The following is a 57,671-nucleotide window of genomic DNA, read 5'->3' as shown; positions in this document are numbered from 1 at the left end:
TGGAGATCCGCTTCGTGGACCCCGTGGACCCGCGCGTCTTCTCCGTCCTGCCCGGTGTTCGCGACGTCGACGTCCGGGCCAACACGCTCAGCTGCACGCTCGACGGCGCGGCCGACGCGCTCGTCAAGGCGGCTGCCCAGTACACCGTGGTCAGCCTGGTGTGCGAGGAGCCCGACCTCGAAGAAATCTTCCTGCACGCCTACGCGCAGGACCCCAAGGAGGAGATGCACGGTGTCCGCTGAACTCGCCGTCTTCGGAAAGGCACTGCGCGACCAGCGTCGCGGCCTGGCCTTCTGGGCGGCCGGACTGGCTCTGGTCACCCTGATGTACACCTCGAGCTTCGACCCCGACAAGGTCTCCGAGGACCCCAGCGGCTTCCAGAAGGCCCTCTCCTTCGACGACCTGGCGACCGGGCCGGGCTTCCTGCGGGCCACCATCCTCGGCATGATCGTGCCGCTGCTGCTCATGGTGTACGTCACCATCGCCGGCTCGAAGTCGGTCGCGGGGGAAGAGGAGACGGGACTGCTCGACCTCTACCTCGCCCAGCCGATCGAGCGCGGGCAGCTGCTGGTGCAGCGGTTCGCCGCGACCTGCGTCGCGGTCACCGGCTTCGCGCTGGTCCTCCTGCTCGAGCTCGTGGTGCTCAACTCCGCGCTGGACATGCAGGTCGAGTTCGGCAACCTGCTCGTCACGGTCGTCGGCCTGGTCTTCCTGGTGATCACCTTCGCGGCCGTGGCCTTCGCCACCGGCGCGATCACGGGCCGCCGTCCGCTCACACTCGGGGTGACGGCGGGCTACGGGGCCTTCGCCTTCATCGTGAACGCGCTGGCCGGCCAGTCGGAGGCGGCGGAGCCGCTGAAGTACCTGTCCGCCTTCCACTACTACCTGGGCGGCAACCCGCTGCGCGAGGGGTTCGACCCGGGAATGCTGGTTCTCCTGGTGGCCCCCGCGGTGCTCTTCGGTGTCGGCCTGGCCCGGTTCAGGAGCCGTGACCTGAACGTCTGAACCGCTCGTCCGCATCGCTCGACGACCATACGACCCTCCGCCGCGCCCCTCGGGCGCGGCGGTGTCGCAAGGGGGGGACCTTGACGTACGGTGCAGCGAAGAACGCGCCGCCGGCCGGAGTCGCGCGACGGGCCCACCTGCCGGCCATGGACGGTCTGCGCGGACTGGCCGCCACGATGGTGGTCACCATCCACTTCGCCGGATGGACGGGGGTTGCCTTCGACCCGGACGGCAAGGGTCTGTTCGCCACCCTGATCAACCGTTTCGGGGTGTCCGTGTACATCTTCTTCGTCATCTCGGGCTGTCTGCTCTTCCGGCCGTTCGCCGCCGCGGCGCTGGAAGGGCGCGAGGCGCCCGGCATGAAGGCCTACTACTGGCACCGGTTCCTGCGCATCTATCCGGCGTTCTGGCTGCTCCTGCTTCTCTCGGTGATCTTCATCCACCGGGACCTGGTGGAGGAGCCGGCACGCCTGCTGCGCGTGCTCACCCTCCAGCACACGTTCGTGGGCGGCGACTTCCCGCACACGCCCGAGTGGCCGTGGAGCACGTTCTCCCAGACCTGGAGCCTGTCCACGGAGATCAGTTTCTACCTGCTGCTGCCACTGCTGGCCGGGCTGTTCCGCCGGCTGCTCGGGGGAGGACGGGGCATCGGCCCGGCCCTGGCCGGCTTCCTCCTGCTGGAAACGGTGAACGTGGTGTGGTGGATCGGCATCTGGGCGAGTGCGGACACCGCGGCCCATCCGACCCAGTGGTGGTGGCTGCCCGGATACATCGGCTTCTTCGCCGCGGGAATGGCTCTGGCCACGGTGTCCGCGTACGTCGAACGGCGGCCCGGCGCACCACCGGCCGTCGTGCGGTTCGTCGTCCGCCGTCCCTGGCTGTGCTGGGCCATGGCGCTCGCGGCGTACGTGGTGATCTCCACACCGCTGGCCGGCGGGCACATGGAGCCCCCGTCCCCGCGCACCGCCCTGATGGAGCACCTCGGCTACCTGGTGGTCTCCGTGGGCCTCGCGCTTCCTTTGGTGTTCGCTCCCGGGAGCGGCCCGGAGCGGCTGCTGTCGACCCGGGTCATGGCCTGGCTGGGCCGGACCTCGTACGGCATCTTCCTGTGGCACATGTTCGTGATGGCGGCCGCGCTGCGCCTCGGCGGATGGGGCTGGGGCGAACCGGGATGAAGGGCTTCCTGCTGCTGCTCCCGGTCACGGTCGCGGGGACGCTGCTCCTCGGGTCGCTGAGCTACGTGCTCGTCGAACGGCCGCTGCGACGTCGCTTCCACGGCCGGGTCCGCTCCCCGGACCCGGCAGGGCAGGCGACGCCCGCGCGGACGGGTGACGGACGCGATGCGCGGAAGGCCGGCACGTGATCACCGCATCCCGCCGTCGCGGTGCGCGACGGACGGCCGTCCACGTCACTCCGCGCGCGGCAGGACGGCGACCGCCCGCAGACCGCCCGTGGGCGCCCGGCCCAGTTCCAGGCGGCCGCCCGAGGCGCAGAGCAGGGCCCCGGCGATGGTCAGGCCCAGTCCGGTGCCCTGCCGGCCGCGTCCCGCACTGCCGCGCCAGAACGGTTCGCAGGCATGGGCGACCTCCTCCTCCGTCATGCCCGGTCCCTGGTCGCAGACTTCGACCCGCACCTCGGCGGACGACTCGTGGACGGTGACGGTGACACAGCCGCTGTCCGGTGTGACGTGCAGGGCGTTGTCCAGGAACACGTCGAGGCACTGCTCCAGGGAGCCCCGGACCTGGCTGCCGGTGGCCGCGATGCCGTCCAGGCCCAGCCGCACCCCGCGGTCGGATGCCAGGACGTCCCAGGCGTCGACGCGCGCCGCGGCGACGCCGAGGGCGTCCACCGTCTCCGTGGGAGCGTCGCTCTCCTGCTCGACGGTCCCCCATGCCAGGACCTGCTCCAGCACCTGCGAGAGGCGGCCCACCTCCCGCAGTACCCCGTGGACTTCGCGTCGGGCGTCCGTGCCCGGTGCCGCTGCGAGCCGGTCCAGCAGGAGTTCCAGGCGCAGACGAACGGACGAGAGAGGACCGCGCACCTGGTGGGCGGCGACCGCGGCCACCGTGGAGGAACCCCCTCGGGGCAACGGCGGCGCCGGAACCGGCGCGGTGGCGGGCAAGCTGATCGTCATGGTCGTAGGTCCCGTCTCAGACGTGGGCGGCCGTCGGTATCGCCAGCCGGTAGCCGACCCCCCGGACGGTCTCGATCCACTGGGTCCTGCCGAGCTTGGTGCGCAGCGATCCCACATGGACGTCGAGAGTGCGGGTGGACCCGAACCAGTTCTCGTCCCACACCCGGGACATGATCTGCTGGCGTTCCACCACCGTCCCGGGCTCCTCCAGCAGCATCGCCAGCAGGTCGAACTCCTTGCGCGTGACGCGTATCTCCTCCCCGTGCACGAACACCCTGCGTGTGCGCGGGTTCAGCCGGACGGGGCCGGCCCGCAGGGGTGCCTGCACGGCCTCGGCCGGTCGGTCGCCCGGGCCCTCGGCACTCGTGTGCGACCGCGTGGGGGCGGCGGGCGCGGCAACGGGCGCGGCCGCCGAGGCCGGAGCCGGCGTCCGCCCGGGAAGCGGGGAAGGAAGTACCGGCTCCTCGGATGAGGGGCCCGCAGCGCCGGTGCGGTCGGCCCCGTGCAGCGCGCAGCCCCCCGCCCGGCGCAGGAGCGACCGGATCCGGGCCACGAGCTCGTGTCTGCTGAAGGGCTTGGCGACGAAGTCGTCCGCGCCCATGTGCAGGACCATGACCCGGTCCAGCTCCTCGGTCCGGCCGCTCAGCGCGATGACCGGAACGCAGGACACCTCCCGGATCCGGCGGCAGACCTCGTGGCCGTCGAGGTCCGGGAGCCCCAGGTCCAGCAGGACGAGCCCGACGTGCGCGAGGTGGTCCAGGGCTTCGGCGCCGGTGGCGACGCGACGGGGGCGGAACCCCTGGACGTCCAGCGCCTCCTGGAGCGCCTCGGCCACCCCGTCGTCGTCCTCGACGATCAGCACGTTCATGGATCTGACGCCTCCCCGTAGGCAGAGCCCTGTCGTGATCTCGAAGAACCGTGGAACGGTCTCTGGACGCAGCGAGTTAAGCAATACTGGCCGACCGGTATCAACAACGCGCGGCGGCTTGGTGCCCAGTGAGGTACCCCCTGATGTGTCTTTAGGGGTACCGGGCGGCCGGCCCCGGAAAGCGGAAGCGGATCTTGAGTGATTCTTGACGCGCTTCGATCAAGTGAGCGAGGGTAGTATCGAAAGCGGGACGCGGGTGCGGGGCGGAGGGGGCGTTCACCTGCCCAGCGGGGGTGTTTTCGACGTGGAAGCTCGACCGGGCACGCGCAGCACCGTCGCTGCCCTGCTGGAACGCCGCATGGACGAGATCCTCGCAGCCTACGAGGCGGCTCTGTACAGCACCGACTCCTCCCTTCTGAGGGAGGAGCGGAACGCGGGGCCCTACGTGGCGGAGGCGCGGCGCGTCCTGGCCCACGTCATCTCGGAACTGCACCGCGGAACGTACCTGCCGCACGGAACCGACCATCTGGGCGACGCTCTGCGGCCCGGCGGACCGCGCACCCACCCTGTCGAGTCCGGCCGCGCCGCAACGGCGCTGTTCGACGCGGTGGTCGTCGTGCTGACGGACGAGTCCGAGACGAGCGGGCCCGCCGCGGCCGAGACGGGCGTCCTCTTCTCCCTGCTGCACCGGCAGATCGTCGCCAGGCACACCGCCCGGTCCGTGGCGCACATCGGCTACCTGCTGGAGCGCATCCGCAGCGCGCACAACGACGAGCGCCGGCGCATCGCCAGGGAACTGCACGACGAGGTGGCCGGACAGTTGGGCACCGCCCTCAACTGGTTCGAACTGCACGAGGTGTACGAGTCCGAACAGCCCGAACTCGCCCGGTACAAGCTCGGCGCCGCCCGGTCCACGGTGCGGGACTCCCTCGACAGCCTGCGCGAGGTGATGACGGGCCTGCGCCACCGGATCGACACCGCCTCGCTGCGCACCGCCCTCGCCCGGGACCTCGACGGCATGGGGGAGGACGGCGCCGAAGCGCGGGTCTCCGTGACGGGTGACGAATCGTGGCTGCCGCCCGGGGCGGCGGAGGAGCTCTTCCTGATCGTCCGGGAGGCACAGCGCAACGCCGTGCGCCACGCCCGCGCCACGCTGATCACGGTCGAGGTCCACGTGGCACCTGGAGAGGTGCGCGCGACCGTCGAGGACGACGGCATCGGCTTCGACCCGGTGGCCACGGCACCGCGCGGTCACAGTGGCATGCTCTCCATGCGGGAACGGGCCGAACTCCTCGGCGGCAGCGTGACGGTGGAGTCGCAGCCCGGCTGCGGCGCACGCATCCTGGTTTTCCTACCGCTGGAGGGGGACAACAGTGGCGAGCCCGCGTAGACCCATCAGGATCCTGATAGCCGACGACCACACGCTGTTCAGGGAAGGCGTCACGGAGATACTCACCGCCGCCGGCGGCGTCGAGGTCGTCGGAGAGGCACACAGCGGCGGGGACGCCTGTGAGAAGGCGGCCGCACTGCGCCCGGACGTCGTCGTCCTCGACGTCGAGATGCCCGGCCAGGGGATCCGGGAGACGCTTCCGCAACTGCGGCGGGTCTCGCCTCGCTCCCGCGTCGTCGTGCTGACCATGCACGACGACGTGGTGCTGGCCCGGGAACTGCTCACCCTGGGTGCCAGTGCCTATCTCGTCAAAGGATCCACCCGGCACGAACTGGTCTCCGCGATCCACAGCGTCGTCGTGGACCGCGGAGCGGGCCACGTGATCCTTTCCGTGTCCCAGGAGGGCCTCGACCGGGTCGGCCAGGCACCGGGCGACCTCCTCTCCGAACGCGAGCGCGAAGTCCTCGTACTCACCGCGGAGGCGCTCAGCAACTCCCAGGTCGCCCGGCGGCTGAACATCGCCGAAGGCACGGTCAAGCGCCACCTGCGCAACGTCTTCCGCAAACTCGGCGCGGTCTCGCGTCTGGACGCGGTGAACAAGGCGGTGGCCGCGTCCCTCATCCCGGCGCCCCAGCCGAGGGAGGAGTGAGCACCCGGGTCGGGCGGGGGCCGTATCAGGGGATCATCCCGGCGTGGAGGTCCCCCACGAGGTCCGCGACGAGTTCGGCACGCCCCGCATTCAGGAAGAAGTGGCCGCCCGGGAAGGTCCGCAGGCGGAACGCCGACGCGGTGTGCCGTCTCCAGCCGTCCAGTTCACCCGGGCCGAACTCCGGGTCGTCCCGGCCGCCGTAGGCCGTGACGGGGCAGGACAGCGGCGGTGCGGGCGTGTGGACGTACGTTTCCAGCAGGGTGACGTCCGCGCGGAGCGCCGGCAGATAGAGCGCGCGCATCTGGGGATCGTCGCGGATGGCCGGCGGGATCGCGTGGAAACGCTGGTCCAGTGCCTCCAGGAGCAGGTCGTCGGGCAGTCGGTGGACGACGGCGTGCCGGAGCGGGAGGTGGGGGGCCGAGCGGGCGGAGACCGCCAGGTGGACGGGGGGCCGGCCGTGCGAGTGGCGCAGTTCACGGGCGAGTTCGAAGGCGATCAGTGCGCCGAGGCTGTGACCGAACAGGGCGTACGGGCCGTCCAGGGCCGGAGCGAGGACGGCCGCCGCCTCCTTGACGAGGACGGAGACGTCGGTGCGCGGCTGCTCGCGGTAGCGGGCCTCGCGGCCGGGCAGCCGGAGGACCCAGGGCTCGACGGTCTCCGGCAGCAGTTCGCCCCAGCCCTGGAAGGCGGCGGTGCCCCCGCCGGCGTACGGCACGCAGACGAGCCGGAGGGGGAGGGCCGGCCGCGGGGCGGGGCGCAGGACCCAGCGATCGAGATCGGACGGGGCCGTGGTCATGGTGGCACTCCAGGGGAGGAAGACGGGGCCGGCGGCGGGTCGGTCCGCCACCGGCCCCAAACTGTGGTGTCAGTTCCGGGCGTAGTACCAGGACAGGGCGTCGTCCCGGGCCGCGGCGGCGGCAGGCGCGGGGGACGCGAACCGGGCCCGGAGCCCGTCCAGGTGGGGCAGCATGTCCAGGACCGTCTCGAACGGAACGCCGAAGTCGATCAGGCACGCGACCTCGCCGACGCCGATGTCGCTGAGCCGCCGCACCACCTTCGCGCACTTGTCGGGCGTGCCGAGCAGCGAGCGGCGCTCGTAGAAGTCCTCCGCCGCGATGTCGACGAGTGCCTTGTGCTCGGCGTCGCTCATGGCCGACGACGCTCCCTGGACGGCGGCGTCGTTGCGTTTCTGCGCGACGAAGGAGGACAGGTAGGTGCGGACCGGATCGTGCACGATCCGTTTCACCTCCGCCTCGTTCTCGCCCACGAACGTGTGCAGACCCACGGTGACGATGCCGGCCGCCGGGTCGAGCCCGGCCTCGGCGCGCGCCCCGCGGTAGGCGGAGACGTTCTCCTCCAGGCGTTCCCAGCTGTCCAGCAGGGTCAGGACGTTGAGCCCGGCGCGGCCCGCCTGGAGCCACGTCTGCGGATTGGAGGTGTGCACCAGCCACAGGGGCAGCTCCGGCTGGTGCGGGCGCGGGTAGCTGCGCACGTTCAGGGTCTGTCCGTCCGGGCCCGGAAACGCCACCTGCTCCCCGCGCCACAGGGCGCGTACCGTCTCGATGTGCCCGAAGGTGTACTCCCGCCGGGTGTCGTACAGGTCGGGGTGGAACACGAAGTCGCCCTTGTGCCAGCCGGTCGCCAGGCAGATGCCGACGCGCCCGCCGGAGAGCTGGTCGACCAGGGCCCATTCCTCGGCGACCCGTACCGGGTGGTGGTGCGGCAGCACGACGCTGCCGGCCCGCAGGTGCAGGTTCTTCGTCGTGGCCGCCAGGGCGGCGCTGAGGACGGACGGGTTGGGGAAGCTGCCGCCGAACTCCTGGAAGTGGCGCTCCGGGGTCCAGATGGCCTTGAAGCCCTTGTCGTCGATGGCGCGGGCGACGTCGAGGACGAACCGGTACCGGTCCCCGAAGCCGTTGCGGTCGTTTGAGGAGAAGAAGTAGACGCTGAAGTCGGTCATGAGCGCCGTCCGTTCGTAGCGAGAGCGGGCAGGGTGCGGGTCACGACCTCGGCGATGACGCGCAGGTTGTCCTCCAGGACGATCGTGAAGTGGTCGGCGTCCAGGTCGTGGATGCTCACGTCGTCCCCGGCGAGTGAGCCGAGTCCGTTGGTGGTGTCGGAGTCGTCCCGTCCGATGGCGGGCATGCCGTACGGGTTCTCCGCGGCGGAGAAGCCCTTCGTGGCGTGGAAGACCGTCGTCCGGACCGGTCGGGCGAACGGCCGGGCCGCGTAGTCGAGCAGCAGCTTGCCGTTGAGGTCGAGCAGGGCGAAGCGGGTGCGGACCAGGCGGTGCACCTCGTCCGCCGAGAGCTGGGCCGGGGAACCCTCCACGACATGCCGGGTGACGTGGTCGATGGCCTCGTCGCTGGACATGCCGGTCAGTTCGTCGATGGTCAGCGTCGGATCGGCCTTCCACAGCTGGGAGGCGGAGTTGCCGATCAGCATCAGCGTCACGGCGTCCTGGTTCTCCTCGGTGATCACCGTGTTGTCGACGCCGTTCCAGGCACCGGTGCCCGGCAGCAGCGCGTCCACCAGGTACAGGTGCGACACCTCCTGGCCCGCCTCGACGAGCTGACGCGCCATCTCGAAGGCGAGGATGCCGCCGAAGGAAGCGCCACCGAGCACATACGGTCCCTCGGGGTGTTCCTCGCGGATCTCGGCCACATAGCGGGCCGCCATCGCCTCGATGGACGGGAACTCGGTGAACCGCAGGTCGGAGTCGAGCTGCTCCAGGCCGTACAGCGGGTGGTCCATGCCGAGGTGGCGGGACAGGTAGATGCAGTAGCTGACGTCGCCGAACAGGTGGTGCACCCAGAACGAGGGCGTCCTGTCGCCGCTGCGGTTGATCGGCACCAGGAAGCGGCGGTTCTCCGCGGGCGCGGTGCGCACCTCGCGGTCGGTGATCCGCAGGGGTGTCCGCGCCGCCGCGGGCGCCGGCTGCGCGGTGCGCGCGGCCAGCAGGGCGGCACCTTCGCGGGACACCGCCCCGCCGGGCACCGTCACGGGTTCCAGCAGCGCCGGCGGCGGCACCAGCGCCCGGTCCCACGACCTGGCGTCGGGCACGGCCAGGACCGCGGTCCGTCCGGCCAGGGCCAACGGGCGCAGGGCGGTGTCGCCGGCCGCCCGGCGCAGCACCCCGCGCCAGTCGGCGGCGAACGTCAGGCGTGCGGCGAGTTCCGTGCCGCGCAGGGGGACGCCGGGGAGGGCGGAGAGGGACTCCACGGCCGACCACAGGGCGGACTCACGGTCCCGACCGGTGCCGGCCGCCGCCAGCGGTTCGCCCGACCACACGGCGCCGAACTGCTCGGCCACGGCTCGGACGTCCGCCACGGCGTCCTCCGCGAGCGTGGCGTCGGGTTCGGGTGCGTCCAGGAGGACCAGCTGGGCGACCTCGTGCCCGGCGTCGGCCAGGATGCGGGCCGTCTCCACCGCCAGACGTGCGGCGACGGAGTTCCCGGCCAGCCGGTAGGGGCCTGCGGGCCGGTCGGACAGGATCGCGCCGGCACACGTTTCGGCCAACTCGGTCAGACCGTGGCCGTTGTTCGTGCCGTGCGGCGCCGGGGTGGTGAACTCCACACCGCGGACGGGACCTTCGGCGCCGAACCAGGCACGCACGTGCAGCAGCCAGGTCAGTTCGCCGGTGGCTCCGGGCAGGCCGTACAGGGGGGTGCCGGGGCCGTCATCGCCGAAAGGGACGACGGACGCCTCCGGGGCGGCGGCGACCGGCTCGGTGGGCACGCCGGCCGGGTGCGGGGCAGCCGCCTCGCCGTCACCGGTCGCCCGGCCGCGCGGAGAGACGCCGTACTCGTCGACCAGGTGCCGGACCAGGCTGTCGAGGGTGGTGCACTCGAAGATCGCCGCCATCGGGATGTGGTCGCCGAACGCCGCCTGGATGCGCTGCATGATCCGCAGGGCGGAGATCGAGTCGACGCCGTACGCGGTCAGGTCCCGGTCGGGGGCCACGGACTCGGGCGGCAGCCCGATGCCCTCGGCCAGCAGGACCCGCACCTGTGCGGACAGCTCCTCGGCGGAGCCGGACGCCGGGCCCGCCGCGGAGGTGCCGGCCGAGTCGGTCGCGGTCGCCGCGGTGGGCCGGACCGGCACGGACGGGACTTTGGGTGTGGGGGCGGTGGCGGCGGCCGTCGGGGTGCTGCCGTTCACCGGGGGAGTGGCACCGCCGACGGGGGAGGCCGTCGGGAGCGGTGGGGCGGTGCGGGAGAGCGGGGCGGCCGGGGGCGCGGTGGGCGCGGCCGGGACCGCCGGGGCCACCGGGACCGTGGCGGGCGGTGCGACGGGAGCGGGAGCGGACGCCGCCGACCGCGCGACCGGGGCGGGAGCGGCCGGCGCGAGGGCCGGGACCGGGGGCAGCCAGTGGCGCTCGCGGGCGAACGGGTACGTGGGCAGTCCGGCCGCCCGGCGCCACGGGCCGTCGGCGTGCAGTTCCGACCAGTCGATGTCCGTGCCGCGCACCCACAGCGCGGCGGCCTTGCCGAGGTCCCCGGACCGTGCCAGTTCCAGCACCCGTGCCCGGTCGTCCTCGTCGAGGAGGCCTGCGGCGGTCCGGTCGGGGACGGCCGGCGTGGTCTCGACGGCGAGGTCGCTCCTCTCCCCGTCGGCGAACGCCCGCAGGGCGTCCGCCAGCCGGGCGGCGGAGTCGGTGACCACGGCCAGCCGGCGCTCCAGAGCGGGCCGCCCGTGCCGGAGCGTGCGGGCCAGTGCCCGCAGCCCGACGGCGTCGCCGCCACGGGCCGCGGCCCGTGCCACGTGGTCGCCGAGCAGGGCCGCGTACTCCTTCAGACGGTCCTCGGTACGGGCGCTCAGCACGAACAGTTCGGGGGTGCCGTCGTGGACCTCGCCCGGACGCGGGTCGACGAACTCCTCCACGACCACATGGGCGTTGACCCCGCCGAAGCCGAAGGAACTGATCCCGGCGAGCCGCGGCGCCTCGGCTCCGGAAGCGGTGCGGGGCCGGTCCCAGGGACGGGCCGAGTCGACCAGGTGGAACGGGCTGCCCGCCAGGTCCAGCAGCGGATTGGGCCGCTCGACGTGCAGGGTCGGGGGGATCATGCGGTGGCGCATCGCCAGCACGATCTTGATCAGACCGGCGATCCCCGCCGCGGTCTCCAGGTGACCGACGTTGGTCTTCACGCTGCCGAGCCCGATGAACTGTCCCCGCTCGGGTCCCACTCCCAGCTCGCGGAGCGCCTGGGTCAGGCCGTTCAGTTCCACCGGATCGCCCAGGGCGGTCCCGGTGCCGTGCGCCTCGACGTAGCCGACGAGGGAGGCGTCGGTGCCGCCGCGCCGGTGGGCGGCGGTGATCACGGCCGCCTGCGAGGCGGAGTTCGGCGCGGTCAGCGACGCCGCCCGGCCGCCGTGGTTCACCGCCGTGCCGCGCACGAGCGCGTACACCGTGTCGCCGTCGCGCAGGGCCGCCGACAGCGGCTTCAGCAGGACCGCTCCGACCCCCTCACCACGCACATAGCCGTCGGCGCGGTGGTCGAACGTCTTGCAGCGGCCGTCCGCGGCGAGCATCCCGGACTTCCCGAACGCCAGGTAGCCGGTGGGGGTCAGGGTGAGATTGACGCCGCCGGCGATCGCCGCGGAGCACTCGCCGTCCTGGATGGCCCGCACCGCGCGGTGCACGGCGACCAGGCTGGAGGAGCAGGCGGTGTCCACCGGCTCGCTCGGACCGCGCAGGTCCAGCAGGAAGGAGACCCGGTTGGCCAGGATGCTGTGCGCGTTGCCGGTGGCCAGCTGGCCGTCGATCTCGACACCGGACTGGAGCAGCAGTGTCGCGTACTCGGTGGAACCGCAGCCGACGAAGACGCCGGTGTCGGTGCCCGCCAGGGACGCGGGGTCGTGCCCGGCGTCCTCGACGGTCCGCCACACCGTCTCCAGGAAGAGCCGGTGCTGCGGATCCATCAGCCCGGCCTCGCGCGGCGAGATGCGGAAGAAGCCCGGGTCGAACAGGTCGGCGTCGGCGAGGAAGCCGCCCCAGCGGGAGGGCACCTTCTCCGGGTCGGTGCCCGGGTCGCCGTAGATGTCGTGCCAGTCGAAGCGCTCGGCGGGGATCTCGCCGACGAGGTCTCGTCCGGCCAGCAGATGGGCCCAGTACGCCGGCAGGTCGGGGGAGCCGGGGAAGGATCCGGCCATGCCGACGACGGCGACGGGCTCGTCCGCGTGGCCGCCCCGGGCCTCCTCTCGGACGGCCGCCGGGGGTGCGGGCTCCTGCCGTACGGCGGCGGGTTCGTCCCGTACGGCGGCGGGTTCGTCCCGTACGGGGGCCGGTGCCGACGCCCCGGCGGTTTGCCGGGCAAGTGCCTCCACCAGCGCCCCGACGTTGCGGAACCCGTACAGGTCGGCCGGGTTCAGGGCGGTGCCCAGCTCGGCGTTGACCCGGTCGGCCAGGTCGACGACCGTGACCGAGTCGAAGCCGAAGTCGCTGAGGTGCTCGTCCAGGCCGATGTCCTCGGGCCGCACTCCCAGCACCGCCGCCACCGCGTCCACCACGGTCGTACGTATGCGCTCGACGGCCGCCGGCGCAAGATGGCCGTTGGTCTCTGACACGTCGTTCTCCTCCAGGTCCGAGGGTTGCCGGGACTGTGGTGCCGGGGGTGTGGCAGTGACGGGGGCCGGCTCGGCGGGCAGCCGGTGCACCGTCCGCGCGAACGGGTAGCCCGGCAGCGACACGATCCGTCCGTCGGTGAGGCCGAGCACCGGGTCCGCTCCGGTCAGCCGGGCGCCCGTGGCCCAGGCCGCGCCCGCCGCGACCAGCGCTGTGGCGTCGGCGTCCGCGGGGACGGCGTACGCGGTGTCCGCGTCGGCGGGGGCGTGACCGGCCCGGACCCGCTCGGGCCGCTCGCCCGCGAGGTGGGCGTCGAGCAGGGTCAGCAGCTCCGGCACGTCCCGCGCGACGACGGCCAGCCGCCGGCCGAGGGGTTCGCGGCCCGCGGCGAGTGTGCGCGCCACGTCAGCGAGCGCGGGAGCGGTGGTGCCGGGGGCCGACAGATGATCGCGCAGCCGCTGCACGTGGGCCCGCAGCTGCTCCTCCCGGCGGGCCGACAGCAGCACCAGCCGCGGCCTGTCCCGCGGTTCCGCCGTCCGGGCCGGGGTGGGCGGCCCGGACATCACCGCATGGGCGTTGGCGCCACCCGCGCCGAAGGAACTGATCGCGGCCACGCGTGCGGCCGGGGGCACGAGCCCCGGCCACGGCTCGTGCTCACGCACCAGGCGCAGCGTCCGGCCGTCGAACTCCTCGACCGGCTGCGGACAGTCCAGCGTGGCGGCCAGCTCGCCGTGCCGCATCTGGAGCAGCACCTTGGCCAGCTGGGCCATGCCGGAGGCCGCTTCCAGGTGTCCCAGCGACGGCTTGACGGAGCCGACCGCCATACCGTGCCCGCCGAACACCCGGGCCAGCGCCGCCGCCTCCACCGGGTCGGCCAGCGGGGAGCCCGTCGCCTGGGCCTCGACGTACTGCACCGCCTCGGGGCGTACGCCGGCGCGGGCGAGGGCCCGGCGGAGCAGTTCCTCCTGGGCGTCGGCGCTCGGGGTGACCATGCTGTCGGTCGCCCCGTTCGCGTTGACGGCGGTGCCGAGCACCAGCCCGTGGACGCGGTCGCCGTCGCGCAGGGCCGCCGACAGCGGCTTGAGGACGACGGCGCCCACGCCTTCGCCGGGCACCATGCCGTCGGCGTCCTGGCCGAAGGAGCGGCTGCGGCCGTCCGGCGAGAGCATCTTCATGCCGGCCAGCGCGGTGTGGTGGGACGGGTCGAGGATCAGGTTGACCCCGCCCACGACGGCCGCTCCGCAGTCGCCGCGCCGCACGGCCTCGCTCGCCAGGTGCAGTGCCGTCAGGGCGGACGAGCACGCCGTGTCCACGGCGAGGCTCGGTCCGGTGAACCCGAAGACGTGCGAGGCGCGGTTGGCCACGGACCAGTGCGCGGAATGGGCGTGCGCGTCGGAGCCCGCGCCGCGCAACTCGGCGGCCAGCACCTGATAGGGGCTGTGCATCAGGCCGGCGAACACGCCGACACCGGCGCCGGTGGTGGCCCGCGCGGACCGCTCCAGCCCGGCGCGTGTCGTCCCCGCGTCCTCCAGCGCCGTCCACACCGCCTCCAGGAACAGGCGCTCCTGCGGGTCGCTGCGCTCCGCGTCCCGCGGCGACATCCGGAACACCAGCGGATCGAAGGCCTCCACGTCGTCGAGGAACGCGCCCCAGCGGCCGGTGCGGTCCGCGCCTGCCGGGTCCCAGCGGTCGCCGGGCACCTCCGTGACGGCCCGACGGCCCGCGCGCAGGTGGTCCCAGAGGCCGTCGAGCGTGTCGCCGCCGGGGAAGCGGCCCGAGATGCCGACGATCGCGACGGCGTCCGCCACGGCCGGCGGCGGCGTGGCCCCGCCGGGTGCCGGGGCGGCGACGGGAGCGTGCGCCGGAGCGGTCCCGGCGCGGGGACCCTTCGTGGCGGCCGGTGCCCGCGCGGCGACCTCGGTGGCCGCCGTGCCCGGTGCCCGGACGGTCGCGGCGGCCTCCTCCGGGGCGTCGTTCCCGGCCCGCTCGGGGCGGGCGCGGCGCCGGGTGGGAACCGTCGGCGTGCTCGTGTCGACCAGGCGGACCAGCGGCTGCGCCGGATCGTCCAGCAGCGCCTCGACCACACCGTTCAGGGAGGTCGACTCGTAGGGGATCGTGCGCGGAACGGGACCGAGGTCGGCCTCGATCCGGTCGACGACCTCCATGCTGACGAGAGAGTCGGTGCCGTACGAGGACAGCGGCGCGGCCGGGTCCAGCTCCGCCTCGTCGAGCCCCAGGACACCGGCGAAGACGTGCCGTAGGTAGGCCGTGGCGACCTCGGCCAGTGCGGAGCCGGACGCCGCCGGCCCGGCGGCGGAATCCTCCGCCGCCCGCGCCCCGGTGAACCGGGCGAACGGCTCCGCGGCGGTCTCCAGCAATGCGGCCACGACCCCGTCGAGGGAGGTCGACTCGAAGGGCACGTGCCGCGGCGCGGTTCCCAGGTCGGCCTCGATCCGGTCGGCGACCTCCATGCCGACCAGGGAGTCGGTGCCGTACGAGGAGAGCGGCACCGCGGGGTCCAGCTCCGCTTCGTCCACCTTCAGCACATCGGCGAAGACCCGCCGCAGATAGGCCGCGGCGGCCCGGGACAGGTCCTTCACCGGCGCGTCGGGTACCGCGGGCCCGGCCACCCGCGGGGCGGGTGCCGGTTCCTCGCATCCCTTACCGGCCGGTTCCGGGACCCGACGCCCGGGCACGGGCCACACGTCGCGCTCGGCCAGCAGCACGTGCTGGCCCGCCGTCGCGTCGTCGGGCCCGGCCGTGCCCACGGTCCGCACCCCGCGCAGCCCGGAGTCCAGCAGCACCGACCGCCAGGTGCCCGGGGTGAGCAACGGCGAGTGCGGCTGCCGCAGCTCTCCGTCGTCGTAGCCCCACCAGCCCTCGGTCAAGCCGAAGATCATGGTCACCGCGTCCAGGACCCGCGTGCCCTCGTTCACCACCAGCAACCCGCCCGGCCGCAGCAGCCGGGCCGCGGCCCGTACGTTGTGCCGCACATCGGGGGTGGCGTGCAGCACGTTCGCCGCCAGGACGACGTCGTACGCACCCTCCTCGAAGCCCTGGGAGGCCGGGTCCCGGGCGATGTCGAGGACCGAGAACCGGGCCTGCGGATACGGCTGGGAGAAGCGTTCGCGGGCCTTGCGGACCAGCCCGGGGGACAGGTCGGTGAACACGTACTCGAAGCGGTCGCCGAAGGGCTGGAGCGCGTCGAGGACGGGACGGCTGGTGCCGCCGGTGCCCGCGCCGACCTCCAGCAGCCGCAGCCGTTCGTCACCCTCGGCGAACCGGTGCTCCGCATAGGCGGTGACGGCCGCCGCGCACACCGCGTTGAAGTGCTCCGAGCGCGGGTCGTCGTGGTACAGCGGCGCCAGCTTGTGGTCGCTGCCGCCGGGGAAGAGCACCGACAGTCCGCTGCGCCGGCCGCACAGCACCTCCGGCAGTACCTCGGTGCACTCGCGCAGCAGGTCGGCCAGCGCGGTGGCGTGCGGATGGGCGCAGACCAGGCGGTCGCGCAGGGCCGCGGCGGCAGCGGGGTCCGGAACCTCCGGCTCGGTGGCCGGAACGGTGAGGGTGCCGTCCGGGTTCGACGTGAGGTGGCCGCCCCGGTCCAGCGCGTAGAGCGCGGCGTCCAGCAACCGCTCCTGGCCGGGCACGACGGAGAGACGGCGGGCCAGCTCGTCGCGGGCCACGGTCGTGCCGGGCTCGGGCCACGCGCCGTGGCCGAGGAAGGCGTCGCGCAACAGCACCCGCGCGTACGGTTCCAGGGAGGCGAAGAAGTCCGCTCCGGTCAGTCGTGCGTCCTCGGCGGTCCGCCCGCGCGCGGCGACCTCGGCCGCGCGCACGGCTTCGGACCCGGCGGACGCTGCCGCGGCGGCGGAGACGGCCCGCGGATGCGCGGCGGGATCCTCCTCGGACCCGGCGAGCCGCACCGGTGCCACCTGCACGGCGGGACCGGCGAGCACCCGGCGGAAGGCGTCGATCCCGGCCAGGTCGCTGATGGGTTCGACACCGAGCCGGGCGGTCACCCGGGACCGGTAGTCGTCGGTGGCGACCGAACCGCTCTCGCCCCACAGCCCCCAGTTCAGGACGCGCACCGGCCGGTGCAGCCGGGCGGCCAGGAAACGGCCGTACGCGTCCTGGAAGGTGGACGCGGCCGCGTAGTTGGCCTGCCCCGCGTTGCCGTTGAGCGAGATCGCGGACGAGAACAGGGCGAAGAAGTCGAGCGGTTCGTCGGCCAGCACCCGCTGGAGCACGACCGTGCCGTACGCCTTCGGACCGAACGAGGAGCGCAGCGTCTCCTCGTCCATCCGCGACAGCGTGCGGTCGTTCAGCACGAACGCCGAGTGCACGACGCCGTCCACACCGCCCCACGTCTCCCGCATCCGCGTCACCGCCCGCCGCAGCGCGGCCTCGTCGGTGACGTCGGCGGCGGCGTACGCCACCCGGTCCGGCACGGCGGACAGCAGGGCCCGGGCGCGCTCGGGCAGTGCGGCCCGCGGCCTGCGGCCGGTGAGCAGGACCCGGGCGCCGTACTCCGCGACCAGGTGCTCGGCGACGACCGTGCCCAGGCCGCCGGCGCCGCCGGTGACCAGATAGCGGCCGCCTTCCCGCAGAGGGACGTCCTCGCCGCCGGACACGCCCACGCGCTCCAGCTCCCGGGCGTACCTCACCCCGCCGCACAGGGCGACCGGGTGCGCCGGACGGGCGGCGGGCTCGGCGCTCAACTGCCCGATCAGCGCGGACCACGCGTCCGGGCGGGCGCAGCGCAGCAGGTCCTCGCGCGCGACGTCGACACAGCTGAGGGAGAGGAAACCGAGCTCGCGCGAGGCCGAGGCGACGAGCCCGGGCAGCCCTCCGGAGAACGGGTTGCGGGCCGGCAGCGCCTCGTCGGTCGCCTGCACACCGGACGTCACCACGTGCACGCGCACGCCGGTCCGCCCGCGCTGCGCGTCCAGCGCCTTGAGCAGATGGAACAGTGCCACCGGGCCGCGGTCCAGCGCCTCGGCGAGCTGGCCCGGGTCGTCGGCCGAGTACAGCCGTTCCTCGACGCCGCCCAGGAACCAGACGGTCCCCGGGTCGCCGGCCTCGTCCAGCACCCGGCCGAAGGCCTCCGCCGAGAGAGCGACGTCCTCCAGCAGCACGTGCCGGACCGGGTGCCCGGCCGTCCGGTGGTGAGCGGTCATCGCGCTGCCCAGGCCGTGGTCGTGGGCGGTGCCCAGGACGAGGACCGGCCCGCCGCCGCCCGTCGCGGCAGGCCGGTCCACCGCCGACGGGCGCCACACCGGGCGGTACAGCGGCACGCTGTCCTCCGCAGCGGTTTCCTCGCGCGCGTCCGCCTCGGACGGTGCGGCGGGGCGGGCGATGCGCAGCCCCTCGAACCGTGCCAGCACGGTGCCGTCGGCGGCGGCCAGGGCGACGTCCGCCCGCGCGGTGCCGCGCTCGGCGTCGTGGCCCCCCAGCGTGACATGGGCGTATCGCGCCCGGAGAGGCGATGAGCCCAGGGTGATCCGGGACACCGAGGCCGGCAGCGCGGCGCGCCCGTCGTTCTCGGGCAGCACCCCTTGTACGGCGTGCAGGGCGCTGTCCGTCATCGCGGCCTCGGCCGCCCACTCGGGGGCGTCCGACCCGGGCCGGGCCAGCTCCGCCAGGGCCTCGCCGTCCCCGCGGTGCAGCGCGACCAGGCCCCGGAACAGAGGTCCGTACCCCAGTCCCGCCGCCTCCGCCCTGCCGTACACCTCAGCGGCGTCGACGCGCCGCCGGCACCGGGCGCGGACCGCCGACACGTCGAGCCGGCCGAGGGCCGCTCCGTCGCCGGCCGTGAGGCCGCCGCTGGAGTGCACGGTGCCGGTCGCACCGCCGCGGACCTCGTACGATCTGCCGTCGTCGGCGAAGCGGACGGTCACGTCCAGGGTGTCGCCCTCGACCTCCAGCGGCACCCGCCATCTGACGTCCTGGAACACCACGGGGCCGTCGGTGCGACCGGCCGCCGCTCGCGCCAGCGCCAGCTGGACGACCCCGGCGACCAGGGGCCGGCCCAGTACCGTGTGGTCGGCGACGACCGCGTCGGTGCGGTGGAGCACCGCGGGCCCGGTGTCCGGGGCGCCGGACGGTTCGTCGACCAGGTCCACCCAGTACCGCTTGCCGCCGAACGGGTACGACGGAAGCGGCACGGGCGTGGGACGAGGACCGTCCTCGAACGCCGTCCGCCAGTCCACCCGTGCTCCGGCCACCCAGGCGTCGGCGAGCGCGTCCCAGTGTTCCTCCGTCACCGGGAGCCGTACGTCCGCGAGTTCCTCGCCCGGGTCGGCGCGGCCCGTGCGCACGGCCGGTGACGCCTCGCCGTCGAGGTGGCCACGCAGCCGGGCGAGCAGTTCGCCGACCGACGAGGCGACGACCGCCAGCCGGTGGTCCCACTCCTCCCTGCCGGTCAGCAGGGTGAAGGCGAGGTCGCGCAGCGCGCGGTCCGGGTCGCGGGCGAGGTCGTCGACGAGCTGCTCGGCGCTCCGCCGCAGCTGCTCGGGAGTCCGCGCCGACAGGCCCACGGCGTACGGGCGGCCGTCGTCCCCGGAGCCCTGCGGAGCAGGCCATTCCTCCAGGACCACATGGCCGTTGGCGCCGCCCGCGCCGAACGAGCTCACCGCGGCGCGCCGGGGCGCACCGTCCGGTGCGGGCCAGGGCTCGGCTGTCCGCTGCGGCCGGAACGGGGTGGCCTCCAGGTCGAGCCTGGGGTTGACCGGCTCGCTGTGCAGCGTCGGGACCAGGGTGCGGTGCGCGAACTGCAGCACGACCTTGGTGACGCCGCACACGCCGGCCGCCGCCTCCAGATGACCGATGTTGGACTTCACGGAGCCGATCGCGCAGAAGCCGGTGTCATCGGTGTACTCGGCGAACGCCCGCCTCAGTCCCTCGACCTCGACCGGGTCGCCCAGATCCGTCCCCGTGCCGTGCGCCTCGACGTATCCGACGGTGCGCGCGTCGACGCGGGCGGCCCGCAGGGCGTCCGCGACGACCGCCCCCTGGGCGCGCGGGGTCGGCACGGTGTAGCCGTTGCTGCGCCCGCCGTGGTTGACGGCGGTCCCGCGCACCACGGCGTGGACGCGGTCGCCGTCGGCGAGGGCGTCGGACAGCCGCTTGAGGATCAGCGCCCCGGCGCCCTCGCCGGGCACGAACCCGTCACCGCCCTCGCCGAACGCCCGGCAGCGGCCGTCGGAGGCCAGCAGGCGCATGTCGGTCAGCGTCGCGTACTTGATCGGATGGATGTTCACGTTGACGCCGCCGGCGATCGCCGTCCTCGTCTCGCCCGACAGCACACTGCGGCAGGCCAGGTGCAGCGCGGTCAGCGAGCCGGAGCAGGCGGTGTCGACCACCATGCTGGGGCCGTGCACGTCCAGGACGTAGCTGAGCCGGTTGGCGATCGAGTAGTCCATGGAGTGCGCGAACACCTTGTTGCCGCGGCCCCACTGCTCCGCACCGACGAGGCCGTACTGGGAACCCGTCACGCCGACGAAGACGCCCACGGAGTGCGTGTCGCCGACCCGGGTGGTCTCGTGCAGCCTGCGCCGTGAGTATCCGGCGTGCTCCAGCGCGGACCAGGCGACCTCCAGGAAGATCCGCTCGTTCGGGTCGAGCTTGGCGGCCTCGCCGGGCGACATGGCGAAGAACAGCGGATCGAAGCGGGCCACGTCGTCGAGGAAGCCGCCCCACTTGCCGGTGATCGCGCCGGGCGTGCCCCGCCGGGCGGCGAGGAGACGGTCGTTGTCCCAGCGGTCACGGGGGATCTCACGGATCAGGTCGGCGCCGGCGGCCAGCGACCGCCAGAACTCCGTCAGGTCGGCACCGCCCGGATACCGCCCGCCGACGCCCACGATCGCGACCGCCTGGTCGAAGGGCAGGCCCCCGTCGAGTTCGTCCGGCGCCGCCCGCTCGGACCGCTCCCGGCCCACGGGGGGCGGCCCGGTGGCGGCCGCGGGTCCGGCCGGCTCGGTGGTCCGCGGTGTCTCCGGCTCGGTGGTCTGCGGTGTCTCCGGCTCGGTGGTCCGCGGTGCGTCCGGGCCCAGGACCGAGCGGAGGGCGTCCGGTTGCCGGTCGGCGAGGAAGCGCGCCAGCTCGGCCACGGTCCGGTACTCGAACAGCAGAGTGACCGGAAGGACGCCGAAGCGGTCCGCCAAGGCGGCGGTGAGCTTCTTGACGAGGATCGAGTCGACACCGAAGGTGGAGAACTCCTGGTCGGCGCGGAGCCGTCCGGAGGGCAGTCTCGCCGTCTCCGTGACGAGGTCCAGCAGATACGCCTCAGCGGCGGTGACCAGGTCCTCGCCGCTCACGGCGGTCGCGGCCGCCGTCTCGGGCTCCGCGTCGGCGGTGGCCTCCTCGGCGGACACCCTCGTCACCCAGGCGTCGATACGGTCGGAGCGCCCGTGGACCACCAGCGTCTCGGGCTCCCCGCCGGCGATGGCGTCGGACAGGGCGCGCAGTCCCGCCTCGGTCGGCAGCGGCAGCATGCCCTGCATCTCCTCCAGCACCCGCCGGTTGTCCGCGGAGATCGCCATGCCCCCCTCGGCCCACAACGGCCAGGCGACCGCCACCGACGCGCCGTGGCGCGAACCCGCGGCGACCCGCCGGGCCCGAGCGGCGGCCAGCTCGCCCAGCGCCCGGTTGGCGGCGGCGTAGTCGGCCTGCCCCGGGGCGCCGAAGTAGGCCGACGTCGACGAGAACAGGACGAAGAAGTCGAGCGGCAGGTTGGACGTCAGCCGGTCCAGGTGGTCCGCTCCGTCCAGCTTCACGGACAGCACCCGGTGCGCCGACGCGGTGTCCTTGTTGACCAGGTAGGAGTCCTCGTTCAGCCCCGCGGAGTGCAGCACGCCGTCCAGACCGCCGTACTCGCGCCGGGCGGCGTCGACGGCCGCCCGCGCGTCCCCGTGCCGGGTGACGTCCCCGCGCACGTACACGACCCGGGCGCCCGCCTCCTCCAGGCGGCGGAACTCGGCCCGTTGGCCCGCGTCGGGTTCGGAGCGGCCGGTGAGCACCAGCCGGGCGCGGTGGTCCCGGGCGAGCAGCGCGGCAAGGCGCAGCCCGATGCCCCGGGCACCGCCGGTGATCAGGTACCGGCCGCCGTCGCGGAACGCGGACGGCCGGCCGAGGCGGGCCGGAGAGGGCCGGAGCACCCGGATCTCCCGGCCGTTGGCGCCGTACCGCACCTGGGCCAGGCCCGGCCGGACCGTGGACAGTTCGGCGAGAGCCACCCGGAAGACGTCCTCGGCCCACGCCGGCACCTCGTCGACCTGGACGCTGAGAGCCCGCAGTCTGCGGTCCTCGGCGCTCGCCACCTGCGCAAGCGCGCCCAGGGCGGCGCCCGACTCGGGACGGGACCGGCCGGTGAGGAACACCACGGGCATCGGGCCTTCGGCGCGGTCGCCGATCAGGGCGCGCAACGCGGGCAGCACCAGCTCGACCGCGCGCCCGCACCCCGTGGTGCCGGCCGACAGGTCGAAGACCAGCCCGCGCGGCCGGCGGCCGAGTGCGGTCTCCTCGCGCAGGTACGCCGTCCAGGACGCCGTGTCCCCGTCCAGGTCGGTGCCGGGCCGGACGGTGCGGACACCGGCCGACAGGGGCGCGTCAACGCCGTCCACCACGAGCAGGGTGTCCCCGGCCGTGACGGCGGGATGTGCGGCCGGGCGCGCGAACGCCGGTTCCCAGACGGGGGTGTACCCGACGAGTTCCACGCCGCCGGCCCGGCCGGCGCCGCTGCCCGCGCGGGCGAGCAGCCGGGCGGCCACCGCCGGGTCGAGCTGTCCGCCGCGGACTCGATCGAGTACCAGGCGGCGGACGGTTTCGGTGTTCGGTGTCATCGTTCCATCCCGTCGTTCCGGACCAGGCTCAGATCCACGTCGTCAACGGTCAGTTCGCCCCGGCTCAGGGCGTCGAGCATGGCGACCAGCTCCTCGGGGGCGTCGTCCTCGGCGGTCGCGGAGGGCGGGTTCGCGCGAGCCGCGTCCTCGGCGGTGGCGGGGTACGGCTCGGTCTCGGCGACCGCCCAGAACGCGGTGGGCGCGAAGGGGTAGCCGGGCAGGCTCACCCGGCGGACACCGGCCGGGGAGAGGGCGGCGAGAGCTTCCTCGCCGGCCCTCCCCTCGACCCACTGGCGGCCCAGTGCCCGCGGATCGTCCGTGGGCACGACGGCCGGCCCGGCGCTGCCGGCCCGACCGGTGAACAGGCGGTCGTCACCGCGGCCCGCGGCGTGCGCGCGCAGCGCCGCGACCAGCTCCGGCAGTGTCCCGGTGACCACGGCAAGGCGGTGTTCCATCGCGTTCCGGCCGGTGCGCAGGGTGTGCGCCACCTCGGCCGCGGAGACGGCACGGTCGCCGTCGAGGCGGTCCGCCAGCGCACGGGCCGCGTCCCTCAGCCGGTCCTCGTCGCGCGCCGACAGCACGAACAGTTCCGGTCGGCCCGCCTCGCCGGCGGCGCTGCCCGGAGCGTGGTCCGGGTACTCCTCCAGGATGACGTGGGCGTTGGAACCGCCGAACCCCATCGAGCTCACGGCCGCCCGGCGGGGCAGCGCCCCGCCCCGGCCGTCGGCGGGCGCCGGCCAGTCCTGACGGCGGCGCGCGACACGGAACGGACTGCCGTCCAGGTCGAGGAGCGGGTTGGCCTCGTGGAAGTGGATGCTCGGCGGTATGACGCCGTGGCGCAGGGCCAGGACGCTCTTCACCACGCCGGCGAGACCGGCAGCGGCCTCCAGGTGGCCCATGTTGGACTTGATGGATCCCACCGCGCACCAGGCGTCCACGCGCTCGTCCTCACCGAGGCCCGCACGTTCCGCGAAGGCCCGGCGCAGGCCCCGCAGCTCGATCGGGTCGCCGACCTCTGTGCCGGTGCCGTGCGCCTCGACGTAGCCGACGGTGCGCGGGTCGGTGTCCGAGTCGCGCAGCACCCGTGAGATCAGCGCCGCCTGGGCGGCCGGGTTGGGCACCGGCAGCGACTGGGCGCGGCCGCCGTGGTTGACCCCGCTGCCGCGCACCAGCGCGTACACGGTGTCGCCGTCGGCCAGCGCACGGGACAGCGGCTTGAGGTACAGCGCGATGACGCCCTCACCCCGGCTGAAGCCGTTCGCGGACCGGTCGAAGGCGTGGCACCTGCCGTCCGGGGACAGTGCGCCCATCTGGCCCAGCGCGACGTACATGTCGGGTGCCAGCAGCAGGTGCACCCCGCCGACCAGCGCGTCGGAGCACTCGCCGGCCTCGATGGCGCGTGCCGCGCGGTGCAGCGCGGTCAGCGAACTGGAGCAGGCGGTGTCCACGGCCTCGCTCGGCCCGTGCACCCCGAACTCGAAGGAGACGCGGTTCGCCAGCACCGTCTTGGCGTTGCCGTTGACGGCGTACGGCTCCCGGTATCGGCCCACACGGGCCAGGTGCGCCGTGTAGTCGTGGGAGGTGGCGCCGACGAAGACACCGGTGTCACCGCCGTGCAGCGACGACGGCGCGTGACCGGCGTCCTCCACCGCGTGCCAGGCCGTCTGCAGCATCAGCCGCTGCTGCGGGTCCATCACCTCGGCCTCGCGCCCGGATATCCCGAAGAACTCGGCGTCGAACTCGGTGACCCCGTCGACGAAGGCGCCCCACTTGCTGTTCGTCCTGCCGGACTCGCGGTGCGGGTCGCCGAAGAGCGGTCGCCAGTCCCAGCGTTCCGCGGGGATCTCGGTCATGTGGTCGGTGCCCGCCAGCAGATCGCGCCACAGGGCCCGGGTGGTCCGTGCGCCGGGCATGCGGACGGCCATGCCGACGATGGCGACGGGGTCCCGCCGCACCGCGCCCCCGGCCTCGGGCCCCGGCGCCGCGGCGGGGGGCACGGACCTCCCGGCGGGCACGGCCGTGCCGGCGTCGCGGGCGTAGCGGGCGCAGACCTCCGGCGCGCGGGTCAGCAGCTCCCGGGCGAGTGCGGCGACCGTGCCGGCCTCGTAGAGCAGGACCTTCGGCAGTTTGCCGAAGTCCTCCTCCAGCTCCCGCACGAGCTGGATGGTGCCCAGCGAGTCGACACCCAGCTCGGTGAAGGAGGTCTCCACGTCCACGCTGTCCGGGGAGACGGACAGAAAGGAGGCGACGACCTCCCGCAGATGTGCGCGCACGCCTTCCTCGACGCCGCCTCGCCCGGGCGGGGCGGGCGCCGCGGCGGGCGCGGCGACGGACGGCGAGTTCGAGGTCTCGCCCCGCGCGGCGACGGACGGCGGGCCGCCCTCGGCGCGCGCCACGATCACACACTGGTCGTCCTCGTCCGGGACGCCGTTGTCGTGTGTCTGCACCCAGCTCTGCGCGAAGCCGGCCCGCCGCAGGACGTCCTGCCAGCGGCCCTGCGCGAGCAGTGGGGCGCCAGGCATCCGTTCGGTGTCCCGGCAGGTCCACCAGCTGGGGATCATCCCGAACAGCAGGAACTGGTAGTCGATGTTGGAAGTGATCTCGTTCAGCAGCAGGAGGCCGCCGTCGGACAGCAGCCGGCGCAGATGGGCCGTCGACTGGGTGATGTCCTGCGTCGCGTGCACCACGTTGGACGCGATCAGCAGGTCGTAGGCGCCCTCCTCGACGCCCTGGGCGGCCGGGTCCTCCTCCAGGTTGAACGTGGAGAACACCATCGGCAGGCCCGCGTCGGCGAACGTGCGGCGCGCCTGGCGGAAGTAGGACGCGGAGATGTCGGTGAAGGTGTACTCGACGCGGGCTCCGTAGCCCGCCAGGCGCTCCACGACCGGCACGGTGGTGCCGCCGGTGCCCGCCCCGATTTCCAGGATCCGCACCGGGCGGCCGGGGTCGCGCGCCAGCCGCTCGCGCACGTAGCCGTCGGCGAGGTGGGCCACCACGGCGTTGTAGTGGTCGGCGACGGCGTTGCCGTGGTAGACGCGGCCCAGCAGGTCGCCGACGTCCCCGCCGAAGTACAGGTCGAGCGCCGAGGCGTCGCCCGTGACGATGCGGGGGATGTGCGGGATCACGGCCCGGGCCAGCGCGACCAGGTCGCCCACCTCGGGGTGGTCGAGGGCCAGATCGTCGAACTCCCGCTCGACGAGGTCTCGTTCGGCGGCCGGGTCGGGCAGCGGACGCGGAGCGGCGGCCACCACGTCGGCGAGTCGCGCGACGTAGCGCTCGTACGGTGCGACGGACGGCAGCCCCGCCAGGACGTCGGCGCCGGACAGCTCACCGGTCGCCCCGAGGTGCTCGCGCACCGACAGTGCGGCGAGCCGGGATCCCACGACACCCAGCCGGTCCAGGCCGCGTCGCACGCCGACGGCGTCGTACCCCGACCCGTACATGAAGGACCTGGCGCCGGCGAGAGCCTGCGCGGCAGGGCCCTCGGCGTCCCGCGCGACGTGCCGGGCCGCGGTGGTGTCGCTGGCCGGGGCGGACGGGGCGGACGGGGTGGACGACGCGGACGAGGCCGACGGAGCCACAGCCGGAAGAGCCGCGGGAGCCGACGGGGCGGAGGGAGCCGCCAGGGCGGACCCGGACGGCGAGGGCGCGGGTTTCTGCTCGGCCTCGCGCAACCAGAAGTGCTCGGTCTGGAAGGGCCTGCCGGGCAGGTTCAGGCGGGGCGCCTCGGAGCCACCGCAGGCCGGCGTCCACGCCACCGGCTCCCCACCGGCCCAGCGTCGCGCGAGCGCGATGGTCGCCGCGTCCGATCCCGGCGCCGCGCGGACCGTCCCCGCCTCGGCCGGCTCCGCGAGCAAAGCGTCCAGCTCCGCGCGCAGTTCGCCGTCGGTGGCAGCGACCACGGCGATCCTGGCGGGCAACGGATCCCGTCCCCGCTGCAGGGTCGCGGCCACCGCGGCCAGGTCGGGCCGCTCGTCGAGAGCGGTGCGGTGCCGGCGCAGCACCTCGGGCAGCGCCTGTGCCGACGACGCGGAGAACGGGACGACCAGACTGCGGGCGCCCGCCCACGGCGTACGGGCGCGGTACGGCGCCTCCTCCAGGACGACGTGGGCGTTGGCGCCGCCGAACCCGAAGGAACTCACCCCGGCCCGGCGTGGCACACCCGGCCGAGCGGGCCAGTCGGCGGTCTCCGCCGCGATGGACAACTCACCGTCTCCCAGACCGAGATACGGGTTGGCCTGGCGGAAGTCCGGCATCGCCGGGATCCGGCCGTGCTCCAGGGACAGCACCGCCTTGGCGACTCCCACGACGCCCGCCGCGCCCTCGGCGTGCCCCAGATGGGCCTTCGCCGTGCCGACGACGACCGGCGGGGCGTCGTCCGGGCGTCCGGTCAAGGCACCGCGCACTCCCTCGATCTCGATGGGGTCACCGAGCCGTGTCCCCGTGCCGTGTGCCTCCAGCAGGCCCATCGTGTGCGCCGGCACACCGGCGTCACGCCATGCCCGTGCGATGAGTTCGCTCTGCCGCTGAGGGTTGGGCGCGGTGACCGTGCCCGTGTGGCCGCCGTGACCGACGGCCAGCCCTTTGACGACGGCCCGGACCGGATCCCCGTCGGCGAGTGCCGCGCGCAGCGGCTTCAGCAGGACCGCCGCGATCGCCTCGGCCGGCACGTAGCCGTCGGCCCGCTCGTCGAAGGCATGGCAGCGGCCGCTCGGCGACAGGGCACCCGTCCCGGACAGCGAGAGGTAGTGGCGCGGCGTCAGCATCAGGTTGGCGCCCGCCGCGAAGGCCATCGAGCACTCGCCGCGGCGCAGCGACTCCACGGCCAGCTGCAGCGCGTGCAGCGACGAGGAGCAGGCCGTGTCGACGGTCATGCTCGGCCCGGACAGGTCGAAGTAGTGCGAGGGCCGGTTCGCGGCCATCGTGGTGGCGATGCCCGTGGCGTCGTACGGCCCCGGCCGCCGGCCGCGGGCGATCATCTCGCCCTCGTAGTCCCTGAAGCACTCACCGACGAACACGCCGGTGTCACTGCCGCGCAGGCCGGGCAGGACGGCCGCGTCCTCGGCCGCCTCGTACAGCACCTCCAGCAGCAGACGCAGCTGCGGGTCCATCGCCTCGGCCTCGGCCCGGGGAACGCCGAAGAACGCGGCGTCGAACCGGCTCACCACGTCGAGGAACCCCCCGGCCGGGCACTCGGTCGTACCGGCCGCACCGTCGGCGTCGAGGTAGCGGCCGTGGTCCCAGCGGTCCGCCGGCACTCCACCGACCAGGTCCCGTCCGGCGAGCAGGGCGTCCCACAGCTCCCGGACGTTCGAGGCGCCCGGGAAGCGGCCGGCCAGACCGATCACGGCGATGTCCCGGTCCGTCGCCCCGGAGCCGGAGGCGGCCTCCAGCGCGGAAGAGCGGGTCTTCCTGGCCGGCACGGTCCCGGTGCTCTCCCGGGCGACCGGTGCAACGGACTCGGCCGCCGTCCCCTTGAACGAGCCGTACCAGGCGCGCACCGCCGTGCCGTGCTTCTCGACGAGGTGAGCCGCCAGCTCGGGCACACGCGTGCAGCGGAAGAACACCGTGGGCGCGATCTCGACTCCCAGCTGCTGCCCCAGCCGGACACTCAGTGTCACCACGTCCACCGAGGTCAGCCCCAGCTCCATGAAGGTCCAGGCCGTGAGTTCCTCGGAGAGGGTCGCCGCCTGCGGCAGGACGCCCGTCACCGTCTCGGCGATCATGGTCTCCAGCTCGGCGGCGAGCTGCGCCTGCGCCGAGCCGGTCACCGCCGGGGCCGGCTCGGTCGTGCCACCCGGGGCACTCCGGTCGACCGGGGCGCCCTGGTCCCCCGGCGCAGTCCTGTCGACCCGGCCCTCCGGGGCAGTCCTGTCGACCCGGCCCTCCGGGGCAGTCCTGTCGACCGGGCCCTCCGGGGCAGCCGTCCGGACGCGTTCCGGCCAGATGACCGCGAGCAGACGTTCGATCCTGGCGCGGTCGCCCTCGAAGACCGCGAGTTGCGGCCCGTCGTGGGCCAGACCGGCCTCCAGCGCGGCCAGACCGTGCGCCGTCCTGAGCGGCACCAGCCCGGTGCTCTCCAGCACCTGGGCCTCCACGGCCGGGTTGATGCGCATGCCGCCGTCCTCCCACAGCGGCCAGTTCAGGGCGATGCTGCGGCCCTGGCGCTCGTGCCGCGCCACGCGTTCGTTCCGCCAGGCGGCGAAGGAGTCCATGTAGGCGTTGGCGGCGGTGTAGTCGGTCGTGCCGATGGAGCCGAGCACGGCCGAGGTGGAGGAGAACAGCACCAGGTAGTCCAGCGGCCGGTCGGCGGTGGCCAGGTCGAGGTTGCGGACGCCGTCGAACTTCGGCCCCAGCACCCGACGTACGGAGTCGGCCGTCTTGTTGATCAGCAGGCCGTCCTCCACCACGCCCGCGGTGTGGACCACCCCGGTCACGGTGCCGAACCGCTCCTCCGCGGTCGCCACCAGTCGCCGTACGTCCTCCAGCCGTGTGACGTCGGCCTGGACGTACGCGGCGCGCGAGCCGAGCGCGGCCAGCTCGGCCAGGAACTCGCGCTGAGCGGCGCCTTCCGGGGAGCGGCCGAACAGCACGATGTCGGGCTGGGCCATGCGGGCCATGCGCCGCGCCACGTGCCGGGCGATGCCGCCCGTACCACCGCTGATCAGGCAGGTGCCGCCGGGCCGGGCCAGCGGGGTGCCGGCGGGCAGCGGACGGGTGGGCGCGAAGCCGCGGACCTCGCGGACACCGTCCGCGGTGTGCCGGACCTCCAGGTCAGCCGGCGACGACGCCTCCGCGAGCAGCATGTCGGCCGTCCGTGCCGCATCGTCCGGGGGCGCGGCGAACCGGACCGTACTGAGCGGCAGCCTGGGCTGCTCCAGGCGCAGTCCGCGGGCCAGGCCGCCCACGGAGGCGTCCGGCGGGCACTCCGCGGGGGAGTGGTAGGCGTGCACGACCGGCAGGGCCACGCGGCGGCCCACCGCCCACGCCTGGCACAGCGCGTAGACCGACAGCAGTCCCGTCGGCCGCTCCGGCGGTCCGTCGGGGGCGGAGCCGTCGAGGTGCCACAGGTGCAGGATCGCGGCCGGCACGCGGCCCTCCCGCTCCAGGGCCTCGCGCAGCCGTCCGTGGTCCTCGGAGGAGTCGGGCGAGACGGTGAAGTGGTCGGCCGACAGCCGGGCGAACCCGCTGCCCGGCGTGACGAGCACCGGACGGATCCGGGAACGCAGGGCCGCGCAGCGCGCGTCGGACGTGTCCAGCACCAGCACGGTCTCGCCGTCGAGCGAGACGGTGGCCGGCGGGGCCGGCCGGGGCGCCCAGGCAGGCTCGTACAGCATCACCCCGCCCAGGTCCTCCAGGGGGACGCGGCCGGTGCCGGGTGGCGCGGGCCGCGGCTCTGATGGTTGTTCGGGCAGCACACGCCTCGGTTCGGCGGCGGGGGTGATCCAGTGGCGGTCCCCGGCGAACGGATAGGCCGGCAGCGCGATCCGCCGCCCGCCCGGCACCGGGGCGAGGGTGTCGACGCCGCCGTTCGCCCAGAACTCGGCGAGCGCCTCGGGTGATGCCGACGCCGGTGCGGGCAGCGCGGACCGGGTTGTCACCCGCCGGGCCGTGCCGCGGCTGTGGGGCACCGCGGGGGTACGGCCCGCCGCGAGCGCGTCGAGCGCGTCGGCCAGGTCCGCGGTGGAGGCGACGACGAGCGCGAGCCGCTCACCCAGGTGGCGCCGCCCGACGGCGAGCGTGTGCGCGATGTCGGCGAGCCTGGTCCCGGGGCGCGCCCGCAGCGCGCCCGCGAGGTCGGCCGCCCGGCGGGTCAGCTGCTCGCCGGTCCGGGCCGACAGCGCGACCAGCTGCCGGTCCGACGCTGCCTGCGGCCCGGCGGGCGGGGGCTCGGGGGACACGTATTCCTCCAGGACGACATGGGCGTTGGCCCCGCCGAAGCCGAACGCGCTGACCGCCGCGCGCAGCGGCGCCGGACGCCCGGTGGCCGGGTCCGGCACCGGCGTCCAGGGCTCCTCGGCGGCCGGCAGGCGGAAGGGTGAGGCGGCGAAGTCGATGGCGGGGTTGGGGTGTTCGGCGTGCGGGGCCGGCACGAGGGTGCGGTGCCGCAGGCACAGCAGGATCTTGGTGAGCGAGGCGAGGCCGGCGGCGGCCTCGGTGTGGCCGATGTTCGCCTTCACCGAGCCGATCGCGCAGAAGCCGACCGCGTCGGTCTCCTTGCGGAACGATCTGGTCAGGGCGTCCACTTCGAGCTGGTCACCGAGCGCGGTCGCCGCCCCGTGTGCCTCCAGCAGCGTCACGGTCGACGCCGGGACGCCCGCCCGGGTCAGGGCATCCTCGACCACCCGGCTCTGCGCGTCCGGGCTCGTGATCGTGTAACCGGGAGTACGGCCGGTGTGGTTCACGGCCGAGCCCCGTACGACGGCCAGGACGCGGTCGCCGTCCGCCTCGGCGTCCGCCAGCGGGCGCACGACAAGTGCGCCCACGCCGTCCGCCGGGACGTACCCGGAGGTGTCCGCGCCGAAGGGGCGGCTCGTACCGTCCTTCGCCAGCAGGCCGTGGGCCGCCGAGCGCACGTACTTGTACGGATGGAGGGACAGGCTCACCCCGCCGACCAGGGCCGTTCGGCACTCTCCGCGGCGGATCGCCTCGCAGGCCTGGTGCAGCGCGGTGAGCGAGGACGAGCAGGCGGTGTCCACCAGGACGCTGGGCCCACGGAAGTCGAAGGCGTGACTGACCCGGTTCGGGATGCCGCCGAGCCAGCTCAGCGCGATGTCCGTGCCGCCGTCCCGCACGCTCTCCAGACCGTGCAGGTGGTAGTCGGCCCACATCGAACCCGCGAACACGCCGACGGGTCCGCCGGCCGCCGACAAGGACTCCGGGGTGTGTCCGGCGTCCTCCAGTGCCGACCAGGCAACCTCGAGGAACTGCCGTTCGTGCGGGTCCATCAGCTTCGCCTGCTGCGGCGGGATGTTGAAGAACAGGGAGTCGAACCGGTCGACGTCCTCGATGAAGCCGCCCCGCTTGAGGTACGAACGGCCCGGCGTACCCGGCTCGGGCGAGAACCACGCGTTGGCGTCCCAGCGGTCGGCGGGCACGTCCTCCAGGCAGTCACGTCCGCTTCGCAACACCTCCCAGAACTCGTCGAGGTTCCGGGCACCGGGATAGCGGCCGGCCACGCCGACGATCGCCATCGGGGCGTCGGCGGACGGCGGCGCGGCCGGGGTGGGCGCGGTGGTGCCGGCGGCAGGGTCGGCCGGGGTGGTGGGGGCGTGGATTCCTTCGTCGGTGAGGTGGGTGACGAGTTGGCCGATGGTGGGGTGTTCGAAGAGGAGGGTGGGGTAGAGCTCGGTGTCGAGTGCGGTTTCGAGTTTTCCGGCGATGTTGAGGAGGTCGACGGAGGTGAGGCCGAGTTCGTCGTAGAAGCCTTGGTCGGGGTGGATGGTGGAGGTCGGCTGGCCGGTCTGTGCCGCGACCAGCGCGGTCACGAGGCCGGTCAGGTCGTCGCCGCCGGTGTCGGCGGCCGGGGTGGGCGCGGTGGTGCCGGCGGCAGGGTCGGCCGGGGTGGTGTCGGTGGGGGCGTGGATTCCTTCGTCGGTGAGGTGGGTGACGAGTTGGCCGATGGTGGGGTGTTCGAAGAGGAGGGTGGGGTAGAGCTCGGTGTCGAGTGCGGTTTCGAGTTTTCCGGCGATGTTGAGGAGGTCGACGGAGGTGAGGCCGAGTTCGTCGTAGAAGCCTTGGTCGGGGTGGATGGTGGAGGTCGGTTCGCCGGTCTGTGCCGCGACCAGCGCGGTGACGAGCGTGGTGAGATCCTCGCCGGGAGCGGGAGCGGGAGCGGGAGCGGGAGCGGGAGCGGGAGCGGGAGCGGGAGCGACGACCTGCTCGGCGGGCGGGTGGGCAGGCGAGGGCACCGCGGGCCGCGCCGCCCTCGCCCCGGCCGGCCGCCTGCCCTCCTCCGCGTGCTTGCGGATGTCCTCGGTGGTGCGGACCCGCTTCGCGCGGTAACCGGTCAGCCGGACCGCGACCTCCCCGTCCGGCGTGCACAGGTCGATGTCCGCCACGACCGCCTGGGTGCTGTCGTCGACCTGCAGGCTCGGCAGGCGCGGCGCGTGCACCAGCGTGCGCGCCTCCAGGGAACGGCGGGCGCGGAAGGAGTCGACGTAGATCGGGATGAAGGGCTGGACGATGCCGCGCCGCACCGGCTCGGGGAACTGCAGGAACGGCACGAGCACCGAGAAGTCCATGAAGACGGGGTGCACGTGGAAGTGCCCGAGCGCCTCGACCGCGCTGGGGTCCAGGTGCACGTCGGCGACCGAGAAGCCGTCGCCCGAGCCGACCCGGCCCCGTACCTTCATGAACGGCCCGTGCTCGATGTCCAGTTGGCGGGCCAGGCCGTAGAGGTCGTCGGCGTCCAGCGAACCGGGGCCGGAAGCGGCGTCGAACCGGCCGGCCGGAACCGCATCCGGCTCCCACGGACCCACGACATGGATCTCCGCCTGGAAGTTCACCTGCCACTGCTCGTCGGCCACCTCGCCGCCCCGCAGCGGACGGCTGCGCACGGTGACCGGCACTGCGCCGCGCGGCCCGGGCTCGCCGACCGTCACCTCCAGCTGGCGGTCCAGGTCGTCCACGGCGATCAGCGGGCGGACGAAGACGCAGCGCCGTAGCTCGACCAGGGACGGATCGACACCCAGGTGACGGACCAGCCGCAGCACCAGGTCGAGATGGAAGACGCCGGGGAGGACCGGCGTGCGGTGGACGAGGTGGTCTCGCACGGCCGCGTCCCGCGCGGTGACCCGGGTGGCGAACCGGCGGCCCGCGAGGGACCGTGGCGCGGCCCCGACGTCGAAGGACCGATGGATGTCGGACATCGTCAGTTCAACTCCTGGAGCGACAGAATCGGGCCGGCGGCGGCGTGCGCGGCGGGCGCGGAAAGGGCGGGGGAGGGGGCGGCGGCGGGCACGGCGGCCGGGGCGGTGGCGCCCGCCTCCCGGTCCACCCAGTGGCGTGTACGCCGGAACACGGCCGGCGGCAGGCTCGGGCGCTCGGCCGGACGTGCGGCGAGCTCCTGAGCCGTCGGCTCCCGCAGGACGGCGTGGCAGTTGACCCCGCCGAAACCGAAGGCGCTGACGCCGGCCCGGCGCACACCGCCGATCGGCGGGAACTCCCGCAGTTCCGTGTTCGGGTAGAAGGGCGACCGGTCGAAGGCGAAGCGGGGGTTGGGCGTCTCGCAGTGCAGCGTCGGCGGGATCTGCCGGTGCCGCAGGGCGAGGACCGCCTTGTGCAGTCCCGCCATGCCGGCGGCCATCAGCGCGTGCCCGATGTTGGACTTCACACTGCCCACGGCGCAGTACCCGGTGCGGTCACCCGCGTCGTCGAACGCCCGCGTCAGGGCGCGCAGTTCCATCGGGTCGCCGATCATCGTGCCGGTGCCGTGCGCCTCGATGAGCCCGACCGCCGCGGGGTCCACGTCCGCGGCGCGCTGCGCCCGGCGCACCACGTCCTCCTGGGCGTCCGGATTCGGGGTCGTCAGGCCCATCGTGCGGCCGTCGTTGTTCACCGCCACCGACTCCACGACCGCGTACACCCGGTCCCCGTCGGCGAGCGCCGCGTCCAGCGGCTTCAGCAGCAGGGCACCCGCGCCCTCCCCGAGCACCAGGCCGTTGGCCCGCGCGTCGAACACCCGGCACTCCGCGTCCGGGGACAGCGCGCCGGACGCGCTCAGCTTCAGGTACGGCGTCTCGTCGAGCAGCAGGTCCGCCGCGGCGACCAGCGCCATGTCGCACTCGCCGAGCCGCAGGGACTGCTCGGCCAGGGCCAGCGCGGCCAGCGACGAGGAACAGGCGGTGTCGATCACCAGATGCGGACCGCGCAGGTCGTAGACCTGGGCGAGCTGGGCGGCCACGAAGTTCTGGTTCAGTCCCGTGACGGTGTTGCGGTGCGGGACGCGGATCCGCGGCGCGTACGCCCCCGTCTGCGCCGCCGCGAACACCCCGGTGCGGGTGCCCGCCAGCTCGGGGCGCCGGTATCCGGCGTTCCGGAAGGCCTGTTCGGCGCTTTCCAGGACCAGCCGGATGAGCGGGTCGACATGCGCGGCGTCCTCGGACGCGATGCCGAACGGCTCCGGGTCGAAGTCCTCGATCCCGTCCAGGAACCCGCCCCAGCGGGAGAGGGAGCGACCCGGCCGCTTCTCGGGCGCGTACAGCTCGGCGGTGTTCCACCGGGATGCCGGCACCTCGCGGATCGCGCTGCGGCCCTCGGCCAGGAGTCTCCAGAAGGCGTCGGTGTCGGGTGCCCCCGGGAAGCGGCTCGCCATGCCGATGACGGCCAGCGGCCGGGGCCCGGGCACCGGGGCGCTGGTGCCGCCCCGCGACCGTGGCAGCGCGGTCGTCCCGGCGCGGCCCGACGGCTCGTCGCCGACGCCGCGACGGGTCGCCCAGCGCTGGACGCCCTGCGGGTACGCGCTCGTCAGAAAGGCGGCGAGGCGCGCGGCCGTGGGGTTCTCCAGGACCACCGACGGGTCCAGCGGGGCGTCGGCCAGCTCTTCCAGCCTGCCGACCATCCCGGCGACCAGGATGGAGTCCACCCCCAGCTCGGCGAAGGCGGCCTCGGGTGTCACCGCTTCCTTCGGCAGCATCAGTTCCTGGGCCATGAGGTCGAGGAGGAACTCCTCGACCGCCGTTCCGACGGCAGCGCTCATGACGCCGTCCGAGGTCGTCACCTGGTGCTCCTTCGTCTCGTCGTGTTCCGCTTCGGTGTTCGTGCCGTGCGGCCCCCGCGCCGGGCCGCCGGAGGGCGTGGCCGCAACCGGGGCCGGGTCGGCGGGGCCGTCGGCGGGCGGAAGGGGGCCGGGACGTGCGGCGGGCGGGAAGCCGCCGGGGCGCACCGCGGCTGCGACGGTGCCGTCGACGCCCCCGGCGATCACCCGTTCCAGCAGCTCCAGGCCCGCTTCGCGGGTGAGTGCTCCGAAGCCCGCCGCGCGGTACGCGTCGGCCGTCACCTCGCCCATGCCGAGGCCGGTCCAACTGCCCCAGGCGATGCTGAGGTAGCGGGTGCCGTCGGGGCCCTCGGCCGCGTTGCGCTCGGCCGCGTACGCGGGCAGTTGGGCGTTGGCGGCGGCGTAGTCGCCGAGACCGACGCCCAGGTGGGGCAGGACGGCGGAAACCGAGGAGTACAGGACGAAGAAGTCAGGCCGGTCGGCACGCACCAGCTCGTCCAGCACGCGCAGCCCGGCGGTCTTCGGCTCCCAGGTCGCGGCCACGGCCTCCGGCGCGCGGCGGACGAACGCCGGGTGCTTGCGGTCCACCGAGCCCGCGCAGTGCAGTACGCCCGCGACGGGGCCCAGTTCACCGCGTACCCGGTGGAGGAAGGCGGTCAGGGCACCGCGGTCGGTGAGCGGGCCGGTATGGATCAGCACGCGTACCCCCCGGGCCTCCAGACCCGCGACGGCGCGCGCCAGCTCCGCGGTGCGCGCGTCGGCCCCGGTCCCGGCGCCGTCCGCCGACGCGGCGATCCGCTCCCACTCGTCGCGCGGCGGCAGTGCCCGTCGACCGAGCAGGGCCAGCTTGCGGGCGCCCCGTTCGGCCAGCCGTTCGGCCGCCGCCAGGCCCAGTCCGGCGGTGCCGCCGGTCACCAGATAGGTGCGGTCCGGGTCGAGCCCGGCCAGGTCCGCCCCGGCCGGCAGAACGCGCAGTGGGCCGGGCACGTAGCGGTCCGCGCCGCGCAGGCAGACCTCGGCCGGCGTCTGTGCGACCGCGGACAGCTCGGCGCGTACGGTGCCCAGGACCGCCTGCGGACCGGTGACGGCCGGGTCGAGGTCCACGGAGGCCGAGCGGACCGCCCGGTACTCGGCGCCCACGGCCCGGACGAGCCCGGCCATGGCCCCGCCCCACGCCTGTGGCCGGGCGTGTCGCAAAGCCTGGCGACCGCGCGTGACATGCAGCAACGACAGCTCGTGCCCAGTCGAGGCGGCCCGGCGCACCAGCCCCTGGAGAAGCCCGATCCGGGCGGCCTCGCGCTTCAGCGGCTCCGTGTCCGACCCGGCTCCGGACAGGTCCGTCAGGTCCACGACCGCGTCCAGCGGGCCGTACCGTTCGTACAGTCGCTCCGCCAGGGCCTGTCCGGCCGCGTGGTCGGCCAGGTCCAGGTCGTACTCGTCGGCACCGAGGTGGGGCAGCAGGCTCCGCTCGCGCACCACGACCCAGCCGCTCTTCTCCGCACCCGCCGGGTGCGCGACGGCTTCGGCGAAGCCGAGCGTGTCCCGCGCGGCGACGAGCAGTACGCCCAGAGGCCGGCGTCCGGTGTCGGCGGGGGCGGGCAGCGGTGCGTCGACCCAGTCCCGGATCAGCAGCCGCGGCACCGTGTCCGGGTCGCCGCCGACCGGGTCAGGGCCGGTGGGCACCGGTTCGGACGCCGGACCCGCGCTGTCCGGGGCCTGCCGAGTGGGCACACCCGACGGCCCGAACTCGACGCTGTGGTCGAACGGGTATCCGGGGAACGGTACCCGTCGGCGCGGCCCGTCGTGCAGCGCGGTCCAGTCGACCGGCTCGCCGGCGGTCCAGCGGACGGCGGCGTCCGCCGGGTCCGCCGGCCTGACGGCGGGGCCGTCCGCGGCAGTCCGGTGCGGTCCGCCCAGGTGCGTACCCGGGGCCCCGGCCTCACCCGTGTCGTCCAGGTAGGCGCCGAGCCTGCTGCGCAGCTCGGGCAGGGAGGAGGCGACGACCGCCAGCCGTTCGGCGAGCGGCGTGCGGCCGGTCTGCGAGGTCCACGCCAGGTCGTCCAGGCGGACGCCGCCGTCGCCGGCGAAGTCGCGCAGCCGCGCGGCACAGGCGCGCAGCCGGTCCCGGGACCGGGCGGACAGCACGACCACCTGCGGGCCCGGCCGGTCCCCGGCCCGCTCGGCGGGAGCCGGCGGTTCCTCCACCACGACGTGGGCGTTGACGCCTCCGAAGCCGAACGAACTCACTCCGGCGCGCAGCGGCGCGTCACCGGCCGATGTCCACGGCTCGGCAGCGCGCAGCACCCGGAAGGGCGAACCGTCCAGCTCCAGATACGGGTTGAGTTCGGCGAGCCCGGTCACCGGCGGCAGGGTGCGGTCGCGCAGGGCGTGCACCGCCGCGATCAGTCCCGCGATGCCGGCCGCGCTCTCCAGATGCCCGACGGACGCCTTGAGCGCGCCGAGCACCGTGGCCGCCCTGGGGGTGTCGGCCCCGTCCGCCGCCCGTTCGAACGCCTGCTTGAGGCCCTGGACCTCGATCGGGTCACCGAGCCGGGTGCCCGTGCCGTGCGTCTCGATGTAGCCGACCGATGCCGCGGGCACGCCCGCGTCGCGCAGGGCCGCCACGACGGTGTCGGCCTGGCCGCGCGGGGTGGGCGCGGTGAGGGAGTGCGCCCGGCCGCCGTGCCCGACCGCGGAGCCGCGGATCACGGCGCGCACCGTGTCGCCGTCGGCGAGGGCCTGGGACAGCGGCTTCAGCAGGACCGCGCCGACGCCTTCCGCCCGCACGTAGCCGTCGGCCCGGCTGTCGTAGGTGTGGCAGCGGCCGCCCGGCGACAGCATGCCGCCCCGGCTGAGCGAGACGTACCAGGTCGGCGTCATCACCACGTTGACCCCGCCGACGAGAGCGGTGTCGCACTCGCCGGACCGCAGCGCCGCCAGCGCGCGGTGCAGGGCGACCAGTGAGCTGGAGCACGCGGTGTCCACCGTCTCGCTGGGACCACGCAGGTCCAGCAGGTGCGAGACACGGTTGGCGACGATGGCGTGGACGTTGCCGGTGACCGTGTGTCCGGCCACGTCGGTGCCGTGCTCGCGCAGGACCTCCAGGTAGTCGTGGAGGGTCACCCCCGCGAAGACGCCCGTGCGGGTCCCGGCGAGCGACGCCGGATCGTACCCGGCGTCCTCCAGGGTGTGCCAGCACGTCTCCAGGAACAGCCGCTGCTGCGGGTCCATGAGGGAGGCCTCGCGCGGGGACAGCGAGAAGTGCGCGGCGTCGAAGGCGGTCACCGAGGCGAGGAAGCCGCCCGCCCGGCAGTCGGTGGTGCCCGGCTCCCGGCGCGGATCACCGTCGTAGGCCTGCCAGCTCCAGCGCTCGGCCGGCACCTCGGTGACCATGTCCCGCCCGGCCAGCAGGTTCCGCCAGAAGGTCTCGGCGTCCGGGGCGCCGGGGAAGCGGCCGGCGAGACCGACCACGGCGACCGGGTCCGCCCCGGCCGCGGGATCGGCGGCCCGCGTCGGCCGGGTCCGGGACACCGGCGCCGGGACGTGCTCGGGCGCGGGTTCCGGGACCGGTGGTGCCGCGCGTGTCCCCGGTACGGCGCCGGGCTCGCCCCACGCCTCGGGCAGCCGTGCCGCGTGCCGGTCGACCAGGTGCGCGGTGATCGCGTCGGCCGTGGGGAACTCGTAGAACGTCACCGGCGTCAGGGCCGTGCCGAAGGTGTCGTTGAGCCGGTTGGCGAGGGTGGTCAGCAGAACGGAGTTGAAACCGTAGGCGCCCAGCTCGGTGGCGGTGTCGACGCGGTCGGGGGTGGTCCCGGCGACCTCGGCGACCCGTGTCACGACCAGGGCGAGAACCTGTTCCCGGTGCGGCACGGTGGCCGCGACCGCCCCCGGCCGGGGGTCCGCCGGGGCGCCGGCCGGGTCGGTGGGCGCCGGGTTCCCGACGACGGGCAGCACGCCCAGGCCGGCCCGGCCGAGGACCGCACGGGTGCGCTCGGCGCCGGCGCAGGAGACGTACAGGCGCGGGGCGGCGGACCGGACCGCCTCCTCCAGCACCCGCAGCGCTTCCGGTGTCCCGATGGGGACCAGCCCGATCGTGGTGACCGCCATCGCGGCGGCCTCGGCGTCCAGCCGCATACCGCCCTCGGACCACAGGGGCCAGGCCACGGAGACGGTACGGCCGCTGCGCCCGCCCCGCCGGACCTGCTCGGCGCGGCGTACGGCGAAGGCGTCCAGGTAGGCGTTGGCGGCCGCGTAGTCGCACTGGCCGGCGTTGCCGACCGTGCCGACGACGGACGAGAAGAGGACGAAGGCCGCCAGCCGGTCCTCGGCCGTCAACTCGTCCAGCAGAGCCGTGCCCGTGGTCTTGGGAGCCAGCACCCGGGCCACCTGCTCGTCGCCCTTGTCCTGCAGCAGCGCGTCCTCGATCAGACCCGCGGCGTGCAGCACCCCGGCGAGCGCGCCGAACCGCGACCGGGCCGTGCGCAGCGCGGTGTCCAGCGAGGAACGGTCCGTGACGTCCGCCCGGACGTAGAGTCCGTCGCCGCCCAGGGACCGCAGCCGGGAGCAGAACCGCTCCTGCTCGGGACCCGGCGCCGACCGCCCGAGCAGTGTGACCTTGGCCCCGTACCGCTCGGCCAGGTGCGCCGCGACGAGCCGTCCGACGCCTCCAAAGCCGCCGGTGACGACGTAGTGGCCGCCCCGCCGGAACACCGGGTCCCCGTCACCGCCGGGCCGGCCGGCCTCGGCGAAGCGCAGCACCTGACGTCCGCCGGGGCCGATCCGCGTCTCGGCGTCCGCGTTGTCCGCCTCGGCGACCAGCGCGGACAAGCGCAGCACCTGACGTCCGCCGGGGCCGATCCGCGTCTCGGCGTCCGCGTTGTCCGCCTCGGCGACCAGCGCGGACAGGGGCGGGGAGAAACCGTCGGCGAGTCCGACGCGGACGTGCCGGAAGCGGCTCGTCTCGCGGGCCAGCGCCCGGCCGAAGGCCGCGACCGCGTGTTCCACCGGGTCCTCCCGGTCGGCCGACGTCACCTGCACGTGAGTCAGCGGGGGCAGCGCACCGACCGACACCGCCCGGCCCAGATCGGCGGGCAGCCGTTGGGCCACCGCGGACGCCGCGTCCTCGCCGGTTCGCGAGGCGGGCGCCAGTCCGCGCCGGTCGACCAGCACCACGGGCCCCTCGGCGCCCGCACGCTCCAACAGCGAGCGCAGGTCGTCGGCGTTGCCCCGGCGTACCGCGAGACGTGAGCCGTCGTCGGGAACCTCGTCCGCGGGGTACTCCACCGCCCGCAGGAGCAGCCACGGCTGCTCCTGGCCCTCCACGTCCCCCGCCGGGACGCCGGGGGCGTCGAGTACCAGAACGGTCGCCGGGGCCTGAGCGCCGACGGGGGTGCGCCCGGGGGAGTCCTCCCAGTACGGCGTCCACACGGCGGCGGAGTCGTCGGCGCGCGTCGCCGGAGCGGACAGGGCCGAGGAGGCGCCGGGCGGGGCCGGCACCGCCGACGGCAGCCAGTGCGGCACCCGCTCGAACGGGTAGGCGGGCAGCGGGGTCCGGCGGGCGGCGGGCAGCAGCGCGGGCCAGTCCGGTTCGGCGCCCTGGACCCACAGCCGGGCCAGGGTGCTCAGCTCGCCCCGGGCGGCGAGCGACGCCAGGAAGTCCTGCCCGCCGGTGAGATCCGTGAACAGCCCGGCGAGCGGACCGCCGCGGACCAGCCGCCCGGTGTGGACCGTGCCGGAGCCCTCCTCGGCACCGTCGGCGATCCGGTCCAGCACCGTCAGCAGGCCGTCGCGGCCCCGCGCGGTGAACGCCGCACGCACGTCCAGGGCTTCGCGCCCCACACGCAGGGTGTGCGCCACGTCGGCGAGTCGCACGGCCGGTCCGGCGGGCCCGCGCAGATGGGCGGCCAGCCGCCGCGCCGTGGAACGCAGTTGTCGGTCCGTGCGGGCCGACAGCACGTACAGCTCGGTATCCACCGTGCCCTCCTCCGGTTCCGTGGCCGGCCGGCCGTACGCCTCGACGACGAGGTGCGCGTTGACACCGCCCGCGCCGAAGGAGCTGACGCCCGCACGCAGCGGCGGAGTGCTGCCGTCGGCCTCCACACCCACCGGCTCCCACCGCGCGGCGGCGGTCTGCAGCCGGAAGGGGCTGCCGTCCAGCTCGATGAACGGGTTGGGAGTCTCGGCGTGCGGAGTCGGAGGCAGGAGGCGGTGTCCGAGCTGGAGCAGCACCTTGGTCAGCCCCGCGATGCAGGCGGCCGGCTCCAGGTGGCCGATGTTGGCCTTCACGCTGCCCAGGGCACAGCTGCCCGGCTGCTCACGCGCGCCGAACGCCCGGGTCAGCGCCCGGACCTCGATGGGGTCGCCCAGGGAGGTGCCGCTGCCGTGGGCCTCCACGTAGCCGACGGTGGCCGGGTCCACGCCCGCCGAGCGCAGCGCCGACGACACGAGCGCTGCCTGGGCCTCCGGGCTCGGCACGGTGAACCCGCTGGTGCGGCCACCGGAGTTGACGGCCGTGCCGCGGATGACGCCGTAGACGTGGTCCCCGTCGGCGACCGCCCTCGACAGCGGCTTCAGCAGCACCGCGCCGGAGCCCTCGCCCATGACGAAGCCGTCGGCCTCCTCGGCGAAGGGGCGGCAGAGCCCGGTCTTCGACAGCATCCCCATCTGCGCGTACTGGATGTGCCGCACGGGGTGCAGGACCAGGTTCACACCGCCCGCGATCGCGGTCGCCACCTCGCCCCGCCGGATGGCCTCGCAGGCCAGGTGCAGCGCCACACCGGACGCCGAGCAGGCCGTGTCGACGACCATGCTCGGCCCGGTCAGGTCCAGGAAGTACGAGACGCGGTTCGCGATGGCGTAGTTGTCGGCGTACGGATAGGCGGCGTGGCCGGCGGCGGCGCCGTTGGCGCTGAACGTGCGGTAGTCGTCGGCCATGGCGCCCACGTAGACGCCTGTTCTCCGGTCCATCGTGTGCCGGTCGTACCCGGCGTCCTGCACCGCCTCGATCGCCGTTTCCAGGAAGACGCGCTGCTGCGGATCCATCTGCTCGGCGTCACGCGGGGCGATCCCGAAGTACAGCGAGTCGAAGTCGGCGACCCCGTCGAGGAAGTTGCCGATGCCGCTGTACGTGCGGCCCTGACCGCCTTCCGGGTTGTACACCGCGTCGTGGTCCCACCGGTCGGACGGCACCGGTCGGGCTGCGCTGCGGCCGTGCAGCACGTTCTGCCACAGCTCGTCGAGGCTGTCGGCACCGGGGTAGCGCCCGGCCAGGCCGATGACGGCGATCGGTTCGGTGCGGGGTTCGGTGCCGGGCGGCGCGTCCGCCCCCGCCGCCGTGGGCGCCGGGGCGGTGGGCGCCGGGGCGGTGGGAGCCGCGTCCGGGGAGGCGTCCGGGGCGGGCGGCGACGCCTCGCCGGCCGCGGACGCCGACTGCGAGCCGTCCCCCACCAGTGCCGCGGCGACGCCGCCGAGCGTCCGGTGCTCGAAGAACAGGGTTTTGGACAGCTGCCCGTACCGCTTCTCCAGCCGGATCATCGCGTCCACCACGGCCAGCGACGTCATCCGGAGCGCCTCCAGCCGCGTGTGCGGCCCGAGGTCCGCCCGCGGCAGGCCCAGGATCTCGGCGACCACCGAGCACACGGCCTCCCGGGCCTCGGCGAGACCGCCCTCGGCGGGGCCCGCGGGGGCCGGCTCCGGTGCGGCGGGGGCCGCCCGTCGGGCGGCGGGCCGTAGGGCTCGCAGGACGGTCGACAACGGTTCCGCGTCCTGAGCCAGGTCGACGAGGGCGCGGCGGCGCACACCGTCGCGCACGGCCGCGTCGGACGGTTTCGCCTTCCGGGCGGGCTTCGCCCCGGCCGGCGCCTCCGGCTGTGCGTCCTCCGGCTCGAAGGCCACCGCGGCGACGGCGGCGACGGACGCTCGGTACACGACGCGGCCGTCCTCGCCCGGCTCGGCGAAGGAGCCGAGCACCGAGTCGAGGAAGCGGCGAACCGGTGTGTTCCGCTCGCTGGGCACATACGGTGCGACCAGCTCCGACACGCCCGCCTCGGCCAGCTCCCCGGCGAGGGCGGCCACGAAGGCGTGCTCGACACCGCGCCCGAGCACCCGGCAGCTCATCAGGAAGGTGTCGAGGACCGCGGACCTCCCGTCGGCGTCCTCCCGGGTGATGGCGAGGCCCACCAGGCCGTAGTCGCCGAAACGGTCTCGCACGTGAGCGGTGCGGATCCGCACCGCCGGGTCGGCGAGCAGCGCCCGTATCTCCGCCTCGCCGCGGCGCACGGTGGAGAGGTTGAACTGGTTGGTGCGGTACGTCAGCTGGGAGATCCGCGCGTACTGCTCGGGGGCCGGCGGAGCGACGTCCACCGACAGCTCCAGACCCGCGATGAAGTCGGCGAACGAGGCGGCGTCGCGGCGCATCGCGTCGCGCTCGCCGCGGGCCCGGTAGAAGTCGGTCCGCTTGCGGTCCTCGTCGGTGACGGCGAGCCGGTCCAGCGACCACACCCGGTCCAGGAAGGCCGGCACCGCGTCGCCGTCCTCGGGCAGTCGCAGCGCCAGTACCTCGGGGTGGGCGGCGCGTACTCCCGCCACCTCCACCGGGTTGTCGTCGAGGAAGACGAAGCTGTCGAGCCCCAGGTCGAGTTCCGCGGCGAGGGAGGCGATGTTCAGGGCCTTCGGTTCCCAGTTCACGCGGCGAGCCGTGATGTGCCCGGCGCGCAACGGCATGTCCTCGCGCACCGCCAGCACCTCCTCGACATCGGCCGCCTCGTTCTTGCTGGCCAGACAGATCAGGACGCCCTCGGCCTGGCGGGCCACCGCCCACTCCTGCACCGCCCGGTGCGCCGGCTCCAGCCGTACGCCGTGCGGGCCGTCCTCGCCGACCACGCCGCCCCACAGCGTGTTGTCGCAGTCCAGGACGATGACCTTCGAGGGCGCGGTCAGGGCGCTGTGCGCGGCCCGGGCCACGCCGGCCGCCAGGGCGGCGCAGCCCTCCCGGGTGAACGGGATGTGGGCCGCCGCGTCCCGCGCCTCGTCGTAGTGGGTCTCGCCGGCCGGGACGGTCCCGCCCGCCCAGCGCTCCCGGCCGAGCACGTGGACGCCCGAGACGCCCGCGAGCTCACGGACGATCAGCTGTTCGGCGGCGGTCAGCTCCGCGTCCCGGCCACGGCCGTCGGTGTGCGCGGGGGACGGCGGGCAGAGCAGCACCAGCAGTGGCACCGCACCGCGGTCCGCGTGGGCGCGCACCGCCTCGGCGAACTCGCCGGCTGTGCGAGCGCCCTCACCTCGCGGCCAGTCCTCCGTCCGGACCAGGACGGCCTTGGCACCCTGCTCGACGGAGGCGAAGACGCCGTCGGGGGACAGGAGTTCCTGGAAGACCTGCGCGTAGTCGGCCGCCCTGACCCGCAGGCCGAGTCCCAGCCGGTCGCACCAGTGCTGAAGCGGCTCCAGAAGCGGGTCGAGGGTGAAGGTGGCGACCACGCCGAGATCGAGGGGGCGCGAGGCGGCGGCGTCATCCGGCTTTTCGGGAGGCGCGGTCCGCGCGCGGGGCGCGGCGTCGTCGGCCGCCGCCCGGTGTTCCTGTCCGTCGGTGCGTGCGGTCCCGTCCTCGGCGAAGGGCAGTACCCGGACCTCGCCCGGCTCGGGGGGCCCGGCCAGAGCACGGACCAGCGCGGCGGCGACCGGCTCCACGGCCGCGCCGCGTTCACCGAGCGGGGTGGCCGTCATGGCGGTACGCAGCCGGGGCGGACGCGCGATGAGCCAGGAGGCCCCGGGATGTTCCGCCGCCGCCGCACGCACGAGGCCCTCGACCGCGAACTTGGCCGTCACATAGGCGGACCAGCCTGGTGGGGGAGCCTGCGTCCACGCGCTGGAGACGGCCATGATCCTGCCGCCGCGCTCCGCGACCTCGGCCGCGAGGCCGGCCAGCGGCTCGCGGGTGAGGGCCAGCGCGTGGGCGACGTGGTCGGCGGCGCGCTGTGAGGCGGCCGGTTCCAGCGGCAGTTCGGCCGGCGTCGGGCAGGCGTTGAGCACCAGCAGGTCCAGGCCGCCGTGCTCGGCACGGATACGCTCCCGGGCCGCGGCGACCCACTCCGGGTCGGTGGCGTCCCCCGGCAGTGGATGAATGTGCGCCCCGGCCTCGCCGAGGCGCTCGGCGGCCCGAGCCGCGTCCCCGGCGCTGCGGTGGAAGCCGGCGTACACCTCGGCGCCCTGCAGCGCGAGCGCCTGGGTGACCGCCGCCCCGAGGCCCCGGCTGGCGCCGACGACCAGGGCGGTACGGCCACGCAGCGGCTCCCCCTGCGGCAGCGAGGTGGTGAGCGCCCCGACGTCACCCGCCGGCACCTCGGCGCGGTGGAAGGCGCGGACGGTGACGGAGGCTCGAAGACCGGGCGCTTCCGCGGTGCCGGTCAGCCGCAGCATCCGGAACCGCTGCTCCACGTCCGTCACCTCGGCACGGGCGGTGAACGGCCCGGCGTGGTCCGCCGGACGGAACTCCGCCTCGAAGTCGGACAGCAGGGCGGCCCGGCCGGGCGCCTCCATGCCGACCAGGTAGCTGATCCACGCCAGGACCCCGACCGGAACCGGCCCGAGCCCTCGCTGCGGCAGGCCGAGTTCGTCGGCCAGGCGCGCGACGCTGTCCCACCGGGGCGCGTAGCCCTCGGCCAGCGGCATACCGGGGGCGAAATCCGTGAGCCCGGCGTCGCGCGGCTCCGCCCGCCGTGTCGCCTCTCCGTCCGGGGCCTCCTGACGGGCGGCCGGGCCCTCGCCGAACTCCGCCGTCACCTCCAGCAGCGTGCGACTGCCGTCGCGGAGCCGGACCGTAGCGCGCTCGGCCGTGTCCTCGGCGATCTCGGGGGTGTAGTCCTGGTCGGCGTACACCGGCGCGTGGAAGCGCGCGGAGATCCGGACCGGATCGCGGCCGGGCCGCGGCGTCAGGCCGGACAGGGCGAGGAGTGTGCCGAGCACCCCGTAGACGACGGGCGCGCCGAAGGCGGTGCGCCGTGCGTAGTCGGCGTCGACGTGCAGCGGATTGTCATCGGCACTGGCCTGCCGGAACGTCTCGACCACAGCGGCGGAGGCCCGCACTCGGGTCGGCGTCGTCTGGTCTTCCATGATCGCCTCTCGACTCACTCGCTCGTGGGGTTCAGGCGGCGGCGGAGAGCGCCTGCCGTTGGGTCTTGATCTGGGCGATGAGCCCGGTCAGGACCTGGCCGGGGCCGACCTCCCGGAACTCCGGTTCGGGCCGGTCCAGCAGATGCTCGACGCATTCGGTCCAGCGCACCGGTGACGAGATCTGCCGCACCAGCAGACCGGCCGGGTCGTCCGTGCCGTACGGCCGCGCCGTCACGTTCGAGATCACCTCGATGCGCGGGGCCGCCAGTCGGTACTGCGCCAGGAACGTGCCGAACTCGGCGGCGGCGTCGGCCATGTGACGGGAGTGGAAGGCACCGCCCACCTTCAGGGGGACGACCGCCTGGGCCTCGTCCCCGAAGACGTCCCGCAGCTTCGCGATGTCGTCCCGGGGACCGGAGACGACGGTCTGGCCGGGGGCGTTGAGATTGGCGACGTCGAGCGCGGGGGCACGCGCGGCGAGGATCTCGCGGATCCGGTCCGGGGCCACGCCCATGACCGCGGCCATGCCCCCCGCGGGCGCCTGGGCCATCAGCTCGCCGCGCCGTACCACTATCTCCAGTCCGGTGAGGAAGTCGAAGGTGCCGGCGGCGAACAGCGCCACGTACTCGCCGAGGCTGTGGCCGGCGACGGCGTCCGGCACCCGGCCGGTGTCACGGACGGTGTCCAGATACGACAGGGCGTTCACGACGTACATCGCGGTCTGGGTGTTGCGGGTGTCGGTCAGCTCCTGCGCGGAGGCGTTCAGGCACAGATCCGTGATGGAGCGGCCGAGTACCGAATCGGCCTGCCGGACGAGGTGCGGGAACTTGGGGAACAGGTCCTGGCCGATTCCGGGGCGGTGCGAGCCCTGTCCGGGGAACACATGGATGAGCGTCATGTCCGGGTCTCCCAAGGGATTCGGTGTGGCTATGCCGCGGCGAAGGGCCGGGACGGGGGCACGAGGTGGGCGGCGCGGGAGAGCAGTTCGGCGGCGCCGGTCATGATCAGTCGGGCGAGGTCGTCCGGGTGCCGGGCGCGCCAGTCCTCCCGGGGGGTTCCACGCAACCGCTCGTTGAGCGCGCCGAGCGCCGGACCGCACGGGATCTGGAAGTCGACCCGGCTGTCGGCGTCACCTTCCAACGCCACCCGGGTCGCCTTGGCGAAGTACCAGGTGAAGATCAGCGCCATACGGCGTTTGGGGTCCTCCTCGGCGCGCTCGATCACCGCCGGGCGGGTGCTCGCATAGCGTGCCTTGACCTCCTGCCACACCTCCTCGAAGGTGCGGCCCAGGATGCGGCGCTGCACGTGGTCGGCGGTGTCCTGGTCGAGGTCGTCCAGCGATCCGTGCCGCAGCCACAGCTCGTACAGTTTGTTGGCGCGGGCGGGGAAGAACAGGCCGCGACGGAGCACCTGGGCCTTGGTGCCGACCTCGAACATGTCGCCGGCCGGGACCAGTGCGGTGTCCTGCACCTGGGCGCGTTGGAGCAGGTCCTTGGCGGAGTCCGAGGTGCCCGCCTCGACGGTGCACTGGTTGATGCTGCCGGTCAGGACGAAGTCGGCGCCCATCACGAAGGCGGCGGCCGCGGCCTCGGGGGTGCCGATGCCGCCCGCCGCCCCGATCCGGACCCGCCCGGCCGCCGGGTGGCCGAGGGCCGCCCGGTCGCGGAGCGTGAGGACGGCCGGCAGCAGCGCCGTCAGCGGGCGCTGGTCGGTGTGCCCGCCCGAGTCGGCCTCCGCGCACAGGTCGTCACACATGGCGACCGACGCGGCGAGTCGTGCCTCCTGGGGAGTGAGGCGTCCTGCCGCGGCCAGATCGCGGACGACCGCCGGGGGCGGGGCGGACAGGAACGCCTCCGCGACCTCCTGGCGCGACACCTTCGCCATGACGCGGTTCGGTGTCCGGACCGTCCCGTCCGAGGCGAGGTGCGCACCTGTCAGCCGGTAACGGACGAGGGCGGGGCTGATCTGGACGAACGAAGCGGCTTCCATGCGCCGGACGCCGTGCCGGAGGAAGGCGTCGACCGTGCGTTCCTCGCGGTCCGGGCGGGCGGCGAGCAGATTGACGCCGAAGGGACGGTCGCCGAGTCCCTCGCGGATGCGCCGCAGGGAGCCGTCCAGTTCGTCCTCGGAGAGGCCACCGGCGCCGAGGTAACCCAGGAGGCCGGCCCGGCCCATCCGGACGACCAGTTCCACGGAGGCGATGGCCTTGTACATCGACCCCGAGGCGTATGCGTACGTGACGCCGTGGTCGGCGCGGAAGTCGGCGCTGCCGAGATCCTCGGGCCGCAGACCGGACCGTGGGGTGGCGGCCCGTGTCCCTGACGTACCGTCGGGCGAGTGCACGGGAGTCCTCCAGGACAGGGGTGGGTGGCGACGCTCCCGCCCGCGTCGGCGGTGAGAGGCCGTGATGAAGGTGACAGGGCTGTGGTGGGGTGAGAGGCCGTGGCGAAGGTGGGGTGCGCGGCGTCTAGAGCGGTTCGGGCTCGCGCATCACGAACCGCAGCTCCTCCCCGCGGCGACGGCTGATGCACACGGCCGCGTGGAAGTCGGCCGGCACCCTGACGAAGTCGTAGAGCCAGTGGTCGGGCCGGTCGGCCAGCGAGGGCTTGAGCACCAGCTCCGGGGTGCGGCCGTCGGGAAAGAGGAAGGAGATGTCCTGCAGCGGCAGCGAGATGCCCTGGCCGCGCGCCTTGGCGTAGGCCTCCTTGAACACCCACACGTCGAGGAAGCGGCTTCTCCAGGCGCGGGCGGGCAGGCGGCGCAGTTCCTCGATCTCGGGTTCGGACATGACCTGGTGGATCAGGTCGGGCAGCGAGATCCGCGCGTCGCGTTTCTCGACGTCCACTCCGATGGGCCGGTCGCGGGTGATGCCGAGCAGGCACATGCCACGCGAATGCGACAGGTTGAAGTCGAGATCGACGCCCAGCCGGTGGTGCACGGCGGGCTTGCCGTACTCGTTGAACTCGAACTCCCACTCGGCCGGTGCGACCTCGGCGTACTCGGACAGGCAGCGTCTGAGCAGTGACCGCGCCATCACGAACTGGGCGCGGTCCTCCGGGAAGTGGAACTGGTCGGCCCGGTTGCGTTCCTCGGGGGTCAGGACGGACTCGTGCGGACGCAGGCCGTGAGGTGTGCCGTCCCGTCCCGCGGAGGAGGCGATCCACAGGTGCACGTCTGTCCTGCTCAACGTGGTGGGGGCTTCCCTGGTCATGGTCCCTCGGTACTCTCCGGGCTCGGTGTGGAGGGGACCGTCGCCCTGAAGGTGATGGCCGGCGGTGGAGGGGGGCGTCCCCGGGCAGTACCTGGGGACGCCGAGACGGTTGGGCGGACGGGTCAGACGGCGGACGGGTCAGACGGCAGTCGACTTGCGGTGCTCCTCGAAGACGTCGAAGACGCCTTCCAGCTTCCGGGAGATGACTCCGTAGAGGTTCTCCATGCGCTTGAGGCGCTCCAGACGCTCCTCCGGTTGGTCCTTGAGCACCTCCAGGCCGTGCAGGACGGCCGAGTGGAACTCGGGGATGCGGCGGAAGGAGTGCTCCACGGCGTTCGGCCAGGCACCGTCGTTCAGGGTGATGTAGTAGTCGTCGGTGCCGGGGATCTCCTCACGGGTGTAGACGCCCGGCGGGGTGAGCAGATCGGCGATCCAGTCGACCGGCTCGCGGGGGATGTCCAGCGTCTTGGCGATCTCGTCGGCACTCTGCTTCGCCGGGTAGTTGATGATCATCCAGCCGATGACGTAGCCGCGCTCCCACTCCATTCCGTCGGTGATGTGGTAGTGCTCGGCGATCTTGTGGACGAAGGACTTCTCGGCCTCGGTGAGAGTGGAGCGCTCGGATATGGCGCCCTCGATCTTTTCGGTCATGCCCTTAAGTATTGAGGTGCCGAATGATTGGTCAAGGGCTTGGAGAATGCCTTGATCGCGATTCCGCAAGGCCGTGAAGGTGTCACTTTGCTGAGTTCGGTGTGCGGCTGAACTGCCACTTCAGGGTGGCTTGACGTTCTGCTTACACTGTCTTCGCATTCCGCTTTACATTCCCAGCATGTTGTCTTGGCGGAGTTCTCGCCGAGGGCTCTCCGGCATTTGCCGTTCGAACGCATCGTGGAGTCCGAGACGTCGTTGTCGAGGCAGGGCGAGGGGTTCGGGTTGGCCACCGCCCCGGCGGCTGACACCTCCCGGGCCGGTTCGGCGACCCGGTGCGCACCGGGCCAGGTCCGTCAGCCGGGGACCTGAACGGCCTCCGGTCGCAGCGGCTGCTCCGCCAGCCCGTGATTGGTCAGACGCAGCACCTTTCGGTTGAGCGCCATGAAGGGCTGGATCAAGCCGTCGACGAAGACGAGGAAGCACAGTGTTCCGATGCCCACGGGACCGCCGAGCAGGAAACCGAAACCGAGCAGGACCGCTTCGATGCCGGCCTTGGCCACCCAGAACGGCCACTTCCAGCGGCGGGTCATGGTGATGACGATCAGGTCCATGGCGCGTATGCCAATGCCGCTCATGATGATCAGGGCCGAGCCGTAGGCGCACAGGAGCACGGCCGTCACCAGTGACGGGACACCCCCGATCCACGACAGATCGGCGAGCAGCATCAGATCGATGAGGCTGCCGCACAGGAAGAAGGTGACGAACGGGGCCGCCACCGGACGCCTCCGGTTCCATACGGCCCACAGCGCGATGCACACCGCCGCGATCGCCGCCTGGGCGAGGCCGATCGTGATCGGTACGTGCTCCTTGAGCCCCAGTGCGAGAACGTCCAGCGGGTCGGTGCCGAGGTCGGAGTGGATGAAGAGGGTGGCTCCCGCGGCGAAGACGACGCAGCCGGCGAGATAGACCCCCAGTCGCTGGTTCAGGCCACGCGAGGGCAGGGCGGCGAAAAGAGCAGGCAGTCGAGACATGGGGGTCCTTTGCGTCGGGGATGACGGTCTGCTGCACTCGCCATGACGTTACGAAATCGCGTGAAAGGGGCCTATCGGCTGAATGAAAGACAAAGTGCAAAAATACGTACGAAGTTTGTAATCTCTTTGGCGGGCGGGCGGGCGGGCGGGCGGGCGGGCAGGCGCGGCGAAGGGGTGACGCGTGCGAGACCGGCAGGTTTTCAATGTTCGGTGTATCCTGAACAGATGGAACGCAGTGCACAGAGTCGGCCCGCCGCCACCGAGGAAGAGCTCGCCTTCGTTGAGGAGGCCGCCATCAGCCTGGAGCGGCAAGGGCTGTTCCGCATGGCCGGCCGGGTGCTCGCCTGGCTGCTGATCTGCGATCCGGTGGAGCAGACGGCCGGCGATCTGGTCGAGGTGCTTCAGGCGAGCAAGGGGTCGGTCAGCGCCGCGACGCGCTTCCTGGTGCCGAGCGGCATGGTGGAGAAGATCTCGCGTCCCGGCGAGCGCCGGGACTACTACCGCATCAAGGAAGGTGTGTGGCCGGCCCTGGCCAAGAGCCAGGCCGAGCACTACCAGTCGTTCGTCGACATCACGGAGCAGGGACTGCGGATCCTGGAGGGGGCTCCGGCCCAGCGCAAGGAGCGACTGCAGACGATGCACGACTTCTACGCCTGGCTGGCCAAGGAGATGCCGCTGCTGTGGAAGCGCTGGGAGGAAGAAGAGGGAGCCCGAAGCTCGAGTCGAGGAGCCTGACACGCTCCGCCGACAGCACCGAATCCCCGTCCTCGGCGGGGCATCGGCATGAGCCGGACGTGCGGGTGCCGCCGCCCGGCGTCACTGCGTCAGCCAGTACCTGCCTCCAGGCGGTCCGCGGCACCTGCCGCGCGGTGATGCCGCCGCTCGGCCGCCGCTCTCAACGCGGCGTGGACCAGTCCCCGGGCTCCGGAGGCCAGGGCGGTCCGGCGATGCGGGTCAGGACGAAGAGCCGGTAGCGGCCCGGGAGACCGGCGGTGTACAACTGCTGGAAAGCAGAGCGTCGAGCCCGACCCCGAATGGCGCTCCGCGAACCGCCCCAGTGCTCCGGCGGCCTCACCCGCCGAGGCGGAGCGGCGCCCGGCCATGTAGGTGATGGTTCCCCGGGATCGTTCCGTCCAGTGCGGCGACCGTGCCGCCCCCAGAGGGTGCCGGACAGGCTCCTCGCCCAGCGCACCCTGAGCGACCGCCTTGGAGACCGTCCACCGTACGTCGACCAGTGGGACGGTCATCCGCCGGTGGCCGCCACGCGGCAGCCGACCGACCGCCACCTCGCCGTCGGCTTTCAGGGCGCCCTGGGCGTACATCCCGAGGACGAGCCCCACAACGCAGGCGTCCAGCAGCAGATGCCTGTGCCGCTGCCGGGTCCTGGCTGCGGCCCGGGTGCGCGTGGGGGAGGGGAGGACCGTTGCGCGCGGGGTCCTTCGTCGTACGGCGGTGCGCACGGGCCTCCTCATGATCGCGGAGTGGACCGAGGGCGTCTTCTCGCGCGTGGCCCTCCGCGACGACGCGGTCGGCGGGCCGGCCGGCGTGGTCCGCGTGCTGACCGGCGATCCACAGCTGTGGCACACGGCGGAGGAGAGGGGAACGGGGCTCCCACGTCGGCGGAATCCTGCGCACCTGCCACGACGACCTTCGGCGCCTCGCCCGGCTCATCGGCACGCATCGGTCCCGGGAGACCTCGCCGGTGTCCGGCCTGGAAGGAAACGGCCGTCGACCCCTCGGCATCGAAGCGTTGACGCAGCGAGCGAGCCAGACAGGTGCTCAGGGTGACCGCCACGGCCGTCGACACCGCGAAGCCGATCCAGCGTGTCTCGAACCACATGCCGTTCACCACGCCGAGTCCCACCAGGTAGCAGGCCCACACCAGTCCGCCGAGGGCCGACCAGCGCAGATAGCGGGCACGCTGTCCCGGCCGGGCGCCCAGCGTCAGACCGAGAACGGTCCGGCCGGCGGGCACGAAACGCCCTGCCACCGTCACGGACGGAAGCCGCCGTGCGAGATGGCGGCGCATCCGGCCCGCGGCCGACGCGAGCGCGGCGTGCCGTGCGAACAGCGCGTCCGTTCGGGAGGAGCCGTCGCGGGCGAGCGCGACCAGGACGAGATCGCCGAGGAACGAGGCGACCGCGACGGCGATCGCCAGCGCGACCGGCGCGCCGCCGTGGTCGAGGCAGAGCAGCGACGCGGCGATCACGAGGCTGCCACTGGGCAGGAACGGCAGCAGCCCGTCACCGGCCACGGCGGTCAGCGCGAGGACGATGACGATCCACGGCTCCGACACGAGTGCGGCCAGTTGGGTTTGCATGCATCGATCGTATCGAACGTTCAGAGATTAGTGAACTGAGTAAATGCCGGGTTCTCGATGCTTCAGGGGCGTCCCCGCGAGCCCTCTCGACGCGCCCTCCTTGCGCTTCCTCCTCGACCGCCGCCTGTTGCACGCCCGGCCGCGCCCGGGCACGCGACGCCACCGTGCAAGGCCTTCTACGGTGCGCACCATGACGGCCCTCATACCAGTTCCGACAGCGGCGCCGGCCGGGGTGGAAAGGAATTACGCCCTCTCAGGTCGAGGAACACGCTGCGACTTGGATCGCCGAGGCGGGATGCCGCGGGCGATGGCAGCAGCTCGCGAGGCAAGCGTGCCAGCGAAGTCCGGCGGCCAGACCCGTAGTTCGCTGAGGGCAAGCACATGCCTGAACACCGGGGACGCGATGGTGAGGGCGGCCCGGGCGACTCCGGCATTATCACCCGCACAGGAACACGCCCGCGCCGTGAGAGGGCGAACGTCGCGCTCTGCTCAGCTCAGCTCAGCGGGCGTATGGAACGTGGGGGCACACCCGGCAGGATGCGACCCGCTTCGTCGAGTTCAGGTTCAGACGTACGGTGATACGCCGAGGCCTTCCGTCTGACCGGCCGCGGTGGCTGCTGCTGACGCGCGCACCGAGCCACTCTTGGTGAGGGTCTTCCCGAAGCACACGGACCACGAGTTCGCCCCGACCCCCGACCGCGAGCACGACCACGTCCCCACCTCGCTACCGGACGGGTTCCACAGGATCACCGTTGCCGAGACCTCGACGAGGCGGGATGTGTTGTTGCGCACGATCACCGCCCCCTGCACGGAGGCACCGCTTGCCGACCTGATCGCGCAAACCTGCGCACCTACATCGGTGGCGATCTGTTCGGTGGAGCCGCACTTCCACGTACTGGAGCTGGAGGTGATCGGGTTTGTGTTGCCGTAAGGGCGCCAAGTGCCATCGGCGGCTGAGGCGGACCCGGCGGTCGCCAGACTCAGTCCGAGAGCAGCGGTGACGATGGCTGTCGATCCTGCGGCCCTTCGTGTAACTCGCATGTCATTCCCTTCCGTTTCGTTCGTGGCTATTGCGGACAAGGCCGGCACGCCATGCGGAAGGCGTGCCGCATCAGTCTCGGAGTCCTTCACGATGTTGTGTACCTACAACGTTTCAGGGTGAGAAGGGCGAAGGCGCCACGGCCTCCATCGACCAGGCATGCCGCATGCTGCGGCTGCCCACCATCCCCCAGCAGTTCAAGACCAGGCCGACGGCGCCGCTCGTGAGCAGACGTCCTACCGGGCCTTCCTGGCGGAGCGACTGATGGCGGAGAGCGACGACCGGGCCCGGCGCCGATCCCAATGCCGTACGCGGGGATGCTTGTCCCAGCGCCATGCATCGCCGCGGTCTGCTCTCCCTCCGGCTCCCGTTGGGATGGCCCCGGCACGAACTCGACAGCTGGCTCGCGACTGGCGATCAGCGCATGGCCGCCCTCCGTCTCCCTCCACGAACCCACGTCAGAAAGGGGAGGGTCGTCGGAGTTCGTGCACGGGGTAGTGCGCTGATCGAGGCGTGACCAGTACGACTGGTCGCCGCTGAGGAGTTGTTCACGCAGTCGCTGGTGCTGCTGAACAATGGCTGACGGCGTTGTACTCCTGGGAGCACAGACCATCAACGATCGGAGGCGATCCATGTGTGAGTCGTTCAGGGCGGCGATCTCTGCTTGATCGCCATGGTCCTGGCCATCGGTGGCGAGAGGAAGAGCGACTCCGTGGTGCGGGGCGATGTCGCGCAGACCTACCGCGATTTCGCTGACGCTCTGCTGCTGATCGTTCCAGAGGCCGACGGGAACCTCCCGCAGCCGGCACTGACGAGGTGGGCTACCGCCGGCACTGCGGTGGCGCGTTACATCGCCGAGCGGAAGTTTCGGGCCGGTCTCGTCATCGACTTCGGGCCCACGGAAAGGCAATGGGCCGGTGCGCAGAAGGTCACCGAGAAGATATGCGGGCAGGGTCTTCTGCCCTCGATCAATAGCATCTGTCCATGTACGTCACGATGATGCGTCTTCAAGCGGCGCCGAAGGGTATGTCCCCGTGTCCGATGAAAGCTGGCTCACAAAGCAGGAGGATTCCACTCTGGGATCCGTCCCGAGGCCGGTTGCGCCTTCTCGGCCCATGACGGCTCCACGCAGATGGATCCTCGCGTTCGCCGCCGCGATGACGGTGGCAGGCTGTTCGAGTTCCCCGGAGGCTGCGCCCCCGGCCTCGGCCCCCGCATCCGCCTCGGCCAGGGCCTCGTCCAGCACGCCGACCACACGGCCAAGCGCCACGGCGACCTCGGCCTTCTGCCTTGATCTGTCGACCTTCCAGGTCGGCGTCATCGCCTACAGCGCCGAAGTGGGTGCGGCGATCGAGGGGGAGCCGCTGGACTTCAAAGAGCTGCGGAGGAAAGCCGCTTTGATCGCCGGCATGGGCGAGAGGATGCAGGCGAGCGCGCCGCCGGACGTGGCCAAGCACTTTCGTACGGTGCTCAAGGCGATCGCCACCTCGGCAAGCAATCTGAAGTCGGGCGCTACGGGGCGTGATGTCGTGGATCCCGTGTACGGCGAGCGCAACCGTCCCGCCTTCGACGCGGTGAACGAGTACGACTGCGGCGCTGCGTCCTCCCAGGGCGCCTGAAGATCGCCGACAGGAGCGCCACCCATTGGCTCCTGGAGTTGGGTGACCTCTCCGGCCTGGGCCATCAGCTCCGGTTCCGGCATGGGCCCCGGGGATCGAACGCGGCTTCGGCTTGCGCCACCCCAGCACGGTGGGCTTGACCCATCGCGGGCACGGCCACGATGGCGGCCTAGAGCCTGTCCGGCGGATCTTTGAACCGCCTCGTGTCCCGGTCCGTTCGCATGGTCATGGGGCGAGGAGATCTGACGAACGAGGAGTGGGCCCGCCTGAAGCCACATCTGCCCAGGTCGGGTCAGCGGGGCGGACGTTGGACCAGTCACCGCAGAATCATCAACGGGATCCTCTTCCGGCAGCGCACTGGGGTGCCGTGGCGGGATCTGCCTGCGCGTTTCGGTCCATGGAAGACCGTCTACGAACGGCACCGACGCTGGTCGGCGGACGGCACCTGGGGCAAGATCTTCGGGGCTGTCCTGGCTGACGCCGATGCCGACGGCCGCATTGACTGGTCGATGGTGAGCGTGGACTCCACTTCCTGCCGCGCCCACCAGCACGCCGCCGGAGCACGTAAGAGGCCACCGAGGGTGCCGGGAAAAGGCGAACGCCCCGGCAACACCGCCCCGACGAGGGCCTGGGACGCTCACGGGGCGGCCTGACCTGCAAGATCCACCTCGCTGGTGAAGGAGGGCGCCGCCCGTTATCCCTGCTGATCACGCCGGGTCAATGGGGTGATGCCCCGCAACTCATCCCCGTCGTAGAGGGCATCCGGGTCGGCCGCCTGGGTGGTGGACGGCCTCGGACGCGCCCTGATCATCTCGGTGGTGATAAGGCGCATTCCTCCCGCCGTAACCGCCGCTACCTACGCAGGCGACGGATCAAGCACACCATCCCTGAGCCGAAAGACCAGCGGGCCCACCGCAAGAGACGCGGCAGCCACGGCGGTAGGCCCGCCGGCTTCGACAAGACGGTTTACAAGCGCAGGAATGAGGTGGAGCGGACGATCAACACGCTGAAGAACTTCCGGGCTGTGGCGACGAGGTTCGACAAGCGCGCCTATGTTTTCCACGGCACTGTCACCGTTGTCTCGATCCGGCTCTGGCTCCGGTCGTGATCCGCCGGAGATCTAGTACGGCCTTGGGACTGGTGGGCTCGCATGTTGAGGTGCCGCGTATTCGTCAGCGGAGACCGATTCTCGCCCTCAGGGCGTGACAGACAGTGATCGCCGGGAAGTCTCGCCTCCGCTGGGTGCCTCGTGATCGCGATTCGCCGCTTACTCCAGGTAGAGAGCTGCCAAGCGTGGCAGGTGGCGAGTCATTTCGCTGTGGTCGTCGAAGTCGAAGTCCCAGGTGGGGTCCAGCTCCGGGTAGCGGATGGTGAATGCGTCGTCCGGGAGTTGCTTGCCGGTCGCCATGACGTGTGCGTTCCAGACGATACTCAGCGTCTCCTCGCACTCGAGGTCGATTCCGTCGGCTGCTGCAGCTCGCACGATGGGCACTTCTGCGAGGGCATCGGGGTCAGCGACTATG

26 protein-coding genes (1 of these 26 running past the window's edge) are annotated in these 57,671 nt (G+C 73.4%); 11 read left to right on the top strand and 15 right to left on the bottom strand.

The window, feature by feature from the left end:
- The 4 genes from ACVV2G_RS31135 to ACVV2G_RS31120 all read left to right on the top strand — a co-directional run.
- Positions 1-242, top strand: partial view of an ABC transporter ATP-binding protein gene (locus ACVV2G_RS31135; protein ID WP_453846138.1) — the 3' end only. 673 nt of this gene lie to the left of the window's left edge; the window shows 242 of its 915 coding nt (coding positions 674-915); its start codon lies beyond the left edge, outside the window; its stop codon occupies positions 240-242.
- Positions 232-1,005: an ABC transporter permease subunit gene (locus tag ACVV2G_RS31130; RefSeq protein WP_453846137.1), complete on the top strand. Its 774-nt coding sequence runs from the start codon at positions 232-234 to the stop codon at positions 1,003-1,005. The genes ACVV2G_RS31135 and ACVV2G_RS31130 overlap by 11 nt, the downstream gene beginning before the upstream one ends.
- 80 nt (positions 1,006-1,085) lie before the next feature.
- Positions 1,086-2,180: an acyltransferase family protein gene (locus ACVV2G_RS31125; protein WP_453846136.1), complete on the top strand. Its 1,095-nt coding sequence runs from the start codon at positions 1,086-1,088 to the stop codon at positions 2,178-2,180.
- Positions 2,177-2,368: a hypothetical protein gene (locus tag ACVV2G_RS31120; RefSeq protein WP_453846135.1), complete on the top strand. Its 192-nt coding sequence runs from the start codon at positions 2,177-2,179 to the stop codon at positions 2,366-2,368. Before ACVV2G_RS31125 ends, ACVV2G_RS31120 begins: the two co-directional genes overlap by 4 nt.
- A 45-nt stretch (positions 2,369-2,413) precedes the next feature.
- On the opposite strand, the gene ACVV2G_RS31115 is transcribed toward ACVV2G_RS31120, so the two are convergent.
- Both ACVV2G_RS31115 and ACVV2G_RS31110 read right to left on the bottom strand, forming a co-directional pair.
- Positions 2,414-3,139 carry a sensor histidine kinase gene (locus tag ACVV2G_RS31115; RefSeq protein WP_453846134.1) on the bottom strand — a complete coding sequence of 242 codons (726 nt, stop codon included), beginning with the start codon at positions 3,137-3,139 and terminating at the stop codon, positions 2,414-2,416.
- A gap of 16 nt (positions 3,140-3,155) precedes the next feature.
- Positions 3,156-4,007, bottom strand: coding sequence for a response regulator transcription factor (locus ACVV2G_RS31110; protein WP_453846133.1), 852 nt, complete (start codon positions 4,005-4,007; stop codon positions 3,156-3,158).
- A gap of 304 nt (positions 4,008-4,311) precedes the next feature.
- Here ACVV2G_RS31110 and ACVV2G_RS31105 point away from each other — a divergent pair, with 304 nt between their 5' ends.
- Both ACVV2G_RS31105 and ACVV2G_RS31100 read left to right on the top strand, forming a co-directional pair.
- Positions 4,312-5,397 (top strand): sensor histidine kinase, encoded by a 1,086-nt coding sequence (locus ACVV2G_RS31105; RefSeq protein WP_453846132.1) that lies wholly within the window; start codon positions 4,312-4,314, stop codon positions 5,395-5,397.
- A complete protein-coding gene (locus tag ACVV2G_RS31100; RefSeq protein ID WP_453846131.1) occupies positions 5,381-6,046 on the top strand; it encodes a response regulator in 666 nt (221 codons plus the stop codon). Before ACVV2G_RS31105 ends, ACVV2G_RS31100 begins: the two co-directional genes overlap by 17 nt.
- Positions 6,047-6,071: 25 nt before the next feature.
- On the opposite strand, the gene ACVV2G_RS31095 is transcribed toward ACVV2G_RS31100, so the two are convergent.
- From ACVV2G_RS31095 to ACVV2G_RS31050, 10 genes are all read right to left on the bottom strand, one after another.
- Positions 6,072-6,842 (bottom strand): thioesterase II family protein, encoded by a 771-nt coding sequence (locus tag ACVV2G_RS31095; RefSeq protein WP_453846130.1) that lies wholly within the window; start codon positions 6,840-6,842, stop codon positions 6,072-6,074.
- 69 nt (positions 6,843-6,911) lie between these two features.
- Complete coding sequence (locus ACVV2G_RS31090; RefSeq protein WP_453846129.1) at positions 6,912-8,006, bottom strand: MupA/Atu3671 family FMN-dependent luciferase-like monooxygenase; 1,095 nt, start codon at positions 8,004-8,006, stop codon at positions 6,912-6,914.
- Positions 8,003-22,453 (bottom strand): SDR family NAD(P)-dependent oxidoreductase, encoded by a 14,451-nt coding sequence (locus ACVV2G_RS31085; RefSeq protein WP_453846128.1) that lies wholly within the window; start codon positions 22,451-22,453, stop codon positions 8,003-8,005. The genes ACVV2G_RS31090 and ACVV2G_RS31085 overlap by 4 nt, the downstream gene beginning before the upstream one ends.
- Positions 22,450-33,324, bottom strand: a complete 10,875-nt coding sequence (locus ACVV2G_RS31080; protein WP_453846127.1) for an SDR family NAD(P)-dependent oxidoreductase — start codon at positions 33,322-33,324, stop codon at positions 22,450-22,452. Before ACVV2G_RS31080 ends, ACVV2G_RS31085 begins: the two co-directional genes overlap by 4 nt.
- A 2-nt stretch (positions 33,325-33,326) precedes the next feature.
- A complete protein-coding gene (locus ACVV2G_RS31075; RefSeq protein ID WP_453846126.1) occupies positions 33,327-46,277 on the bottom strand; it encodes an SDR family NAD(P)-dependent oxidoreductase in 12,951 nt (4,316 codons plus the stop codon).
- Positions 46,278-46,308: 31 nt separating this feature from the next.
- Positions 46,309-47,175, bottom strand: coding sequence for an ACP S-malonyltransferase (gene fabD / locus ACVV2G_RS31070; protein WP_453846125.1), 867 nt, complete (start codon positions 47,173-47,175; stop codon positions 46,309-46,311).
- A 29-nt stretch (positions 47,176-47,204) separates the two neighbouring features.
- On the bottom strand, positions 47,205-48,620 hold the full coding sequence (locus ACVV2G_RS31065) for a PfaD family polyunsaturated fatty acid/polyketide biosynthesis protein (RefSeq protein ID WP_453846124.1): 1,416 nt from the start codon (positions 48,618-48,620) through the stop codon (positions 47,205-47,207).
- 124 nt (positions 48,621-48,744) lie between these two features.
- On the bottom strand, positions 48,745-49,488 hold the full coding sequence (locus tag ACVV2G_RS31060; RefSeq protein WP_453846123.1) for a 4'-phosphopantetheinyl transferase family protein: 744 nt from the start codon (positions 49,486-49,488) through the stop codon (positions 48,745-48,747).
- Between the two features lie 138 nt (positions 49,489-49,626).
- Positions 49,627-50,139 carry a hypothetical protein gene (locus ACVV2G_RS31055; protein ID WP_453846122.1) on the bottom strand — a complete coding sequence of 171 codons (513 nt, stop codon included), beginning with the start codon at positions 50,137-50,139 and terminating at the stop codon, positions 49,627-49,629.
- Between the two features lie 353 nt (positions 50,140-50,492).
- Positions 50,493-51,170: a YczE/YyaS/YitT family protein gene (locus ACVV2G_RS31050; RefSeq protein ID WP_453846121.1), complete on the bottom strand. Its 678-nt coding sequence runs from the start codon at positions 51,168-51,170 to the stop codon at positions 50,493-50,495.
- A gap of 225 nt (positions 51,171-51,395) precedes the next feature.
- On the opposite strand from ACVV2G_RS31050, the gene ACVV2G_RS31045 reads away from it, so the two are divergent.
- Positions 51,396-51,905, top strand: coding sequence for a GbsR/MarR family transcriptional regulator (locus ACVV2G_RS31045; RefSeq protein ID WP_453846120.1), 510 nt, complete (start codon positions 51,396-51,398; stop codon positions 51,903-51,905).
- A gap of 89 nt (positions 51,906-51,994) precedes the next feature.
- Here ACVV2G_RS31045 and ACVV2G_RS31040 read toward each other — a convergent pair whose 3' ends face one another.
- Together ACVV2G_RS31040 and ACVV2G_RS31035 are read right to left on the bottom strand one after the other, a co-directional pair.
- Entirely contained in the window at positions 51,995-52,642 is a 648-nt protein-coding gene (locus ACVV2G_RS31040) for a TfuA-like protein (RefSeq protein ID WP_453846119.1), read from the bottom strand.
- A complete protein-coding gene (locus ACVV2G_RS31035) occupies positions 52,639-53,490 on the bottom strand; it encodes a DedA family protein (RefSeq protein WP_453846118.1) in 852 nt (283 codons plus the stop codon). Before ACVV2G_RS31035 ends, ACVV2G_RS31040 begins: the two co-directional genes overlap by 4 nt.
- A 646-nt stretch (positions 53,491-54,136) precedes the next feature.
- Between ACVV2G_RS31035 and ACVV2G_RS31030 the strand changes: the two genes are divergently transcribed.
- From ACVV2G_RS31030 to ACVV2G_RS31015, 4 genes are all read left to right on the top strand, one after another.
- Positions 54,137-54,421 carry a hypothetical protein gene (locus ACVV2G_RS31030; protein WP_453846117.1) on the top strand — a complete coding sequence of 95 codons (285 nt, stop codon included), beginning with the start codon at positions 54,137-54,139 and terminating at the stop codon, positions 54,419-54,421.
- Between the two features lie 772 nt (positions 54,422-55,193).
- Entirely contained in the window at positions 55,194-55,529 is a 336-nt protein-coding gene (locus tag ACVV2G_RS31025; protein ID WP_453846116.1) for a hypothetical protein, read from the top strand.
- A gap of 115 nt (positions 55,530-55,644) precedes the next feature.
- Positions 55,645-56,148, top strand: coding sequence for a hypothetical protein (locus tag ACVV2G_RS31020; protein ID WP_453846115.1), 504 nt, complete (start codon positions 55,645-55,647; stop codon positions 56,146-56,148).
- A gap of 227 nt (positions 56,149-56,375) precedes the next feature.
- Positions 56,376-57,256 (top strand): IS5 family transposase gene (locus ACVV2G_RS31015; RefSeq protein ID WP_453846145.1). Its coding sequence is split into 2 segments (ribosomal slippage): positions 56,376-56,736 and positions 56,736-57,256, totalling 882 coding nucleotides; the frame shifts between segments, so codons are not numbered across the junction.
- A 159-nt stretch (positions 57,257-57,415) separates the two neighbouring features.
- On the opposite strand, the gene ACVV2G_RS31010 is transcribed toward ACVV2G_RS31015, so the two are convergent.
- On the bottom strand, positions 57,416-57,631 hold the full coding sequence (locus tag ACVV2G_RS31010) for a hypothetical protein (protein WP_453840430.1): 216 nt from the start codon (positions 57,629-57,631) through the stop codon (positions 57,416-57,418).
- Positions 57,632-57,671 lie beyond the last annotated feature (40 nt).

The sequence above is a fragment of the Streptomyces sp. JK94 genome, assembly GCF_053613315.1.
This window is presented reverse-complemented; position numbering and strand designations above follow the sequence as displayed.

Excerpts from the sequence above, each read along its gene's own strand:
- ACVV2G_RS31120 (WP_453846135.1), top strand. The coding sequence starts at position 2,177 with ATGAAGGGCTTCCTGCTGCTGCTCCCGGTCACGGTCGCGGGGACGCTG.
- ACVV2G_RS31115 (WP_453846134.1), bottom strand. The coding sequence starts at position 3,139 with ATGACGATCAGCTTGCCCGCCACCGCGCCGGTTCCGGCGCCGCCGTTG.
- ACVV2G_RS31110 (WP_453846133.1), bottom strand. The coding sequence starts at position 4,007 with ATGAACGTGCTGATCGTCGAGGACGACGACGGGGTGGCCGAGGCGCTC.
- ACVV2G_RS31095 (WP_453846130.1), bottom strand. The coding sequence starts at position 6,842 with ATGACCACGGCCCCGTCCGATCTCGATCGCTGGGTCCTGCGCCCCGCC.
- ACVV2G_RS31090 (WP_453846129.1), bottom strand. The coding sequence starts at position 8,006 with ATGACCGACTTCAGCGTCTACTTCTTCTCCTCAAACGACCGCAACGGC.
- ACVV2G_RS31085 (WP_453846128.1), bottom strand. The coding sequence starts at position 22,453 with ATGACACCGAACACCGAAACCGTCCGCCGCCTGGTACTCGATCGAGTC.
- ACVV2G_RS31080 (WP_453846127.1), bottom strand. The coding sequence starts at position 33,324 with ATGTCCGACATCCATCGGTCCTTCGACGTCGGGGCCGCGCCACGGTCC.
- ACVV2G_RS31075 (WP_453846126.1), bottom strand. The coding sequence starts at position 46,277 with ATGGAAGACCAGACGACGCCGACCCGAGTGCGGGCCTCCGCCGCTGTG.
- fabD (WP_453846125.1), bottom strand. The coding sequence starts at position 47,175 with ATGACGCTCATCCATGTGTTCCCCGGACAGGGCTCGCACCGCCCCGGA.
- ACVV2G_RS31060 (WP_453846123.1), bottom strand. The coding sequence starts at position 49,488 with ATGACCAGGGAAGCCCCCACCACGTTGAGCAGGACAGACGTGCACCTG.
- ACVV2G_RS31055 (WP_453846122.1), bottom strand. The coding sequence starts at position 50,139 with ATGACCGAAAAGATCGAGGGCGCCATATCCGAGCGCTCCACTCTCACC.
- ACVV2G_RS31050 (WP_453846121.1), bottom strand. The coding sequence starts at position 51,170 with ATGTCTCGACTGCCTGCTCTTTTCGCCGCCCTGCCCTCGCGTGGCCTG.
- ACVV2G_RS31045 (WP_453846120.1), top strand. The coding sequence starts at position 51,396 with ATGGAACGCAGTGCACAGAGTCGGCCCGCCGCCACCGAGGAAGAGCTC.
- ACVV2G_RS31040 (WP_453846119.1), bottom strand. The coding sequence starts at position 52,642 with ATGAGGAGGCCCGTGCGCACCGCCGTACGACGAAGGACCCCGCGCGCA.
- ACVV2G_RS31035 (WP_453846118.1), bottom strand. The coding sequence starts at position 53,490 with ATGCAAACCCAACTGGCCGCACTCGTGTCGGAGCCGTGGATCGTCATC.
- ACVV2G_RS31020 (WP_453846115.1), top strand. The coding sequence starts at position 55,645 with ATGACGGCTCCACGCAGATGGATCCTCGCGTTCGCCGCCGCGATGACG.